54 protein-coding genes (2 of these 54 cut by a window edge) are annotated in these 55,529 nt (G+C 74.1%); 29 read left to right on the top strand and 25 right to left on the bottom strand.

What is annotated here, in order from left to right:
* From B5Y66_RS09300 to B5Y66_RS09290, 3 genes are all read left to right on the top strand, one after another.
* On the top strand, positions 1–676 hold the 3' portion of the coding sequence (locus B5Y66_RS09300) for an MFS transporter (RefSeq protein ID WP_079573762.1). Its footprint begins 518 nt before the window's first position; the window shows 676 of its 1,194 coding nt (coding positions 519–1,194); its start codon lies off the left edge, out of view; its stop codon occupies positions 674–676.
* Between the two features lie 38 nt (positions 677–714).
* Positions 715–1,545, top strand: a complete 831-nt coding sequence (locus tag B5Y66_RS09295) for an aldo/keto reductase (RefSeq protein WP_079573760.1) — start codon at positions 715–717, stop codon at positions 1,543–1,545.
* A gap of 101 nt (positions 1,546–1,646) precedes the next feature.
* On the top strand, positions 1,647–2,411 hold the full coding sequence (locus tag B5Y66_RS09290) for an SDR family NAD(P)-dependent oxidoreductase (protein ID WP_079573757.1): 765 nt from the start codon (positions 1,647–1,649) through the stop codon (positions 2,409–2,411).
* Positions 2,412–2,429: 18 nt separating this feature from the next.
* Here the strand turns inward: B5Y66_RS09290 and B5Y66_RS09285 are convergent, their stop codons facing one another.
* Positions 2,430–3,077, bottom strand: coding sequence for a TetR/AcrR family transcriptional regulator (locus B5Y66_RS09285; RefSeq protein ID WP_079573755.1), 648 nt, complete (start codon positions 3,075–3,077; stop codon positions 2,430–2,432).
* A 191-nt stretch (positions 3,078–3,268) separates the two neighbouring features.
* Here B5Y66_RS09285 and B5Y66_RS09280 point away from each other — a divergent pair, with 191 nt between their 5' ends.
* Positions 3,269–4,759, top strand: coding sequence for an MFS transporter (locus B5Y66_RS09280; protein ID WP_079573753.1), 1,491 nt, complete (start codon positions 3,269–3,271; stop codon positions 4,757–4,759).
* Positions 4,760–4,816: 57 nt separating this feature from the next.
* On the opposite strand, the gene B5Y66_RS09275 is transcribed toward B5Y66_RS09280, so the two are convergent.
* Together B5Y66_RS09275 and B5Y66_RS09270 are read right to left on the bottom strand one after the other, a co-directional pair.
* Positions 4,817–5,206: a DMT family transporter gene (locus tag B5Y66_RS09275; RefSeq protein ID WP_079573751.1), complete on the bottom strand. Its 390-nt coding sequence runs from the start codon at positions 5,204–5,206 to the stop codon at positions 4,817–4,819.
* A 1-nt stretch (position 5,207) separates the two neighbouring features.
* The gene (locus B5Y66_RS09270; protein ID WP_079573748.1) at positions 5,208–5,522 is read right to left on the bottom strand and encodes a DMT family transporter; all 315 of its coding nucleotides are present in this window, start codon (positions 5,520–5,522) and stop codon (positions 5,208–5,210) included.
* A 100-nt stretch (positions 5,523–5,622) separates the two neighbouring features.
* Here B5Y66_RS09270 and B5Y66_RS09265 point away from each other — a divergent pair, with 100 nt between their 5' ends.
* Positions 5,623–6,186: a TetR/AcrR family transcriptional regulator gene (locus tag B5Y66_RS09265; protein WP_079574420.1), complete on the top strand. Its 564-nt coding sequence runs from the start codon at positions 5,623–5,625 to the stop codon at positions 6,184–6,186.
* 4 nt (positions 6,187–6,190) lie between these two features.
* Here B5Y66_RS09265 and B5Y66_RS09260 read toward each other — a convergent pair whose 3' ends face one another.
* Positions 6,191–7,153: an ArsR/SmtB family transcription factor gene (locus B5Y66_RS09260; RefSeq protein ID WP_079574417.1), complete on the bottom strand. Its 963-nt coding sequence runs from the start codon at positions 7,151–7,153 to the stop codon at positions 6,191–6,193.
* A gap of 80 nt (positions 7,154–7,233) precedes the next feature.
* Here B5Y66_RS09260 and B5Y66_RS09255 point away from each other — a divergent pair, with 80 nt between their 5' ends.
* Entirely contained in the window at positions 7,234–8,547 is a 1,314-nt protein-coding gene (locus tag B5Y66_RS09255; RefSeq protein ID WP_217700765.1) for an MFS transporter, read from the top strand.
* 69 nt (positions 8,548–8,616) lie between these two features.
* Here the strand turns inward: B5Y66_RS09255 and B5Y66_RS09250 are convergent, their stop codons facing one another.
* Both B5Y66_RS09250 and B5Y66_RS09245 read right to left on the bottom strand, forming a co-directional pair.
* Positions 8,617–9,003: a GntR family transcriptional regulator gene (locus tag B5Y66_RS09250; protein ID WP_079573746.1), complete on the bottom strand. Its 387-nt coding sequence runs from the start codon at positions 9,001–9,003 to the stop codon at positions 8,617–8,619.
* Positions 9,000–9,941, bottom strand: a complete 942-nt coding sequence (locus tag B5Y66_RS09245; RefSeq protein WP_079573744.1) for a hypothetical protein — start codon at positions 9,939–9,941, stop codon at positions 9,000–9,002. The genes B5Y66_RS09250 and B5Y66_RS09245 overlap by 4 nt, the downstream gene beginning before the upstream one ends.
* A 113-nt stretch (positions 9,942–10,054) precedes the next feature.
* Here B5Y66_RS09245 and B5Y66_RS09240 point away from each other — a divergent pair, with 113 nt between their 5' ends.
* From B5Y66_RS09240 to B5Y66_RS09225, 4 genes are read left to right on the top strand one after another with little or no spacing between them, the layout of a single operon-like run.
* Positions 10,055–11,038: a CorA family divalent cation transporter gene (locus B5Y66_RS09240; RefSeq protein ID WP_079573742.1), complete on the top strand. Its 984-nt coding sequence runs from the start codon at positions 10,055–10,057 to the stop codon at positions 11,036–11,038.
* 60 nt (positions 11,039–11,098) lie between these two features.
* Positions 11,099–11,857: a response regulator transcription factor gene (locus tag B5Y66_RS09235; protein WP_079573740.1), complete on the top strand. Its 759-nt coding sequence runs from the start codon at positions 11,099–11,101 to the stop codon at positions 11,855–11,857.
* Between the two features lie 6 nt (positions 11,858–11,863).
* Positions 11,864–13,261, top strand: coding sequence for a sensor histidine kinase (locus B5Y66_RS09230; protein WP_079573738.1), 1,398 nt, complete (start codon positions 11,864–11,866; stop codon positions 13,259–13,261).
* Positions 13,258–14,247 carry a TAXI family TRAP transporter solute-binding subunit gene (locus B5Y66_RS09225; RefSeq protein WP_139820814.1) on the top strand — a complete coding sequence of 330 codons (990 nt, stop codon included), beginning with the start codon at positions 13,258–13,260 and terminating at the stop codon, positions 14,245–14,247. Before B5Y66_RS09230 ends, B5Y66_RS09225 begins: the two co-directional genes overlap by 4 nt.
* A gap of 18 nt (positions 14,248–14,265) precedes the next feature.
* Here B5Y66_RS09225 and galE read toward each other — a convergent pair whose 3' ends face one another.
* Both galE and B5Y66_RS09215 read right to left on the bottom strand, forming a co-directional pair.
* A complete protein-coding gene (gene galE, locus B5Y66_RS09220) occupies positions 14,266–15,369 on the bottom strand; it encodes a UDP-glucose 4-epimerase GalE (protein ID WP_079573736.1) in 1,104 nt (367 codons plus the stop codon).
* 91 nt (positions 15,370–15,460) lie between these two features.
* A complete protein-coding gene (locus B5Y66_RS09215) occupies positions 15,461–17,632 on the bottom strand; it encodes a HelD family protein (protein ID WP_245807022.1) in 2,172 nt (723 codons plus the stop codon).
* 190 nt (positions 17,633–17,822) lie between these two features.
* Here B5Y66_RS09215 and B5Y66_RS09210 point away from each other — a divergent pair, with 190 nt between their 5' ends.
* Positions 17,823–20,015: a heavy metal translocating P-type ATPase gene (locus tag B5Y66_RS09210; RefSeq protein ID WP_079573732.1), complete on the top strand. Its 2,193-nt coding sequence runs from the start codon at positions 17,823–17,825 to the stop codon at positions 20,013–20,015.
* 76 nt (positions 20,016–20,091) lie between these two features.
* Here the strand turns inward: B5Y66_RS09210 and B5Y66_RS09205 are convergent, their stop codons facing one another.
* The 3 genes from B5Y66_RS09205 to B5Y66_RS09195 all read right to left on the bottom strand — a co-directional run bounded on the left by B5Y66_RS09205 (position 20,092) and on the right by B5Y66_RS09195 (position 25,740).
* Positions 20,092–22,722, bottom strand: coding sequence for a polysaccharide lyase family protein (locus tag B5Y66_RS09205; RefSeq protein WP_176168830.1), 2,631 nt, complete (start codon positions 22,720–22,722; stop codon positions 20,092–20,094).
* 143 nt (positions 22,723–22,865) lie between these two features.
* Positions 22,866–24,125: an MFS transporter gene (locus B5Y66_RS09200; protein WP_079573728.1), complete on the bottom strand. Its 1,260-nt coding sequence runs from the start codon at positions 24,123–24,125 to the stop codon at positions 22,866–22,868.
* A 67-nt stretch (positions 24,126–24,192) separates the two neighbouring features.
* Positions 24,193–25,740: an alpha-N-arabinofuranosidase gene (locus B5Y66_RS09195; RefSeq protein ID WP_245807021.1), complete on the bottom strand. Its 1,548-nt coding sequence runs from the start codon at positions 25,738–25,740 to the stop codon at positions 24,193–24,195.
* Between the two features lie 101 nt (positions 25,741–25,841).
* Here B5Y66_RS09195 and B5Y66_RS09190 point away from each other — a divergent pair, with 101 nt between their 5' ends.
* Positions 25,842–26,783 (top strand): alpha/beta hydrolase, encoded by a 942-nt coding sequence (locus tag B5Y66_RS09190; RefSeq protein WP_079573726.1) that lies wholly within the window; start codon positions 25,842–25,844, stop codon positions 26,781–26,783.
* A 74-nt stretch (positions 26,784–26,857) separates the two neighbouring features.
* Here the strand turns inward: B5Y66_RS09190 and B5Y66_RS09185 are convergent, their stop codons facing one another.
* The 8 genes from B5Y66_RS09185 to B5Y66_RS09150 all read right to left on the bottom strand — a co-directional run bounded on the left by B5Y66_RS09185 (position 26,858) and on the right by B5Y66_RS09150 (position 34,764).
* The gene (locus B5Y66_RS09185) at positions 26,858–27,148 is read right to left on the bottom strand and encodes a DUF1905 domain-containing protein (RefSeq protein ID WP_079574408.1); all 291 of its coding nucleotides are present in this window, start codon (positions 27,146–27,148) and stop codon (positions 26,858–26,860) included.
* A 48-nt stretch (positions 27,149–27,196) separates the two neighbouring features.
* On the bottom strand, positions 27,197–28,816 hold the full coding sequence (locus B5Y66_RS09180) for an alpha-amylase family glycosyl hydrolase (RefSeq protein ID WP_176168829.1): 1,620 nt from the start codon (positions 28,814–28,816) through the stop codon (positions 27,197–27,199).
* Between the two features lie 49 nt (positions 28,817–28,865).
* A complete protein-coding gene (locus B5Y66_RS09175; RefSeq protein WP_079573724.1) occupies positions 28,866–29,600 on the bottom strand; it encodes a VIT1/CCC1 transporter family protein in 735 nt (244 codons plus the stop codon).
* A 61-nt stretch (positions 29,601–29,661) separates the two neighbouring features.
* Positions 29,662–30,912, bottom strand: coding sequence for an MFS transporter (locus tag B5Y66_RS09170; protein ID WP_079573722.1), 1,251 nt, complete (start codon positions 30,910–30,912; stop codon positions 29,662–29,664).
* Positions 30,909–31,472, bottom strand: a complete 564-nt coding sequence (locus B5Y66_RS09165) for a winged helix-turn-helix domain-containing protein (RefSeq protein ID WP_079573720.1) — start codon at positions 31,470–31,472, stop codon at positions 30,909–30,911. Before B5Y66_RS09165 ends, B5Y66_RS09170 begins: the two co-directional genes overlap by 4 nt.
* 75 nt (positions 31,473–31,547) lie before the next feature.
* Positions 31,548–32,465: a cation diffusion facilitator family transporter gene (locus tag B5Y66_RS09160; protein WP_079573718.1), complete on the bottom strand. Its 918-nt coding sequence runs from the start codon at positions 32,463–32,465 to the stop codon at positions 31,548–31,550.
* Complete coding sequence (locus B5Y66_RS09155; RefSeq protein WP_079573716.1) at positions 32,462–32,836, bottom strand: ArsR/SmtB family transcription factor; 375 nt, start codon at positions 32,834–32,836, stop codon at positions 32,462–32,464. The genes B5Y66_RS09160 and B5Y66_RS09155 overlap by 4 nt, the downstream gene beginning before the upstream one ends.
* Before the next feature lie 140 nt (positions 32,837–32,976).
* A complete protein-coding gene (locus B5Y66_RS09150; protein WP_139820812.1) occupies positions 32,977–34,764 on the bottom strand; it encodes a DUF1349 domain-containing protein in 1,788 nt (595 codons plus the stop codon).
* Between the two features lie 314 nt (positions 34,765–35,078).
* Between B5Y66_RS09150 and B5Y66_RS09145 the strand changes: the two genes are divergently transcribed.
* The 5 genes from B5Y66_RS09145 to B5Y66_RS09125 all read left to right on the top strand — a co-directional run bounded on the left by B5Y66_RS09145 (position 35,079) and on the right by B5Y66_RS09125 (position 41,044).
* A complete protein-coding gene (locus B5Y66_RS09145; RefSeq protein WP_079573712.1) occupies positions 35,079–36,140 on the top strand; it encodes a LacI family DNA-binding transcriptional regulator in 1,062 nt (353 codons plus the stop codon).
* 67 nt (positions 36,141–36,207) lie between these two features.
* Complete coding sequence (locus B5Y66_RS09140) at positions 36,208–37,833, top strand: FAD-dependent oxidoreductase (RefSeq protein WP_217700764.1); 1,626 nt, start codon at positions 36,208–36,210, stop codon at positions 37,831–37,833.
* Between the two features lie 43 nt (positions 37,834–37,876).
* On the top strand, positions 37,877–39,193 hold the full coding sequence (locus B5Y66_RS09135) for an ABC transporter substrate-binding protein (protein WP_079573710.1): 1,317 nt from the start codon (positions 37,877–37,879) through the stop codon (positions 39,191–39,193).
* 38 nt (positions 39,194–39,231) lie between these two features.
* Complete coding sequence (locus tag B5Y66_RS09130; protein WP_245807020.1) at positions 39,232–40,083, top strand: carbohydrate ABC transporter permease; 852 nt, start codon at positions 39,232–39,234, stop codon at positions 40,081–40,083.
* Positions 40,073–41,044: a carbohydrate ABC transporter permease gene (locus tag B5Y66_RS09125; protein WP_079573708.1), complete on the top strand. Its 972-nt coding sequence runs from the start codon at positions 40,073–40,075 to the stop codon at positions 41,042–41,044. The genes B5Y66_RS09130 and B5Y66_RS09125 overlap by 11 nt, the downstream gene beginning before the upstream one ends.
* A 21-nt stretch (positions 41,045–41,065) precedes the next feature.
* Here B5Y66_RS09125 and B5Y66_RS09120 read toward each other — a convergent pair whose 3' ends face one another.
* The gene (locus B5Y66_RS09120; protein ID WP_079573706.1) at positions 41,066–42,013 is read right to left on the bottom strand and encodes an oxidoreductase; all 948 of its coding nucleotides are present in this window, start codon (positions 42,011–42,013) and stop codon (positions 41,066–41,068) included.
* A 98-nt stretch (positions 42,014–42,111) separates the two neighbouring features.
* Between B5Y66_RS09120 and B5Y66_RS09115 the strand changes: the two genes are divergently transcribed.
* Positions 42,112–42,765, top strand: coding sequence for a helix-turn-helix domain-containing protein (locus B5Y66_RS09115; protein ID WP_079573704.1), 654 nt, complete (start codon positions 42,112–42,114; stop codon positions 42,763–42,765).
* A gap of 3 nt (positions 42,766–42,768) precedes the next feature.
* Here B5Y66_RS09115 and B5Y66_RS09110 read toward each other — a convergent pair whose 3' ends face one another.
* Positions 42,769–43,671, bottom strand: coding sequence for a LysR family transcriptional regulator (locus B5Y66_RS09110; RefSeq protein ID WP_079573702.1), 903 nt, complete (start codon positions 43,669–43,671; stop codon positions 42,769–42,771).
* 185 nt (positions 43,672–43,856) lie between these two features.
* Between B5Y66_RS09110 and B5Y66_RS09105 the strand changes: the two genes are divergently transcribed.
* Positions 43,857–44,972 carry a serine hydrolase domain-containing protein gene (locus B5Y66_RS09105; RefSeq protein WP_079573700.1) on the top strand — a complete coding sequence of 372 codons (1,116 nt, stop codon included), beginning with the start codon at positions 43,857–43,859 and terminating at the stop codon, positions 44,970–44,972.
* 31 nt (positions 44,973–45,003) lie between these two features.
* On the opposite strand, the gene B5Y66_RS09100 is transcribed toward B5Y66_RS09105, so the two are convergent.
* Positions 45,004–45,660, bottom strand: coding sequence for a response regulator (locus tag B5Y66_RS09100; RefSeq protein WP_079573698.1), 657 nt, complete (start codon positions 45,658–45,660; stop codon positions 45,004–45,006).
* 48 nt (positions 45,661–45,708) lie between these two features.
* Entirely contained in the window at positions 45,709–46,884 is a 1,176-nt protein-coding gene (locus tag B5Y66_RS09095; protein WP_079573696.1) for a sensor histidine kinase, read from the bottom strand.
* A gap of 137 nt (positions 46,885–47,021) precedes the next feature.
* Here B5Y66_RS09095 and B5Y66_RS09090 point away from each other — a divergent pair, with 137 nt between their 5' ends.
* Together B5Y66_RS09090 and B5Y66_RS09085 are read left to right on the top strand one after the other, a co-directional pair.
* On the top strand, positions 47,022–47,462 hold the full coding sequence (locus B5Y66_RS09090) for a hypothetical protein (RefSeq protein ID WP_139820811.1): 441 nt from the start codon (positions 47,022–47,024) through the stop codon (positions 47,460–47,462).
* Positions 47,459–49,063, top strand: coding sequence for a multicopper oxidase family protein (locus tag B5Y66_RS09085; RefSeq protein WP_079573692.1), 1,605 nt, complete (start codon positions 47,459–47,461; stop codon positions 49,061–49,063). Before B5Y66_RS09090 ends, B5Y66_RS09085 begins: the two co-directional genes overlap by 4 nt.
* Positions 49,064–49,084: 21 nt before the next feature.
* Here the strand turns inward: B5Y66_RS09085 and B5Y66_RS09080 are convergent, their stop codons facing one another.
* Positions 49,085–49,546 carry a DUF2000 domain-containing protein gene (locus tag B5Y66_RS09080; RefSeq protein ID WP_079573690.1) on the bottom strand — a complete coding sequence of 154 codons (462 nt, stop codon included), beginning with the start codon at positions 49,544–49,546 and terminating at the stop codon, positions 49,085–49,087.
* A 111-nt stretch (positions 49,547–49,657) separates the two neighbouring features.
* Between B5Y66_RS09080 and B5Y66_RS09075 the strand changes: the two genes are divergently transcribed.
* The gene (locus B5Y66_RS09075) at positions 49,658–50,119 is read left to right on the top strand and encodes an Lrp/AsnC family transcriptional regulator (protein ID WP_079573688.1); all 462 of its coding nucleotides are present in this window, start codon (positions 49,658–49,660) and stop codon (positions 50,117–50,119) included.
* 86 nt (positions 50,120–50,205) lie between these two features.
* Complete coding sequence (locus tag B5Y66_RS09070; RefSeq protein WP_079573685.1) at positions 50,206–50,784, top strand: GNAT family N-acetyltransferase; 579 nt, start codon at positions 50,206–50,208, stop codon at positions 50,782–50,784.
* A gap of 37 nt (positions 50,785–50,821) precedes the next feature.
* On the opposite strand, the gene B5Y66_RS09065 is transcribed toward B5Y66_RS09070, so the two are convergent.
* Complete coding sequence (locus B5Y66_RS09065; protein WP_079573683.1) at positions 50,822–51,058, bottom strand: hypothetical protein; 237 nt, start codon at positions 51,056–51,058, stop codon at positions 50,822–50,824.
* Positions 51,059–51,137: 79 nt separating this feature from the next.
* On the opposite strand from B5Y66_RS09065, the gene B5Y66_RS09060 reads away from it, so the two are divergent.
* The 6 genes from B5Y66_RS09060 to B5Y66_RS09035 form a co-directional block, all read left to right on the top strand.
* Entirely contained in the window at positions 51,138–51,584 is a 447-nt protein-coding gene (locus B5Y66_RS09060; protein ID WP_245807019.1) for a helix-turn-helix transcriptional regulator, read from the top strand.
* A 14-nt stretch (positions 51,585–51,598) separates the two neighbouring features.
* The gene (locus B5Y66_RS09055; RefSeq protein WP_079574396.1) at positions 51,599–52,009 is read left to right on the top strand and encodes a VOC family protein; all 411 of its coding nucleotides are present in this window, start codon (positions 51,599–51,601) and stop codon (positions 52,007–52,009) included.
* Positions 52,010–52,014: 5 nt separating this feature from the next.
* Complete coding sequence (locus B5Y66_RS09050) at positions 52,015–52,488, top strand: nitroreductase family deazaflavin-dependent oxidoreductase (RefSeq protein WP_079573680.1); 474 nt, start codon at positions 52,015–52,017, stop codon at positions 52,486–52,488.
* Between the two features lie 61 nt (positions 52,489–52,549).
* Positions 52,550–52,984, top strand: coding sequence for a YdeI/OmpD-associated family protein (locus B5Y66_RS09045; protein WP_079573677.1), 435 nt, complete (start codon positions 52,550–52,552; stop codon positions 52,982–52,984).
* A 24-nt stretch (positions 52,985–53,008) separates the two neighbouring features.
* Complete coding sequence (locus B5Y66_RS09040; protein ID WP_079573675.1) at positions 53,009–53,590, top strand: MOSC domain-containing protein; 582 nt, start codon at positions 53,009–53,011, stop codon at positions 53,588–53,590.
* 71 nt (positions 53,591–53,661) lie between these two features.
* Positions 53,662–55,529, top strand: partial view of an ATP-binding cassette domain-containing protein gene (locus B5Y66_RS09035; RefSeq protein WP_079573673.1) — the 5' portion only. The gene runs 535 nt beyond the window's last position; only the first 1,868 of its 2,403 coding nucleotides appear in the window; it begins with the start codon at positions 53,662–53,664; its stop codon lies beyond the right edge, outside the window.

Genomic DNA, 55,529 nt, shown 5'->3' with positions numbered 1-55,529 from the left:
CATCGCGGTCCTCGTGCCGCGCGTCGAGCATCGCTCCACCGGCTCCGTGCTGTCGGAGTTCCGCATCTTCCGCGACCGCCAGGTCTGGCTGTCGATGGCGGTCACCGTGCTCGCCTTCGGGGGCATGTTCGGCGGGTTCACGTACATCGCCTTCACCCTCACCGAGGTCAGCGGCTTCAGCGCCGCCGTCGTGCCGTGGCTGCTCGTCGTCTTCGGCGCCGGCCTCTTCGCGGGCAACGTCCTCGGCGGCCGGGCCGCCGACCGCAACCTCGTCAAGGCGCTCGTCACCGTCATCGCGGTGCTGGCGGCCGTGCTCGTCGTCTTCGCGCTCACCGCGCAGAGCAAGGTCGCGACCGTGGTCGCGCTGCTGCTCATGGGCGGCTTCGGCTTCGCCACCGTGCCCGGCCTGCAGGCCCGCATCATGCGGTTCACGGAAGCCGCCCCCACGCTCGGCTCCGGCGCCAACATCGCCGCGTTCAACGTCGGCAACGCGTTCGGTGCCTGGGCCGCGGGCCTCGCACTCGCCGCCGGCGCGGGCTACACCTCGCCCCTGTGGGTGGGCGCCGCCATCACCGTCGTCGGGCTCGGCGTCCTGCTGGTCGCCGTCCGCACCCGCGGTGGCGAGCTCGCCCGGCCGCGCGACGTCGAGCACGAGCTCGCACCCGCGGCCGTCTGACCCCGACGCTCCAGCACCGCACCACCGGAAGGATCATCATGACCACGCACGTCCCCTCCGTCTCTCTCTCGGACGGCCGCACCATGCCTCAGCTCGGCTTCGGCGTCTTCCAGGTGCCCGACGCCGAGACCACGGCCGCCGTGAGCTCCGCCCTCGAGGCGGGCTACCGCAGCATCGACACGGCCGCCGTCTACGGCAACGAGCGCGGCGTGGGCCGCGCCCTGGCCGAGTCCGGCGTCGCCCGCGACGAGCTGTTCGTCACCACCAAGCTGTGGGTCGACAGGCTCGGCCGGGCGTCGGCCCGCGAGGGTCTCGAGGAGAGCCTCGGGAAGCTCGGCCTCGACCACGTGGACCTGTACCTCGTCCACTGGCCGGCCCCCGCGACCGACGCCTACCTGGACGCCTGGCAGGGCCTGGAGGACCTGCGCGACGCCGGCCTGGCCCGGTCGATCGGCGTGTCCAACTTCCTGCCCGAGCACCTCGACCGCGTCGCGGCGCTCGGCGGCAGCAACCCCGTCGTGAACCAGGTGGAGCTGCACCCGGCGCTGCAGAACCGCGAGACCGTCGCGGCGAACGCCCGCCACGGCGCCGTCACCGAGGCCTGGAGCCCGCTGGCGCAGGGTGCCGTCCTGGGCGACGCGCCCGTCGTCGACGCCGCCCGCGCCCATGGCGTCACGCCCGCCCAGGTGGTGCTGCGCTGGCACCTGCAGCAGGGCCGCGTCGTCATCCCCAAGTCCGTGACGCCCGCGCGGATCGCCGCCAACCTCGACGTCCTCGACTTCGAGCTCAGCGACGCCGAGCTGACCGCCGTCGACGGGCTCGAGCGCGATGGGCGCACCGGCCCGCACCCCGGCACGTTCAACGGCTGAGACGTCTGCTCTCGGAGCGACGCGGCGTCGACGACTAGCATCGGGAATCCCCGAGGTCGACGCCGCGCCGACCGGTTCCCGCTCCCGAGGAGGGCCTCTCCATGTCGACCCCGCCCAGCACCGCCCGCGTCGCCGTCGTCACCGGAGCCAGCAGCGGGATCGGCGCGGCCAGCGCCCGCGCCCTCGCGGCGGCGGGCTTCCATGTCGTTCTCGGCGCCCGCCGGATGGACCGGCTCGAGCAGGTGGCCGCCGAGACCGGCGGGACCGCGCTCCCGCTCGACGTCACGGACGACGCGTCCGTCGAGGCGTTCGCGGCGGCGATCGACGCGGGGCCGGGCCGCTGCGACCTGCTCGTCAACAACGCCGGCGGCGCGCTGGGGACCGAGTCCGTGGCCGAGGCCGACCTCGCCGACTGGCAGCGCATGTACGACATCAACGTGCTCGGCACGGTGCGCGTCACCAAGGCGCTGCTGCCGCGCCTGATCGCGAGCGGCGACGGCCAGGTCATCACCATCGGCTCCATCGCCGGCCGCGAGCCCTACAAGGGCGGCGCCGGCTACAACGCGGCCAAGCACGCCGAGGCCGCGCTGACCCGGGTCCTGCGCCTCGAGCTGCTCGGCCAGCCCGTGCGCGTCAGCGAGATCGACCCCGGCATGGTGCACACCGACTTCTCCCTGGTGCGCTTCAAGGGTGACCAGGAGCGGGCGGACGCCGTCTATGCGGGCGTCGAGCCGCTCACGGCCGAGGACGTCGCCGAGACGGTGGCGTGGATCGCCACCCGCCCGGCGCACGTCAACGTCGACCAGGTGCTGCTCATGCCGCGCGACCAGGCCGCGGCGCAGGTCGTGCACCGCCGCGAGGTCTGACGCCGCGCGCGGTGACCGCTAGGCCCAGACGCCGGCGCGCGCCGCGGCGGCCGCGGCCCCGGCTGCGCGGTCGGCGTCGGCCTGCACCGGGGGGCGGCCCACGTTGACCATGGCGTAGTAGAGGGGCGCGGAGACGGCGGCGACGACGGCGTCGGCGTCGGTGCCCGCGGGGACCTCGCCGCGGGCGACGGCGTCCGTGACGCACGCTGCCCACTCCCCGATGCGGACCGCGTAGAAGCGGTGCAGGGCGTCGGCCGCCTGGTCGTTGCACAACGAGGCGGCGATCAGGGCGCGGAAGAGCGCCCCCTGCCGAGGGTCCGTGAGGGTCTTCACGACCAGCCGCGCGTTGGCCTGCAGGTCGCCGTCGAGGGTGCCGGTGTCTGCGCGGGGGAGCGACGTCTCCGCCATCTCGACGAGCAGGTCGGCGGCGAGCGCCCCGGGGGTGCCCCAGCGGCGGTACACCGTGGTCTTGCCGACCTCCGCGCGACGCGCCACCTCGGCCAGGTCGAGCGCCGCGAAGCCCTCGGTGGCCAGGGTGTCGCCGGCCACCTGCAGGACCGCCTCGCGGACGCGCGCCGTCCGGCCGCCGGGGCGCACGGTGCCGGGGGCGGTCTCGGCGGTGCGCGGGTCGTCCGCCGTCGTGTCCTGGTGCGGTCGTGCGGGCATGGGTGACCTCCTCCTTCGACGGGCCCGAGCGACCCGTGGGCCATGTTATCGGAACTGCAGTTCCCATTGCGTCGTCCTGGTGCTACGTTCGGCAGTAACGGGACTACAGATCCATTAGTGGTCCCCTGTTCCCGCCCCTGTCCCGCGCCGCCGCCTCCCTGCGGCCCCGGGTGACGAAAGGACCCATCGTCATGACCACCGTCAGCTCCGCCCCGAGGACCGCGCCCCGCACGACCGCGCACCGCACCGCACCGCCCCGGCCTGCGCCCCCGCGCCTCACGGGCAGGATGCGGCTCGTCCTCGCCGTCCTGCTCGTCGCGCAGTTCATGCTCGCCGTCGACTTCTCGATCCTGAACGTCGCGCTCCCCGCGATCGGGGACGGTCTGGGCTTCCCGCTCTCCGGCCTCCAGTGGATCGCGACCTCGTTCGCGCTCGCGGCCGCCGGCCTCACGCTCTTCTTCGGCCGGATCGGGGACCTGGTCGGGCGCAAGCGGATCTTCGTCGGCAGCCTGGCGCTGCTGGGCGTGTCGTCCCTGGTGGGCGGCCTGGCGACCACGCCCGAGATGCTCCTCGCCGCCCGCGTGGCCCAGGGGCTCGCCACCGCGGCCGCCACGCCCGCCGGCCTGTCCCTGCTCACGACGTCGTTCCCGGAGGGGCCGCTGCGCCAGAAGGCGCTCGGGATCAACGGCGCGCTCATGTCCGCGGGCTTCACCGCGGGGGCGATCCTGGGCGGCGTCCTGACGGACCTGTTCTCGTGGCGCTGGGCGTTCTTCGTCAATGTGCCCGTCGCGCTCGCCGTCGTGGTGGTGGCCCCGCTCGTGATCCGGGAGTCGCGGCCCGCCGTCCGGCCGCGACTGGACCTGCCCGGCGCCCTCACGGTCACCCTCGGCCTGCTCGGCCTCGTGTACGGCCTGACCCAGGCGGGCGAGCACGGCTGGTCCGACCCGCACGCCCTCGCCGGCCTCGCGGCCGGTGCCCTGCTGCTGGTGGCGTTCGTCCTGATCGAGCGCCGCGTCGCGCAGCCGCTGGTGCCGCTGGGCGTGCTGCGGCGACGCAACGTCGCCTGGGGGAACGCGATCGGCGTCATCGCCTTCGCCACCGAGACGTCGCTGGTCTATCTGCTGACCCTGTACCTGCAGCGGACCCTCGACTTCACGCCGCTGGCCGCCGGGCTGTCGTTCGGGGTGCTGGGCGTCGGGACCGTCCTGGGCGGCCTGGTGGCGCCCCGGGTGATCGCGCGGACGTCGACCCGCACCACGCTCGTCGTCGGCGGCGTCGTGCAGGCCGTCGCCACCGCCGCGCTGCTCCTCCTGGGCACGGGGACCACGGCCGCCCTCGCGCTGCTGCTGCCGGCGACCTTCGTCGGCGGCATCGGCAACATGCTCGTGATCGTCGGCTTCATGGTCACGGCCACGAACGGCCTGCCCGACGCGGAGCAGGGGCTGGCCACGGGCCTCGCCTCGATGTCGCAGCAGGTCGGCATCACCCTGGGGACGCCGATCATGTCGGCGGTGGTCGCGGCCGCCTCGGCGGGCGGGGTGACGGCATCGGCCGTCCACCACGGCGTGACCGTCGCCGTCGCGGTCAACGCGGGGCTCGTCCTGCTGGGTGTCGTCGTCGCGGTGGTGCTCCTGCGCCCCCGGCGCCCCGTCGTCGGCGCGGCAGGGGCGCGGGCGGCCTGAGCCGGGCCGTGCGCGACGGCGAGACCCCCGGGGGGCGGGCGTCCCGGGGGTCTCGTGTCAGTCGGCGGTCGCGGCCGCCCGGTCGTCGGCCTCGCGACGGTCGGCCTTGTCGCCGACCAGCTTGAGGCCGATGGCGCAGCCGATGATGCCGAGGAGGAACAGGGCCTTCAGCAGCGACGCCGTCTCGGTGCCCGTGAGCATCGCCCACGCGACGGTCAGTGCCGCGCCGATGCCCGTCCAGATGGCGTAGGCCGTGCCGATCGGCAGGTGCTTCGCGGCGTACCCCAGGCCCAGCATGCTCAGAGCCAGCGCCACGACGAAGAGGGTGGTCGGGCCGGGCTGCGTGAACCCGTGGCTGGCGTGCAGGGCGGTGGCCCAGACGGCCTCCAGCACGGAGCTCGCCAGGAGGACGCCCCAGGCGGCCCCGTTCGCGTTCTTCGCGCTCATGTCAGCTCACCACCTTGAGTCCCACGACCGACCCGACCAGGCCGACCAGCAGCAGCGCGCGGGCGACGGTCAGCCGCTCGTCGCCGCGCACGATGGCGACGAGCACCGTGAGCACGGCGCCGATGCCCACCCACACGGCGTAGGCGGTGCCCACTTCGATGGTGAGCATCGCGTGCGCCAGCCCCCACATGCTCAGGGCCAGGCCGACGACGAACACGATCGTCGCCACCGGCCGCCTGAAGCCGCGCGACGCGGCGAGCGCGGTCGCCCAGACGGCCTCCATGACGCCGGCGGCGATGAGGATCAGCCAGTCCACGGTTCTCACTTCCTCTCGATCGGGATCGGGTGGTTGTCTTCGCACGATCGTGCGAAGACAGTTCTAGCACACTTCGCACGACTGTGCGAACATGGGCCGCGTGCCCCAGAAGCTCGACCGTGACGAACGCCGCCGCCAGGTGTCCGAGGCCGCGTGGCGCGTCCTCGTGCGCGACGGCCTGGAGGCCCTGTCCGTGCGCAACGTGGCGGCCGAGGCCGGCCTGCCCCAGAGCTCCCTGCGCTACACCTTCCCCACCGTGGCCAGCGTGCGCGAGCGCGCCGTGGCGCTGGTGCTCGAGCGGCTGCTGGAGCGGGTGGACGCCGTGGAAGACGGCGAGGGCTGGTCGCGCGCCGTGCTGGCGCAGCTCCTGCCGCTCGACGCCGAGCGCCGCACCGAGATGGAGGCCTACCTCGCCCTCGGCACCGCCGCCATGACCGACCCCGCCCTGCGGGAGGGGCACCGCGCCTCGCAGGACGCGATCCACGACGTCTGCGCGCGGGCGCTCGCCGCACTGACCGGGCGCCCGCCGTCCGACCTCGAGGTGCGGGAGCTGCACGCGCTGGTCGACGGCCTCGCGCTGCACGTCGTGCGGCAGGAGCCCGGCGCCGACGCCGGGTGGGCGCTCGACGTGCTCGATGCGCACCTGGCGCGCGTCGGCGCCTGACCGCTCAGCGGGTCGGCCCGACCAGCGCGTCCCCCACCTCGGAGCGCAGGTACAGCACCGACCGGCCGGCGCGGGCGGAGGTCAGCAGGCCCACGTCGCGCAGGACGCGCAGGTGCTGGTTCACGGCGCTCGTCGTGACGTCCAGGCGGCGGGCCAGCTCGGTGGACGACGCGGGTCGCTCCAGCGCGGTGAGCAGCCCCGCCCGCGCGCGGCCCAGGACGGCGACCAGGGCGTCGTCCGCGACCTGCTGCTCCGCCTGCCACAGCGTCCCCGTGCCGCGCGCGCCGTACATGATCATCGGCGGCTCGTCGGCGGAGATGGGGGCGGACGCGCCACCGGTGAACAGTGTGGGCACCAGCGTCAGGCCCTCTCCGGTCGTGGCCCGTCGCAGGTCCTTCGTCGAGCTCCCGAGCTGCACGCTCACCACGCCGTCGGCGAAGGACACCCGGTCGGCGAGGTCGGCGAACATCGCGCCCGCCCCGCGCGCGGAGATCACCGCTCCGCGGTGCACGACGTCGGCCTGGAGCACGGCGCGCATCCGGGGCCAGTACGGCGCGAAGCACGAGTCCCAGTAGGCGGTCAGCGCGTCGAGCGCCCGTCGCCGCACGCGGGGGAGCGGGTCGCGGAGCGGAGCGGGGCGGCCGCCCGAGTGCAGGGCGGCGAGCTCGCGGGCGACGACGTCGTCCCCGGTCGCGGCGACGGCGGCCAGCTCGTCGTCGATCCGGGTGAGCGGGCTGCGCGGGCGCGGGGTGAGGAAGTCCGGCGTCCACAGCACCTCGTTGGTCAGCGCGAGCAGCATCTCGCCGTCGAGGCGCGAGCGGGCCTCCTGGGTGCGACGCAACCACGGCAGGTGGAGCGGGTAGCGACCCGGGTCACGCCAGGTGCGCAGCGACAGGACCAGCTCGTTCAGCGGGGAGACGGCGAACCGGACGTCGGCGAGGTCCATGCCGGCCAGTTCGTAGCGCATCCATCCCACGGAGCGAGCATAGGTGTAGCGCAGGACTACATCGATTCGTTGCCCGGCGTCGGGGGCGCTTACTGGTGCCCGTGATCCAGACCCTCCTCCCGCGGGACCCCGTGGCGCGCGCGCTCACCTTCTCGACCATGGCCTTCGCGGCGTCGACCGGGATCTTCTACACCGTGTCGGTCCTGTACTTCACGCGGGTGGTCGGGCTGTCCGCGGCCACGGTCGGGCTCGGCCTCGGGATCGCCGGCGGCGCGGGGGTGCTCGGCTCGTACCTCGCCGGGCGATGGTCGGACCGGCGCGGCGCGCACCGGGTGCAGGTGTGGGGCCTGGTGGCGCAGGCGCTGGCGCTGGCCGCGTACTCGTTCACGTCCGACGTCGTGAGCTTCACGGCGGTGGCGGTCGTCGTCAGCGCAGGACGGGGCGTGCAGTCCACGGCGCGGCAGGCGCTGCTCGCCCGCTGGTTCACCGGCCCCGAGCGCGTGGACGTGCGAGCGCGGCTGCGCGTCGTGACCAACGTCCTCATCGGGCTGGGCACCCTCGCCGCCGCCGTCGCGCTGCTGATCGACACCGCGGCCGCGTACCGCACCGCGATGGTCGCGACGGCGCTGCTGCTGCTCGGCGCCGTCGTGCCGCTCGTGACCCTGCCGCGCCGCGTCCCGGGCCTCGCCGCGCGGATGCTGGCGGACGCTCCGTCGTCGCCGTCGCCGTCGCCGTCGCCGTCGCCGTCGGACGCGGGCGAGGACGGCGCCGGCGCGGCCGCCGACGCCCCGCACCCGCTGCGCGACCGCACCTACGTCGCGAGCGTCGTCCTCAACGCCGTCGTCGCCATGCAGTTCGGCGTCATGACGGTGGGCGTGCCGCTCTGGGTCGCGAGCACGGACGCGCCCACCGCCGTCGTGTCCGCCTTGCTGGTGGTGAACACGGCGGTCGTGGCCCTGCTGCAGGTGCGGGCGTCGCGCGGCACGCACGACGTCCGGGGCGCGGGCCGTGCCGTGCGCCGGGGTGCCCTGCTGTTGGCGGTCGCGTGCGTGCTGTACGCGGCGGCCGGCCACGGCAGCCTCGTGGCCGCGACGGCGCTGCTGGTGCTCGCCGCCGTCGCGCACTCCCTTGGCGAGGTGCTGTCCGAGGCCGGCGGCTGGGGCATGGCGTTCGAGCTCGCCGACCCGCGTCGTGCGGGCGCCTACCAGGGCCTGTCGCAGACCGGCTACGCGCTCGCCGGCATGGCGGCTCCCGTCGTGGTGACCGCCCTGCCCATCCAGTTCGGCACGCCCGGCTGGCTCGCCCTCGGTGCGATCTTCGTCGTCGCGGGTGCCGGGGCGGCGCTCGTCGCCTCTCGGGCCGCGGACGCCGCTGACGCTCAGCCCGTGCAGGAAGCCGCTCATCTCGGCAGCTGAGGTTCCTGCCGGCAGCTCGAACTGCCGATCCGGTGGGAACGGCCGATCTGAACGCGAAGTGCCGCCCGATCAGCCGCAGCCGATGCGAGGGGACAGCACCAGCTCTGCCGCGATGGCGTCGCGCACCTCCGCATCTGTGAGGCCGTGGTCACGGGCCAGCCGGACGAATCGCCGCGCTTCCTCGGTCACGGCGGCCCGGTCGAGGGTCGCCGCGGGCGCGGTGACGAGTGTGCCCGCCCGGCGTCGCGTGGTGACCAGGCCGGCCGCCTCCAGGTCGCGGTAGGTGCGTGCCACCGTGCCAGGCGCGATACCGAGGTCGTGGGCGAGGGCACGGACGGTCGGCAGGCGCTCGCCATCGGGCAGGGTGCCCGCCGTGACGAGTGCGGCGAGCTGGGACCGGAGCTGCTCGTAGTGTGGCACCGGCGAGGTCGTGTCGATCCGGACGGTGAGAGTCATGACCGCGCCCCTGCGGGGACCTGCCCGATTGTGGACTGCGGTGCGGGGTCGCGCGCAGGCCAGGCCGCTGCGACGAGCGAGGCGGCGACGGCGGCTATCGCGATCCCGCACAGCACGTCCCCGACAAGGACGTGCACGCTCGATCCGACAGCTGGTGCCTCGCCGGCCATGACCGCCAGGCCGAGCCAGCGGAGCGAGAGGCCGGCGAGCCCGACGAGCCCCGCGAGGGTGAGCCCGAGGACCAGTTGCGTGACGCGCACCAGGCGTCGGGCAGCGCGGCGGCGCAGCCACATGTCCCAGTACCCGTCGACCCCCTCGACGGCGGGACGCGAGGCGACGAGCCGCAGCACCGCCTCGGTGGCGCCGGCGGCGACCATCGCCACTGCCAGCACCGGGATGGTCCACGACCACCCAGGGAACGAGGTCTGTGCCGCGACGGCGCCGTCGGCGAGACGGGCGATCGTCCGCGGGCCGTCCGCGGCCAGGGCGAGGGCGCCACCGGCGGCGGCGAGCACGGCGACCGTCGCCCACATCCACCGCCGGGCGGCGTGGCCGACGACGTCGGAAGCGGTGCGGGCAACCAGTCGTGCCTCCCGGTGCGAGCCGCGCGGCCCGGGCCAGGTGAGCTCGCCGACCGTCTGGACGGCGAGGAAAGCCCACAGCCCGATGGTGGGAGCGATCGCGAGTAGGCGGGGCTCGAGCCGGGGCGCCAGAAGCCCGAAGTAGAAGACCAGCACAGGGGAGGCCATCCCGACGACCAGTGGGGTCAGCGCGACGGCGAACGTGATCGTCGCGTGCCGGATGCCGCGTCGGGCAGACGTGGTGGGGGCGACTGTGCGCCGTCCGTCCCACCAGAGCAGCCCGCCGGCGACGAGCGCGAGGGCGAGGACAAGCACGATCGGCTCCACGGCGAAGCCGCCTACGACGATCCAGGTCACGAGAGTCTCCGCTCGACTCGGAGTGAGTATTGATCATGAACTATGTACTTTGCGGTCGTCATCGTCAATGACCCCACCGCGCCGACGCGACCGGTTCGTCCGAGAATGCGGGGGTGACGGACGAGGAGACGCCTGCGGGCGCGAAGGTGTGGTTCGTCGGGACGCACGGTGCTCCGGTCGACGCATCCGACGCCGCGCACCCGGCGCGCTGGCTGCACGCGGAGGGCAAGCAGGGTTTCCTGGCCGCGGCTGAGGAGCTCGACCCGGCGCTGCGCGACCGGCTGGCGGGGGTGCACGCCATGTCGCGGGAGGTGCCCAAGCGGCCGGTGGCCGCGGTGCGGTGGCTCGACGACGACTGGGTCGCGGTGCTCACCCCCACGGTGTGGTTCACGGAGACGGACCGGCAGGTGCACACGGGGGAGCTCGGCATCCTCGTGGGCCCGGAGCTGGTGCTGACCTTCGAGGCGGGCGGCGCGGGGGTGCACGACCGCGCGCTGGAGAGGCTGCGCGGCCCGGGCCCGGCGCACGACTCGGGGGCGCAGCGGGTGGCGCTGGCGGTGGTGCTCGCCCTGGTGGGCGCGGCGTCGGAGGTCGAGGTCGCGCTCGGGGACGCCGTCGCGGACACCGAGCGGATCGTCTTCGACCGCGCGACGGCCGACCCGGTGCAGCGCCTGTACGACCTCAAGCGGGAGATCACGGAGGCCCGGCGCGCGCTGCTGCCCATGGCGGCGGAGCTCCCCGAGCTCACCCAGGACGGGGACGAGCGGCGCGTCGTCGCCGACCGGCGCACCCTGGAGCGGGTGGCGTCCACCGTGGAGCGGATCGACCGGCACCTCGACGCCCACGACGACCTGCTCTCCGACATGCTGCAGGTGCACCTGTCCCAGGTCTCGGTGCGGCAGAACGAGGACATGCGCAAGATCTCGGCGTGGGCGGCGATCCTCGTCTACCCCACCGTGGTGGCCGGGATCTACGGCATGAACTTCCGCCGCATGCCGGAGCTGCACTGGCTGCTCGGCTACCCGTTCGCGCTGCTGCTCATGGCGGTGGGGTGCGTGGTGCTCTACCGCGTCTTCCGCCGCGTGGGCTGGCTCTGACCGAAGGTGCGACGCTCCGCTAACCTGTGCGCTCCAGGCGCCCGACGGAGGGACAGTCCCGTGCAGCTGCTCGTGGTCGAGGACGACGACCATGTCGCGGGCGCACTCGTGTCCGTGCTCGGCCGGCACGGCTACGAGGTGGTGCGCGCGCGTGACGGTGCTTCCGCGCTGCGGGAGCTCAGCCCGCGCACCGACATGGTGCTGCTCGACCTGTCGCTGCCCGACATCGACGGCTTCGAGGTCTGCCGCCGCATCCGCCGCGTCTCGGACACCCCGATCATCATGGTGACCGCCCGCACCCGGCTCGACGCGCGCATCCGCGGTCTCGAGCTGGGTGCGGACGACTACGTGACGAAGCCGTACGACGTGCGCGAGGTCCTCGCCCGGATCGACGCCGTCATGCGGCGCGGCCGGGGGCGCGAGTGGGACGGCGCCCGCGCGGACGCGGCCGAGGCGCGCGTGCGGGTGCGCGGCCTGGTGGTAGACCTGGCGCGGCGCGAGGTGCGGCGCACGGCCGGCGCGGTCGGGGACCGGGTGGGCGACGCCGTGGGCACCGTCGTCGAGCTGACCCGCAAGGAGTTCGACCTGCTCGCGCTGCTCGTGCGCCAGCAGGGTTCGGTCCTCACGCGCGAGCGGATCCTGCGGGACGTGTGGGGGTCCAGCTGGAAGGGGCTGGGCCGCACGCTGGAGGTGCACGTCGCGTCGCTGCGCCGCAAGCTCGGCGAGCCGGACGTGGTGGAGACGGTGCGCGGCGTGGGCTACCGGGTGGCCGTGCCCGACGGCGGCGACGGGGCCGCGCCGCGCGGTGCGGGGGCCTAGGCGTCGATGCGGACCCGGCTGGCGATCATCCTGTTCGTGCCCTGCGTGCTGGTGCTGGCGCTGCTCGGCACGGCGTACGCGGGCAACATGGCGCGCGCCAACCAGCAGGAGGTCTACCTCGACCGGCTGTCCGACGCCGGGTACCTGGTCATCACGGCGCGGCAGTCGCTGACGGCGGACGACCCGACGATCGTCGAGGGCGACCTGGACCGCTACCGCGAGGTGTACGGGGTGGACGCGGCCGTCGTCGACCAGTCGGGCGCCACGTGGGCCTCCAACGGGCTCGACCCCGCGGCGGTGGACGAGCGGCAGGCGGCGCTCGCGGGCCGACGGGGCGAGGCCGACCTCAGCTCGCTGCCGTGGAAGGCCGAGCGGGTGGTGGTGGCCGAGCCCGTGTACGACGGCGGCGATCTGGTGGGCGCCGTCGTCACCGTGTCCGACGCGGACGAGGTCTCCCGCAGCATCTGGTCGAGCTGGGGCATCCTCGTCGCAGCGGGCCTGGCGATGTGCGTGCTGGCGGTCGTCATCGCGCACCGTACGGCCGGCTGGGTGCTGCGGCCGGTGCGCGCCGTGGACACCGCGATGGGCGAGATCGGGCGCGGGCGCCTCGACGCCCGCATCCCGCCGTCCACCGGCCCGCCCGAGCTGCGCGAGGTGATCACCCGGTTCAACGCGATGGCCGGCCAGGTGGAGCACTCCATGCACCGGCAGCAGGAGTTCGTCTCCAACGCCTCGCACGAGCTGCGCAACCCCCTCAACGCGCTGATGCTGCGCGTCGAGGACCTCGCCCTGTCGACGCCGCCCGAGCACGCCACCGAGGTCGCGCACGTGCGAGCCGAGGCGGTCCGGATGGCGCACATCCTCGACGCCCTGCTGCTCCTGGCCGACGACGCGAACCTGGCCGCGGGCGCCCACCCCCTGGACGTCACGGAGCTGGTCGCGCGGCGGGTCGAGAACTGGCGGCTGCTCGCCGTCGGGCGGGAGCTCCGCATCGACGGGAGCGACGGGAACGGCAGCGTGTGGGCCGAGCTGAACCCGATCGTGCTGGAGTGCGCGTTCGACGCCGTCCTGGACAACGCCGTGAAGTTCTCGCCCGTGGGCGGCCGGGTGGACGTCACGGTCGCCGTCGCGCACGACGACCCCGACGCGGTCGACGTCGTCGTGCGCGACCACGGTGCGGGCGTCCCGCACGAGGAGCTGGACCGCCTCGCGGAGCGGTTCTGGCGCTCGCCCGGCCACAGCACCGTGCGCGGCTCCGGGCTGGGCCTCGCGATCGCGTCCGAGCTGCTCGCCACCGGCGGCGGCGGGCTGCGCCTGGGGCTGCCGGCGGGCGGCGGCCTGGAGGTCCGGCTGCGGGTTCCCGCCCGCGGCACCCTCGGCGACACGGCGGAGGGGACGTCGTGACGGCGCCGTCCGCGCGGGCGGCGCGCGTGCTGGCCGCGCTGGGTGCGGTGCTGCTGGCGCTGCCGGTGCTCGCCGGCTGCGTGGGCGACGCCGGCGCGGGCGACCCGTGGGACGGGCAGCGGCCCGAGGCGCTCACCGTGGCCACCGGCGGCTCGACCGGCATCTACCACGCGTACGGGACGGCGCTCGCGCAGGTGCTGACCGACCGCTACGACGTGCCGGTCGAGGTCGACCAGTCCGGCGGGTCGGTGGAGAACCTGGAGAGCCTCGACGCCGGCACGGCGCAGGTGGCGTTCTCCGCCGCCGACGCGGCGCGGGACGCCGTCGCGGGCGAGGGGGAGTTCGACGAGCCGCTCGACGTGCGCGCGCTGGCCCGCGTGTACGACGACTTCCTGCACCTCGTGGTGCCTGCCGACTCCGCCGTCCGGACCATCGACGATCTCCGGGGCAAGCGCGTCTCCCTCGGCGCGCCGCAGTCCGGGACGGCGCTCATCGCCCACCGGCTGCTCGCCGCGACCGACCTGCCCGCCGCCGACCTCACGGACGCCAGCCTGGGCCTCGACGGCTCGATCGCGGCGCTGCGGGCGGGGGAGATCGACGCGTTCTTCTGGTCCGGCGGCCTGCGCACCCCCGGCCTGACGACGCTCGCACACGACGTGCCCGTGCGCCTCGTTCCCCTGGGCGACCTGGTCGAGGAGGTGCGCTCCCGGTACGGCAGCGGCTACCGGCACGGCATCGTGCCCGAGGGCATGTACGGGTCGTCGCGCGTGGTGGAGACGCTCGCCGTGCCGAACTTCCTCATGGTGCGCGGCGACATGCCCGACGCCGAGGCCCGCACCCTGGTGTCGACGCTCTTCGACGCGCGGTCGCAGATCGCCGCGCAGGTGCCGTCGGCGGCGAACCTCGACCGCGTGCGCGCGATCTTCACCGACCCGGTCGAGCTGCACCCCGGCGCGCTGCAGTACTACCGCGACACGAAGGACTGAGCCCGGGCGCCGCCCTGGCTACCAGGCCGCGGCGGAGGGGACGGCGGAGACCAGCCGGAGCCGGTGGCCGACGCCCCCGCGCCACGGGGCCGACGGCGCGAGCGTCGCCGGGTACCCGGTGGGGTTGCGCTGGTGCCAGCGCCAGAGGTCGAGGCAGATGTCCTCGAGGCCGCGGGTGGCGCGCCAGCCGAGCTCGGCCTCGGCGCGGGCGGGGTCGGCGTACGACACGGCGACGTCCCCCTCCCGGCGGCCGGTGACCCGGTACGGCACCGCCCGGCCGGTGACGGTCTCGAACGTGCGGACCAGCTCCAGCACGCTGGTCGGGCGGCCGCCGCCGAGGTTCCAGGTGGAGAGCTGCTGGTCGGCGTCGTCGAGCACCTCGAGGGCGGCGACGTGCCCGGCCGCGAGGTCGTCGACGTGCACGTAGTCGCGCATGGCCGTGCCGTCGGGCGTCGGGTGGTCGTCGCCGTGCACCTCGAGGCCGTCGCGCAGCCCGGCCGCGGCCTCCGCGACGGCGGTGAGCAGGCTCGCGGACGCCCCCGTGCGGTCCGGCCCGAGGGTGCCGGAGGCGTGCGCACCGGCCGCGGAGAAGTGCCGCACGACGCCCACCCGCAGGGCAGGGCCGGCGTCGGCCACGACGTCGCGCAGGATCTGCTCGTTCATCGCGTGGCTGCGGCCCACCGGCCCGGTCGGGGCCAGCGGCGTGTCCTCGGCGTGCGGCAGGTCGCGGCCCTCGCCGTACACGGCGGCCGAGGACGACACGACGAGCCGGTCGACGCCGTACCAGGCCATGCAGCGCAGCAGCGTGAACGTGGTGCCGAGGTTGGTCTCGTAGCTGTCCAGCGGCCGCACGCCGCGGGCGCTCGGGCTCTTGATGCCGGCGAGGTGCAGCACGGCGTCGAAGCCCTCGGCGTCGAAGAGCCGTTCCAGCGCATCGATGTCGGCGCCGTCGAAGACGTGCACCGGCACGGGCCTGCCCGCCAGGACCTCGACCCGGTCCAGCGCCGCGGGGGAGCCGCGGGAGAAGTCGTCCACGACGACGACGTCGTGCCCGGCCCCGAGCAGCCGGAGCACCGTGTGAGACCCGACGTACCCGGCGCCTCCGGTCACCAGGACGCGCATGGGAGTTCCTCGCTTCACGGCTCGCGGCGGTTGATGTCGCCTCGTCATCTTGATGGCCGTGCCCGCGCCCCGGCAGGGGATTTGAGGAAGGTCAGAGGGTGCCCACCGCCACCTGGGCGAGCTCCTGCGTGCACCGGGTGAGCGCCACGTAGAGCCCGTTCCAGCCGCGCGGCTCGGCGGCGATGCCGTCCGGGTCGACCACGACGGCGGCGTCCCACTCGAGGCCCTTCGCGTCCGTCGCGGACATCGCGGGGACGCCGTCGGGCAGGACGTCGCGGAGCGCGCCGAGCCGGGCAGCGGGTGCGACCACGCCCACCGTGCCGCCCTCGTACCGCCCGGCCATCCCCGCGACGGCGTCGGCGACGACGCCGGGCCAGGTGGCGTCGTCGGCCTCGGCCCACCAGGGCGCGACCGGGGCCGACCGGACGGCGCGGGGCGGGTCGTTGCGGCTGCCCGCCCGGCGCAGCACCGGGCCGGTGAGCTCCATGACCTCGCGCGGCGTGCGGTAGCAGATCGTCAGGTCGGCCCGGCGCCAGCGGTCGCCGAGGGCGTCGCTCACGGCCTCGCCCCAGTCCGTCTGCCGGTGCGCCGACGACGCCTGGTCGATGTCGCCGACGGCGGTGACCGAACGGGTGGGGCAGCGCCGCACCACCATGTGCCACTGCATCCCGGACAGCTCCTGCGCCTCGTCCACCACCACGTGGCCGTACGCCCAGTCCCGGCGTGCAGCGGCGCGCCCGGCGACGAAGACGCCGTCGTGGTCCGCGTCGTCCGCGCCGGGCCCGGCCTCCTCGGGGTCGCCGAGGAGGTCGGCGAGGGCGTCGAGGAGCGGGACGTCGCTGCTCGACCAGCCCTCGCCCGTGGGCTCGGCGGCGACGCGCGCCGCCTCGGCGGCGGTGAGGTCGTGCCCGTGGTCGGCCAGGAGGTCGGCGTCGTGCAGCAGCCGCGCCAGCTCGGTGGCCGCGTCGCGGCGGGGCCACCAGGCGTCGAGCGTCGCGGCGACCTGGCGGTCGGCGGCGACGCGCTCCCGCAGCGCGTCGAGGTCGGCCTCCGACAGGACGCCGTCGACGTCGGAGCCCGTCGCGCCGGTGTGCAGCGCCCGGTCGTCGGAGGCGGCGAGCCGGGCGTCGAGCTGGCCCAGCACGTCCTCGAACCCCTCCTCCGCGCGGGCGAGCAGCTCCGCCTGGCGGTCGGCGACGGCGTCGACGAGAAGCTCGTGCACGCGGTCGGTCACCCGGTCGCGGGCCTGGTGGTACGAGCCCGCACCCGCCGCGGCGCGGCGCGCGGCCGCCACCCGGGCCGCGGGCAGCGTGTACTCCTCGCCGTCGAGCGCCAGGGCGAGCGGGCCGTCGTCCGGCTCGAGCGACGCGACGAACCGGCGCAGCGTCGGGAGCCAGGACGACCGGCCCTTGAGCTCGGCGACGTCGCGCCCCTCGGCGCGCGTGGGCCGCACGCCCGGCACGAGCGTGTCGCAGGTCGAGGAGACGACCGCCGTCTCGCCGAGCGCGGGCAGCACCTGGGCGATGTAGTCGAGGAACCGCGTCGACGGGCCGAGCACCAGCACTCCGCGCTCGGCCAGGTGCGGCAGCGCGAAGAGCAGGTATGCGACGCGGTGCAGCGCCACCACCGTCTTGCCCGTGCCGGGGCCGCCCTGCACCACCAGCGGCGTGCGGGCGTCGGCGCGCACCACGTCGTCCTGCTCGCGCTGCAGGGTCGCGACGGCGGTGCCCATCCGGCCCGTGCGCCGCTCGTCGAGCGCGGCGAGCAGGGCGCCCTCGCCGACGAGGCCCGAGTCGTCGAGGCTGCCGTCGAGCGGCTCGTCGTCGACACCGACCACCTCGGGCCCGCTGGTGCGCACGTGCCGCCGGCGGCGCACGCCCTGCGGGTCCACCGGCGTCGCCGTGTAGAACGGGCGGGCGACGGCGGCGCGCCAGTCGACGACCAGCGGCTCGTCGTCCTCGGTCGCGCCCGGCAGCCCGACGCGTCCCAACCGCCGCACCGAGCCGTCGTCGCCGTCGAGCCGGCCGAACACCAGGCCGTGGTCGGCCTGCCGTAGCTCCGCCCGCCGTCCCCGCAGTCGGACGATCCGGGCGCGGGCGGCGGCGTCCTCGGGGCGAGCGGCGGCCAGCGTGGCCTCGAGATCGTCGAGGACCGTGGCGCGTCGTGACCAGGCGGCGTCGAGGGCGGCCTGCTCCTCCGCCAGGGCGCTGCCGACGGCAGCGGGGGTGTCGGTGGTGGCGTGCGGGGTGGCGGGCTGGGGCACAGGACCTCGATTCGTACGGTGTACGGGGCCATGCGGCAACGCGTCGCCCCCGGCGATTGTTCCCGGCCCGCCTTCATGCTGCGGCGCATGCGGTCGTGCGCCGTGCGACAGATGTCGCGAAATACCGAGGAGGGGTATACGGTTGGCGGCGGGCAGATACCCCATAGGGGTATCGGTCGAGATCGCGAACATGTCCGTCCGAGGCAAGGATCGAGCTGTGGACCACTCCTCTCACGACCAGCACCCGGGGCATCGACGCCCCGACGACGCGCGCGTCCTGGAGCACGACCACGACGCACACGGCGGTCACGACATGACGACGACCCATGACGCGCACGCGGGTCACGAGATGCCGACCCACGGCGGGCACGCCGGCCACGGCGACCACGTGGGCCAGTTCCGCCGGCTGTTCTGGATCATGCTGGCGCTGGCGGTGCCGACCGTCGCGCTGTCGCCGATGTTCGCGATGGTGCTCGGCTACGAGCTCCCTGGCGCGACATGGGTGGAGTGGGTGTCGCCGGTGCTCGGCACGGTGATCTTCGTGTGGGGCGGCAGGCCGTTCCTCACGGGGGCGGTCTCGGAGCTCCGGGCGCGCAAGCCCGGGATGATGCTGCTCATCGGCCTGGCGATCACGGTGGCGTTCGTCGCGTCGCTCGGCGCCAGCCTCGGCGTCCTCGACCACCAGCTCGACTTCTGGTGGGAGCTCGCGCTGCTGGTCGTGATCATGCTGCTCGGCCACTGGGTCGAGATGCGGTCCCTGGCCCAGACCACCTCGGCGCTCGACTCGCTGGCGGCGCTGCTGCCCGACGAGGCGGAGCGCGTGGACGGCGAGGGTGCGGACCAGCGCGTCGTCGCCGTCGCGCCGTCCGACCTGCGCGTGGGCGACGTCGTCCTCGTCCGCCCGGGCGGCAGCGTCCCCGCCGACGGCCGCGTCGTGGACGGCCGTGCGGAGATGGACGAGTCGATGGTCACGGGCGAGTCCCGCACGGTGGCGCGCATGCTCGGCGACGACGTCACGGCCGGCACCGTCGCGACCGACTCCGGGCTGCGGGTCGAGGTCACCGCGACCGGCGACGACACCGCCCTCGCGGGCATCCAGCGCCTGGTCGCGGAGGCGCAGGCGTCGTCGTCGCGGGCCCAGCGCCTGGCCGACCGTGCGGCGGGCTGGCTGTTCTGGTTCGCCCTCGGGGCCGCCGTCGTCACCGCGGTCGCGTGGACGGCGCTCGGCCTCCCGGACGACGCCGTGGTCCGCACCGTCACCGTGCTCGTGATCGCCTGCCCCCACGCCCTGGGCCTGGCCATCCCGCTGGTGGTCTCCATCGCCACGGAGCGGGCCGCCCGCGGCGGTGTCCTCATCAAGGACCGCCTCGCGCTGGAGAGCATGCGCACCGTGGACGCCGTCCTCTTCGACAAGACCGGCACCCTGACCAAGGGCGAGCCGACGGTCGCCGACGTCACGGCGGTCGCCGACCTGGACGTCGACGCGGTCCTGGCGCTCGCCGCGTCCGCCGAGGCGGACAGCGAGCACCCGCTGGCCCGGGCGATCGTCCGGGCGGCGGAGGCCCGCGGCCTCGACGTCCCGCGCGCCGCCGACTTCGCGTCGTCGCCCGCCGTGGGCGTGGTGGCGACCGTCGACGGCCACGAGGTGCGCGTCGGCGGGCCGCGGCTCCTGGAGGAGCAGCTCGGGGAGCAGGGCGCGGGCGAGGTGCCGCAGACGGCGGCGTGGCGCGCCGACGGCGCGATCATCCTGCACGTGCTGCGCGACGGCGTCGTCGTCGGCGGGCTGAAGCTCGCGGACGAGGTGCGGCCCCAGGCCGCCGAGGCGGTCGAGGCGCTGCACCGGCTCGGGGTACAGGTCGTGATGATCACCGGAGACGCGGAGGCCGTGGCGCGGTCCGTGGCCGACGAGCTCGGCGTCGACCGGTGGTTCGCCGGCGTCCGGCCGGAGGACAAGTCGGCGCGCGTCGCGGGGCTGCAGGCCGAGGGCCGCAAGGTCGCGATGGTCGGCGACGGCGTCAACGACGCCCCGGCGCTCGCGCAGGCCGACGTCGGCATCGCGATCGGCGCCGGGACGGACGTCGCCATCGCGTCGGCGGGCGTCATCCTCGCCAGCGACGACCCGCGTTCCGTGCTGTCGGTGATCGAGCTGTCGCGGGCCGGCTACCGCAAGATGAAGCAGAACCTGTGGTGGGCGGCGGGTTACAACCTGCTGTCCGTGCCGCTGGCGGCGGGCGTGCTCGCGCCGGTCGGGTTCGTGCTCCCGATGTCTGTCGGGGCGCTGCTCATGTCGCTGTCCACCGTGGTGGTGGCGCTCAACGCGCAGCTGCTGCGGCGGCTGGACCTGCGGCCCGACGTCGCGACGAGGGACGTGCTGGGCCGCTGACCTCGTCGGTCGAGCCTGTCGAGACCCGGTGGCGTGGTCTCGACAGGCTCGACCGACGGTGACGGTCGGGTGTCGCTCAGGCGATCTCGAGACGGATGGCGTCGTAGGCCGCCTCGTTCCACAGGTGCTCGACGCCGTCGTTGATCTGCAGCGTGATCTCGTTGCCCGTCGGCTTGAGCAGGGCGGCGTCGAAGGCGATCTCGCGGGTGTAGTTCCGTCCGCCCCGCGCGCTGCGGTACGTGGCGCCCTTCGCGTCCTCGGGCCCGAAGGTCCACACGAACGGCTCGCCGTTCACCGTGACGGTGAGGTTGCTGTTCTCCGGCGGCACCGGGAGCGCGGAGCCCATGGCCCACGCCGCCAGCGCGATCGTCAGGGTGGCCTGGGCGCCGGGGGCCGGCGCGCGGCCGAGGTCGAACAGGATCCGCCACGGGCTCTCCTGCCGGGTCACGTGCAGGCGGTACGTCGTCGGTGTGGTCGGCGCGCCGCCGTCGCCCCCGGTCACGACGACCTCGAGGACGGTGCGCTGCGCGTGCAGCGGCACGGCGAGACCTGCCTCGGGCACGACGTCGCCCCCGATCGTCACCTGCGCGCCGCCCCGCCCCGTAGCCCGGACGGTCACGGACCCCTGGTCCCATGGCAGGTCGGCGGCGAAGTCGGAACGGAAGGTGCTGAAGCCCGGCACCAGGTCCGCGCCGTCGACCTCGAGGCTCCCGAGGACCGGGAGAGCGGCGTCCGCCGCGAGGACCTCCACGGCGTTGATGCGGCCGTCGCCGCCGGCCAGCAGGTCGAGCCGGCCTCCGGACACGGTCACCTCGGCGGTGTGCACGGCGTACTCGCCGCGGCCCGAGACGAGGGCCACGGGGTCGCCGCCGCCGAACGAGACCTGGGTGTTGTTCGCGGCGATGTCGTCGCCGGAGAGCACGGTGACCTCGTACACGCCGTCGGGCAGGTCCACCGCGAAGGTGTAGCCGGACCCGACGACGAAGTCGCGCTGCAGGTCGCCGTCCGACCCCCGGTCGCGCGAGTCGACCGCGCGGTCGAGGCCGAAGCCGCCGCCCGCGGCGTAGAGGGTGTTCTGGGCGACCCGCTCGTACCCGTCGGCGACGGGGCTGGACGCGGTGCCGAAGTCGAACAGCCGGACGCCTTCCGCATCCTCCGGCAGCACGGTGCCCTCGGGCGCCTGGACCGGGTACGACCGCTGGTACTGGAGGTAGTTCCAGTCCTGCGGGGTGCTCGTGCCGACCGTGTAGGTGACGCCGTCGGGGAAGTCGTCGTGGAAGGACTCGAAGAGCCCGTAGCGCCGGAACTCCCGACCGTGGCGGAACTCGCCCGAGTCGCGGGTGGGCGTGCCGAGCTGGAACACCGTGCGCCCGTGGCTCGTGGGCTCCCAGAGCATGCGGCCCAGGGTCACCTCCTGGCCGGCACCGACCTTGACGTCGTCGATCACGTACTCGCCCCAGAGGCCGCCGCCGTAGACCGTGAGGCGGTAGGTGCCGGGGCGCACGTGGTCCAGGGTGAACCGCCCGCCCTCCTCGACGTCCGCCCAGTAGTTGTGCCCGAGCACGGAGTCCTGCATGGGCGTGTCGTTGTCGGACAGCACGACGACGGCGCCGTCGAGGACCGGCACCCCGGGGACCCGGACCGTGCCGCGCACGCGGGAGCGCTCGGCGGTGGGCGTCCAGCCCTCGATCGCGAGCCGGTCGTAGAACTCCGCGTGCGTCTCGAACCGCGCCTGGCGGGCGGCGTCACGGCGCAGCGCCCGCGGGTCGTCGCCCTTGTTGAGGTAGACGAAGTACGGGCCGTAGGTCTTCTGCCACGCCTGCCCCGCGGCGACCCGGACCGGCGGCGCGCCGTAGTGGGTGGCCTGCGGCTCGACGAGCAGCACGGGCGTGCTGCCGGTCTGGTGCAGGATCAGGTCCTGGCGCACCGGTCCGCCGGTGAACGCCTCGAGGTTCGGCAGGGCAGCCCACATGCCGTAGCCGCTGCCGTAGAGCCCGTGCAGGCTGTGGTCCTTCATGGACACGGCCCAGTCGTACTTCGTGTAGTAGCGGCGGGGGTAGGCCGAGCCCGTCCCTTCCAGGTCGTAGGTCGCGTCCATCACCATCTCGGCGCTCGAGATCTCGGCGCCGGTGGGCATGCGGGCCGCGGCGGCGCGCCACGCGACCGCGTCGGCGTCGTCGGGCACCGAGGCGTGGGTGAAGACGCCGCCGGCGGTGTAGAAGACGTACCGGTGCTGGTCGGTGCGGAAGCCGTGCAGCTCCGCCGGGTGCTCGTAGCTGTAGGCGAGGTGGATGCCCGCCTCGCCCGAGCGCACCACGTGGTGCCGCACGAGCCAGCACGGCATGTCGCCCGACGGGCTGTGGTGGTAGGCGATGTCGACGAAGTCCTGCTCGACGCGCACGGTCAGGTGGTTGTCCGCCGGGGGCAGCGGCAGGCCGCCGCCCTCGCGGACGGTGTTCATGTCGTAGTTGCCGCGACCCACCATGTTGACGCCGTCGTAGACGAGCGAGGTGGTCCGACCATTCGACTTGTCGACGGTGAGGCGGACGAGGCCGTTGTCCACAACGACCTGGGTGTCGGTCTCGACGACCTCCGGAGGTCCCGCGGCGACGGCGCGCGTGGTCTGGGCCCACGGCAGCAGGGCTGTCGCGGTGATTCCGGCGAGCTTCCCGAAAGTGCGCCGCGTCATTGCGGTCGATGTGGTCATGCCACGGAAATTAGCACGATTCAATCCAGGATTGGAAGGATTCATCGGACGATTGGGCGGGCATGTTCGGCGGGGTGATGCCTGAGCGGCGCGGCTGCCGAGCGTTGTCGTTCGTCGCCGACAGACCGTGGGAGAGCGACGAGCTACAGCGCTCGAGGACCCGACGACCGCCGCAGGACGACGAGGTTGAGCGCCGCGGCGGCGAGCAGCACGACGGCGGTGGCGACGAAGACGGCGCGCAGTCCGGCCTGCGCGGCGACCAGGCCGCCGAGCACGGGGCCGGCGACCTGGCCCACGTACTGCGCGGAGACACCGAGCCCGAGCACCCGGCCCACGGCCTCCGGCGGGGCGAGGTGCTTCACCGCGGCGGTGATCGACGGCAGCAGGCCGCCCAGCGCGAGACCGAGCAGCACGCGCAGCACGCCGAGCTGCCAGACGTTCGCCACGAACGCCTGCGCCAGCGCCAGGACCCCGGCCGCCGCGAGGCACGCCACCACCACCCGGGCGTGGCCGACGCGGTCGGCAAGGCGGCCGACGCGCGGGGCGGCGACGACGCTGCCGAGGGCCGTCAGCGCCACGAGGATCCCCGCGACACCCGCGGCGTGCGACGCCTGCCCCAGGTCCTCCACGTACACGGTGACGATCGGCTCGATCGACATCGTGGCGAACAGCAGCAGGCTCGACGTCGCCAGCAGGGCGACGACCGCCCCGGGCCGCTGCACCCGGGACCACACGCCCCCGCGCGGGGTCGCGACGGGCTCGACGGCCTCGGCCGACGGCTCCGGACGCGGCTCGCGCAGCAGGAACGTCGTGGCGAGGAACGCCAGGAAGATCACCGCGCCGCACACGACGAACGTCGGCCGGATGCCCACCCAGGCGGGCACGAAGCCGCCGACCAGCGGTCCCACGACGTTGCCCGCCAGGATGCCCGACGACAGCACGCCGAGCGCCCAGGCGCTGCGGCCCTTCGGCGTCTGCGCGGCGACGAGGATCGTGGCCCCGGAGGAGTAGCCGCCGAGCAGGCCCACGAGCAGCCGGACGGCGACGAGCTGCTCGACGCTCTGGACGAAGCCGAGCAGCGTCATCGCGATCGCCATGCCCAGGCTGGCGCGCACCAGCATCGACTTGCGGCCGAACCTGTCGCCGAGGGCGCCCCACAGCGGCGCGGTGAGCGCCGCCGTGAGGAACGTGGCCCCGTACGCGATCCCCGACCAGCGCACGACGGCGCCCGGGTCCGTGACGCCGAGCTGCCGCACGTACTCGGGCAGGAATGGCACCAGCAGCGTCATCGCGACGAGCGTGGTGAACGACCCGGCCGTGCCGACGGCGAGGTTGCGCCGCCAGTAGGGGTGCTCGGTGGCGCGGTCGGCGACGGCGCGGGGCTCGACGACAGGGCTGGTCATGGCCCCAGGTCTACACCTGCCGTCCGTGGAGTGGGACCATGTGTCTCAAATAATGAACGAGAGGAGGTCAGCCGAGCGTCAGGCGCACCGTCGCGAACGCCGCCGGCGGCAGCTGGGCGGTGAGCACGCCGTCCGTCACCGTCACGCCGTCGAGCGGGCACGGGGTGACGGCGTCGGGCGCGTCGAACGTGTTGTGCGCGGCGGGGTCGTCGGCGGCCAGCACGGTGGCGACGGGGTCGCTCGCCACCCGACCGCGCAGGTCGATCCGCACCGACGCCGGCGCGTCCGGGTCGAGGTTGGTCAGCGACACGAGCACCGCGCCGTCCTTCGTGGACGCCGACGCCGAGACCGTCCCGACGGCCGTGCCGTCGACGTCGTGCGTGGCGCGCGCCGTGCGCTCGCGGACCGGCAGGCTCGCGGCGTCGTGGTGGCCGGCGCTCATCGCGAAGGCGTGGAACGTGGGCGTCTTGATCATCTTCGCGCCGTCCGTGAGCAGCATGGACTGCAGCACGTTGACCGTCTGCGCGATGTTCGCCAGCCGCAGGCGGCGGGCGTGGTCGTGGAAGGCGTCGAAGTGCACGGTCGCGACCAGGGCGTCGCGCATCGCGTTCTGCTGGTACAGGAAGCCGGGGTTGGTGTCGCGCTCCACGTTCCACCACGTGCCCCACTCGTCGAGCGCCAGCCCGAGCTTGGCCTCCGGGTCGTAGGCGTCCATCACCGCGGAGTGGCCGGCGATGATGCGGCGCACGTCGAGCGCCTTGCGCATCGTGGCCCAGTACTCGTCGCGCGTGAACTCGGTGGCTGCGCCCTTGTCGCCCCACGTCCCGGCGAACGTGTAGAAGTGGAACGAGACCATCTGCCACAGGTCGCGCGGGTCGGCGTCGCCGAGCTTCGCCACCTGCTGCATGAGCGTCTCGGTCCATGCGTAGTCGTCGTCCGACGCGCCCGCCGCGACCCGCACCAGGCGGTTGCCGCCGTGGTCGCGCGCATACGTGGCGTGCTGGCGCGCGAGCGACGCGAACTGGTCGGCGCGCAGGTTGCCGCCGCAGCCCCAGGGCTCGTTGCCGATGCCGAAGAACGACACGCCCCACGGCTCGTCGCGGCCGTGCTCGCGGCGCAGGCGCGCCATCGGAGAGTCGTCGCCGCGCGTCAGGTACTCGACCCAGTCCGCGGTCTCCTGGACCGTGCCGGAGCCGACGTTGCCCGAGATGTACGGGGCCGTGCCGAGCAGGTCGCACAGCGCCATGAACTCGTGCGTGCCGAAGGAGTTGTCCTCGACGACGTCGCCCCAGTGCGTGTTGACGATGCGCGGGCGGTCGGCCGCCGGGCCCACGCCGTCGCGCCAGTGGTAGGTGTCGGCGAAGCAGCCGCCCGGCCAGCGCAGGTTCGGGATCGCCAGCTCGCGCAACGCCTCCACGACGTCGGTGCGGATGCCGCCGACGTTCGGGATGTCGGAGTCCTCGCCCACCCAGAAGCCCTCGTAGACGCAGCGGCCGAGGTGCTCGGCGAAGTGCCCGTACAGGTGGCGGCTGATCGTGGGGCCGGGGACGTCGAGGTCGACGACGGCGTCGAGGACCAGGTCCTTCTCGGGCGCGGTCGTGGGCAGGTCGGTCACGGGGTTTCCTCCAACGTTGCAGGTGGCGGTCAGACCATACCTGCGCCGGGCTGGAGGGGTGCCAGACTCGTCGCGTGCCGGACGACCTGGAAGCTCCCCCCGTGATCACCCCCACCTGGCTCCGCGCCGCGACGCTCGTCGTCGCGGCCGCGGCCCTCGTCGTCGTCGCGTGGGCGTGCGCCACCGCGTGGGGCGCCGTCGTGCACTGCCACCCCGCGTACGCGGTGCTGCTCGTGCTGACGCTCGCGGGCGCGGTCGTCGCCGGCGTGCGCACGCTGCGCCGCCGGCCCGCGCGTCCCGGCTGGCGGCGCGTGCTGCGGGTGGTGCTGCTCGTCCTGGGCGCGGCCTGGGTGGTGCTGCTCGCATGGCTGCGACCGTTCGGCGCGGTCGAGCCGGCGCTCGCGGCGATGCGCTCGGACGACGCCGTGACCGTCACAGAGGGTGCAGCCCGGTACGTGCTGGCCCCGGCGGACGGCGGCGACGGCACGGCCGTGTTCTTCCAGCCCGGCGCGCGCGTGGACGCCCGCGCGTACGCGGCGGTGCTGCGGCCGCTCGCGGAGGCGGGGCACACGGTCGTCGTCGCCAAGCAGCCGCTCGGGATCGCGTTCCTCGCGATGGGCGCGTTCGACGACGCGCGGGACGCGATGCCCGGCACCGAGCGGTGGGTGGTGGGCGGCCACTCGCTCGGCGGCACCGTCGCGGCGATGGAGGCGGACGCCGCGGACGGCGACGCCGCCGCGCCGGCCGCGGGTCTGCTGCTGTTCGCGTCGTACCCGGCGAGCGACATGAGCGGCACGCTGACCGCCGCCGTCGCGTCCGTCTCCGCCAGCGAGGACGGCCTGGCGACGCCCGCGAAGATCGACGCGTCGCGCGCCGACCTGCCCGCGGACACCTCGTTCACCGTCGTCGAGGGCGGCGTGCACGCGTTCTTCGGCGACTACGGTCCGCAGCCCGGCGACGGCACGCCGACCATCTCCCACGACGACGCCCGCGAGCAGATCTCCGCGGCCGCCGTCGCCTTCGTCGACGGCCTCGCGAGGTAGCTGCGGGGACCGAACTACCTCGGCAGGATCTGAACTACCTCGGCGAGATGTGGACTACCTCGTGCTGGGGGTGGTCACACCCCGTCCAGGGTGAGCCGCACGACGACCTCGTCGCCGTCGGTCACGCCCTCGGGCCGGCGGACGGCGTCCTTCAGCGGCACGAGGTAGCCGCCGTCCTTGGGGAACAACGATGTGGTGAACGTCGTGCCGCCGAGGCGGCCGGTCACGGGGATGACACCCCAGCCGTACGTGATCAGCGGCGCGACCGCCGCGATCTGCTCCGCCTCGGCGTCCGGCACCGCGACGTAGTAGTACGGCGCTGGGCCGCGCCACTGGAAGACCTCACCGCGCACCTCGAGCTCCATGCGCCCCAGCGTGCCGCCCGCCGGTGACACCGGCGAGCGGCGCACGCGTCAGGCCAGGTCGAGGACGGCGTACCCGTGCCCGTCGAGGTGCACGACGTCGCCCTCCACCCGGTGGCCGCGTGCCTCGACCGGGCGCGAACCCGCGGCGCCGGGCACGGTGATCGACACCGCCGCGCGGCCAGGGTTGAGCACGACGGCGAGCGTGTCGCCGCGCACGTACGCGAACGGGTACCCGGTGGCGAGCACCTGGACCGGAGCGGCGGCGTCCAGCCGCTCGTCGGCGGTGCGCAGGTGGGCGAGGCGCCGCACCAGGTGCAGCAGCGACCCCTCGTCGTCGAGCTGGGCGGCCACGGTGGGGCGGTCGGGGTCCGGGTCCTGCGGCAGGTAGCGGGACTCGGCGATGTCCGGCCCGAGCCGCCCGGGTGGCACGTCACCCCACTGCATCGGGGTGCGCGAGCCGGCCCGGTCGTAGGTGGGGTTGAGGCGCGACCCCTCGAGCGTCGGGCTGCCGGGCACGAACCGCATGCCGATCTCGTCGCCGTAGTAGATCGAGGGCATGGACGGCCAGGTGAGGGTGAGCACGAGGGCGGCGCGGGCCTGCTCGGCGTCACGCGACCCGGCCACGAGGCGCGTGAAGTCGTGGTTCGACGTCGGCAGGCCGGTGAGGCCGCCGCGGCCGCCGGCGGCGATCGCGCCGGTCGCCTCCTCCCAGGCGCGGACGAACGTCGCCGCGTCGCCCTTCGCCTCGGCGTCGGCCCAGCTCGGCACGTCGCCCCACGACGGGTTGACCGTGCCGGCGCCGTTGTTCCACAGCGAGCGCAGCGGCAGGCCGTCGTCGTCGCCCCCGAACTGGAGGAAGAAGTCGGCGTGGAAACCTGACGGCACGGACACGCGCGGGTCGCCCCACTCGCTGACGAGCACGCGGCCCGGGTACGTGGCGTCGAGCCACTCGCGCGTCTCGCGCCACAGCCGGCCCGTCTCCACGAGGCCCGGGTCGTCCTTGACGAGCGACGCCGCCATGTCCACGCGGAAGCCGGCGACGCCCAGGTCGAACCAGTGCGCCATGATCGCGCGCAGCGCGGCCCGGTTGGCCTGCGGGCCGGGGGCGTCGATCGGGCTGCGCCACGGCTCGTCGGGATGCTGCCGGGCGTACCCGAAGTTCAGCGCCGGTTGCACGGGGAAGAAGTTGGGCAGGTAGTACCCGCCGCGGCGGCCGGGGCCGGGTTCGAACCCGTCGACCGGGACGTCGCTCCACACGTACCGGTCGTCCTGGGGGGCGTCGGCCGACGCGACGAACCAAGGGTGCTGGTCAGAGGTGTGCCCGGCCACGAGGTCGAGCAGCACGGAGATGCCGCGGCGGCCCGCCTCCTCGGTGAGCTCCGCCAGGTCGTCGTTGGTGCCGTAGCGCGGCGCGATCGTGAAGAAGTCGGCGACGTCGTACCCGGCGTCGGCGAACGGGGACACGAAGCACGGGTCGAGCCACACGGCCCCGACCCCCAGCCACTGCAGGTAGTCGAGCCGGGCGGTGATCCCGGCGAGGTCACCGATCCCGTCGACCCCGGCACGGCCGGAGTCCGCGAAGCTCTGCGGGTACAGCTGGTACAGCACGGTGCGCCCGAGGTGCGGGGCGAGGTCGGTGGCGGCGTGCGACGACGTGGTGCGAGGCAACGTGCGGCTCCTTCGTGGCGGCGGGGCTGGTGTGATGCTGCGGCGACCGTCAGACGACGCCGGTGGTGCCGAGCAAGGACCCGAGGCCGAACGTGACGCCCAGGGCGAGCGCGCCGCCGACGACGACGCGCGCGACGGACCGGGCGCGCGACGAGCCGCCGATCCACGCGGCGATCGACCCGGCGGCGCCGAGGGCGGCGAGCACGACGACGAACGTGCCGGCGATCTTCCAGGGCTCGGGGATGAGCAGCACCGCGAGCATCGGCAGGACCCCGCCGGACAGGAACGCCAGCAGCGACGCCCAGGCGGCGTGCCAGGGGCTGACGACGTCGTCGGGGTCGATGTTGAGCTCGGCGTCCAGGTGGGCGCCGAGCGCGTCGGACGCGGTGAGCTCGGTGGCGACCTGGCGCGCGGTGGGCTCGCTCAGCCCTTGCTCGCGGTAGAGGCCGACGAGCTCGTCGAACTCCTCCTCCGGCATCGTGGCGAGCTCGTGCTTCTCCTTGGCGATGAGCGCCTTCTCGCTGTCCGACTGGCTGGAGACCGACACGTACTCGCCCAGGGCCATGGAGATCGCACCGCCGACGAGGGCGGCGAGGCCGGCCGTGAGCACCGCGGCGCGCGACGGGGTCGCGGCGGCGACGCCCACGACGACGGCTGCCACGGAGACGATGCCGTCGTTGGCGCCCAGCACGCCGGCGCGCAGCCAGTTGAGCCGCTGGGCGAGGCTGCCGGCGTGCGGTTCGTCGGGGTGGCCGGTCGGGTCGGTGTCGGCGCGCACGGACATGTGCCCAGCACAGCACCGCCGGTCGGGGGCCGCCACGGGGAGGCGCGCCCCGTGGCGCGTCTCACGGGCGCCTGCCGAGCGAGAGCTCCCGGAACAGCGGGTTGCGCAGCGGGACCGTCATGAGGAGGGTCATGGCGGCGCCGAAGACGGCGAAGGGCACCCAGAGCGCGGTGGCGGAGGCGAGCACCCCGAAGGCGGCCATCGCCAGCGGCATGAAGACGTCGTCGCCGAGGCGGGTGATCGACGCCATCCGGCCCAGGTACGAGGGGTCGACGGTGCCGGCGAACGTCGCGCCGAGCAGCGCCGAGGCGTACCCGGCCGTGAGCCCGACGACGAGGCAGGCGGCCCCGGCGACGCCGACAGGCCCGCTGCCGAGGGCGACGATCGCCGCGCCCTGCACCGCCAGGGCGACGAACCCGGCGCGCGCCTCGTGCCGGGGGCGCCACCGGGCGACCGACAGCGCGCCGACCGCCGCGCCGAGCCCGATGCACGCCTCCAGGATCCCCACGGCCCGGGCGCCCCACCCCGCGTCGTGGGCGCGGAGCGCGATCCCGATGCCCACGGCGGGCCCGACGGCGAGGTTGAGGCCCGACAGGGCGATCACGAGCGTGCGGGTGGTGGGCATCTCGCGCAGGTGGCCGAAACCGCGGCGGATCCCGCGCCACGCGGACTCCTGCTCGGCGCGGGGCAGGGCGAACCGGGGCCGTAGCCAGACGGCGACGAACGCGATGACGAGGGCGAAGGTGACCGCGTTCGCGCTCGCGCTCCCGAGGAGCCCGGACCGCGCGACCAGGAAGCCGCCCACCGCGGAGCCGGCCATGGTCGCCAGCCGGGACGCCGTCTGGGCGGCGGCCGTGTACGAGGGGAGGTCCTCGGTCCGGACGAGCTGGCGCGCGATCGTGCTCGCCGACGGCTCGTAGAACGCGTCGCACACGCCGAACGCGACGGCCGCGAGGGTGAGCAGGAGCACCGTCGGCGGCGAGGACAGCACCCACAGCGCGGCCCCGACGAGCACCGCCACCCGCAGCAGGTTGCAGACGATCATGACCCGCCGCGCGTCCACCCGGTCGGCGAGGACGCCGCCGAACAGCAGCACGCCGGCCCGCGGCGCGGTGCCGGCGGCCACGACCAGCCCGGCGACGGCCGGGGTCGAGACCTGCACGGCCGTCCAGGCCAGGGCGATGGACCAGATCGCGTCGCCGGCGTCGGAGAGTGCCTTGACGCCGATCCACGCGTGCACGGCGTGGTCGCGGGAGAACCGCGGCGGCTCGCGCACGAGCACGGGTTGCACGGCGTGCGGGGCCGCGGTCACGGCACCGTGGGGAAGCCGTGGGCGAAGACGAAGACCGGGCGGCGCTCGGCGTCGGCGTCGGCCTCGGCGTCGGACTCGTCGATGCCGGCCTGCCAGGCCGCGAACGTCTCGCGCATCGCTGCCGAGAGGGCCTCGAGCTCGTCGGGGGTGGCCCACGCCAGCGTGTCGATGCTGAATGCGGCGCGTGCCCACTCCGGCAGGGGAGCGGTGCGGCGGTGCCAGGCGCGCAGGCGGCCGACGTGCGTCTCGACGTTGGCACGCTCCGCCTCCCGCGCGAGCAGCGCGTCGGCGGGGGAGTCGGTGAAGTCCTCGGCCGACCAGGTCAGGCCCGACCGCGACGTCTGCCACCAGCTCGTGCGCCGGTCCCCGGTCGTGTCAGGGGCGTGCTCGACGACGCCGGCCCGCTTGAGCATCCGCAGGTGGTGGCTGACGCTGCCCACCTGGAGCCCGAGCGCACGCGCCAGCGTGGTCACCTGCGCCGTGCCGTGCAGGCTCAGGTAGTCGTAGATGCGCCGTCGCACGGGGTGGTGCACGGCGGTGATCGCCTCGATCCGCTCCATGCCGACGACGCTAGGCGAGCGGTCGAAAAACGACAAGACTTCTTGTATACCGCGGAATCCTGCCGATTGATGACGCTAAGCGTGGGTCGGGTGCTCGTGCTCCGGGTGGGTGTCGGGCTCCACCTGGAAGGTGGAGTGCTCCACGGCGACGTCGAAGTGGGTGGCCACGCACTCCTGCAGCTCGTCGAGGATCCTTCCGGCGTGGCCGTCGGTGAAGCAGCCGGAGTCGACGACGACGTGCGCCGACAGGATGGGCAGGCCGGTGGCGATGAGGGACGCGTGCACGTCGTGCACGTCGCGCACGTGCTGCACCTTCAGCAGGTGGGCGCGCACCTCCTCGAGATCGAGCCCGGGCGGGGTGGACTCCAGCAGCACCGACCCGGCGGCCCGCAGCAGGCGCACCGCGCGCGGCAGGATGAGCGCGCCGATGAGCAGGGCCGCGACGGAGTCGGCGCGCTGCCAGCCCGTGGTGGCGATGACGATCGCGGCGACGATGACGCCCACCGACCCGAGCGCGTCGTTGACCACCTCGAGGAACGCCGCTCGCAGGTTGAGGTTCGCGTCGCGCCGTCCGGCGAGGACGGCCATCGACGCGAGGTTGCCCACCAGGCCGATGACGCCGAAGACGACGAGCTGTGTGGAGGGGATCTCCGGCGGGTCGGCCAGCCGGAGCACCGCCTCCACCAGCACGTACACGCCGACGACGAGCAGCACGGCGGCCTGCGCCAGCGCCGCCAGCACCTCGGCGCGTCGGTAGCCCCAGGTGCGCTGGGGCGACGCCGGCCGCAGGGACAGGTGCGCGGCGAACAGGGCCAGCGCGAGCCCGCCGGCGTCCGTGAGCATGTGGGCGGTGTCGACCAGCAGCGCGAGGCTGCCGGTGAGCAGCGCCCCCACCGCCTGCGCGACGAGGATCGCCGCGGTGATGCCGAACGCGATCGCGAGCCGCCCGCGGTGGTCGGCGGCGCCGTGCGCGTGGTCGTGGTCGTGCGTCATGCGGCGTCCGCCGGACTCACCCCGTCGGCCGCGCCGGCCGGCGTCGCGCACGTGCAGTCCGGCCCGCAGCAGTCCGGGTCCACGACGAGCGCGAGCCGCAGCATGTCCCCGAGCGCGTGCGCGAGGTGCGGGTCCGACAGTCGGTACTCGGTCCGTCGGCCGTCCGGACGGCCGACGACGAGCCCGCACCCGCGCAGGCATGCGAGCTGGTTCGACATGACCTGCTTGGAGACGCCCAGCGCGGCCGCCAGGTCGGAGGGATAGGCGGGCGCGTCGCGCAGCGCGAGCAGGATGCGCGCGCGCGTGCCGTCGGACAGGGCGTGCCCGAGCCGCGCGAGCGCCGCGGTGTGCGTGAGCGTGACGGTCTCCATGGGCGCGACGGTACATGGCCTCGTGTACTCACGCCAGGTGCCGACCCGCGGGGTGCCGAACAGGCGGTCGACACCGGGATCGCGCAGGCTTCCGCCCGATCAAGGTGTCGACCGCCTGCTCGGCGGGGGCGGTCGTCGCGTCAGGACGCGCAGCCCTCCAGCTGCTCGGCGCTCGGGCTGAACCGGACCCAGTCGAAGGCGGCCGTGACCTCCGGCGTCGCGGCAGGACCGCGGTAGGCGAACGGCCCGACGTCGGTGGCCGCGAGCTCGCCCGCGGGGACGGCGCGCCCCAGGTTGACGAACGTCTGCCCGTCGACGCTGTACGAGGCCGTGAGCCACTCGCCCTCGTGGGTGACGCGCAGCCACACCGTGTCCCCGGTCCCTGGCGGCGCCATCGCCACGTCCTCCATCGTCCACGTGTTGTTGCGGTCCACGCCGGCCTTGCGCCAGATGAAGTCGAACCGCTTGCCGGCGTCGACGTGCGAGAGCGAGATCCGCACGGCGTTCGCGTCGTCGCGCCGCACGATCAGCCCGGCCTGCTGGAAGTTGACCTGCGGGTCGAGGGTCAGCTTCGTCGTCACCTCCCACGGCGTCCCCGGCAGGGGCTGCAGGGTGAACGGGGCCGAGGTCGAGTTCCCCGCGTAGGTGGGGATCTGCCAGGAGCCCCCGGCGACGACGGACCGGTCCAGGCCGTCGCGGACGCCGGTCGACCAGAGCTCCCGGTCGAGGGCGCCGCCGTCGAGCTCGTCCGAGCCCGGTGCGGGGCACTGCGCGTACGTCGGGTCCTCGGGGTGCGGGTTCAGCGGGTCGCGCCAGCCGTCGGGGTCGGCGACGGCGTGCGCGATCGTGGTGTGCGATCGCTCGCCGGTCTCGTAGAGCAGGTGCAGCGTGCCGCGGTCTCGCACGATCTGGGCGGACGTCGCGCGGCCCGCCTCGGGCGGCGCCTGCCCGGGGATGTACAGGGCCTGCGGGTCGCCGGCCGTCCAGGTCCGCGCGTCGACCTCCCGCGCGAAGATCGTGCCGACCGTCGAGCCGTAGACGACGTAGTTGCGGCCGCGGTAGGTCCACAGGTCGGCCGCGGCGACGTTGGTGCCCTCGGCGGTGCCGGGCGAGACGATCGGCTCCGGCTGCACCTCCCAGTCCTTGCCGTCGGGGGAGGTGGCGACGTTGATGTGCCGCACGTTGTCCGCATAGTTGGTCATGAAGAACATCGCCCACCGGTCGGGCGAGCGTCGGTCGGGGTTGCGGAACACCCGCGCGTACGACGTCTCGGTGGCCGTCCGACCTGGCTGCGCGGCGTCGACCATCTCCGTGGTGACGACCTCGTCGCCGTAGTCGAAGGTGAGGCCGTCGGTCGACGTCGCGTAACGCGTCACGGTGTTGTCGCCGTGGAAGTAGAGGAACATCTTCTGCTCGGCGGCGTTCCACACGGCGTCGGGGGAGGAGACGTGCGGCACGTCGTAGATGCCCTCCCACTGGTTCGAGACCACGGGGCTGCCCTCGTACTGGGTCCACGGGCCGTCGAGCGAGTCGGCGTACATGAGGTTGATCCCGCCCGGGTCGTCGTGCGGGGCGTAGTACACGTACCACTCGCCCAGCGGGTCCTCGAGGTGGGCGCCCGCGTGGAACACCGACGGGAAGATGAACTCTCCGTTGGGGTTGTGCGGCAGCGTCTCGTCGTCGGGGTCGACGATCGGGCCCGTCGAGGTGAAGACCGGGAGCTCGGCAGGCGGCGGGCCCGCGTCGGGGTGCCCGGCGGGGGCGGCGACGCCGGGGGCAGCGGCACCCAGCCCGACGAGTGCCGCGAGGGCCAGGCCGGCGACGATCCGGCGCGGGTGCCCCGAGGGCCTGGCGGCAACGGCGGACGGACCTGCGGGCCGGTGGGACGGCGGGCTGGCTGATGGTCTGGCGGACGGGCTGACGGACATGGCGCGCACTCCTTCGTCGCGGGGATGTCGGCGGTGACAGCGGTGTCGTCGTGACCCGGTGCAGCCTTCGGTGCGGAGCCGACGCCGGTCAAGGTGCCTTATCGAATCCATCAGCAGGCCGCGTCGATAATGCGCCCCAATCGAGCCGTCGACGAACGCGCGGAGCCTGGAAGCACAGGGATTCTCGGCCTGTCTGCCCGTCCTCGGACCGTTGCTAATAATGCGCATCATCCCGTTGACCGGCGGGCGTTCGACGCCCGAGACTCCTGGCACGTCGCGCCCCCGCTGACGTCGTCCGAGCTCGAGGAGGAGCGATGCCCCGTCGCCGCATCACGCAGGCCGACGTCGCCGCGATGGCGGGCGTCAGTCAGGCGACCGTGTCGTTCGTGCTCAACGACAGCAACCCCAGCGGTGTCCGCATCAGCGAGGAGACCCGCCAGCGGGTCCGCGACGCCATCCGGATCACCGGATACTCGGCCAACCCCGCCGCCCAGCGGCTTGCGGGCGGGCTCACGCAGATCCTCGGCGTCTTCACCTACGAGTCGACGTTCCCGCAGGGTGGGCGCGACTTCTACGGCCCTTTCCTCGTCGGCATCGAGCACGCCGCGGAGAAGCTCGGCGTCGACATCCTCCTGTTCACCAGCGCGCGGGTGGAGGACGGCCGGCGCCGCCTGACCCGCGACGGCTGGCAGCGGCTCGGCATCGCGGACGGCTGCCTGCTGCTGGGCCAGCACGAGGACCGCGGCGAGCTGCAGCACCTGCTCGACACCAACTACCCGTTCGTGTTCATCGGCAAGCGCGGCAGCGACGGCGGCCGGCTGCCCTACGTGGGTGTCGACTACGTGGCAGCCACGGCCCGGCAGGTGGACCGGCTCGCGGCGCTCGGGCACACGCGCATCGGCTACGTCGGGTCGCGCGGCACGGACCAGCCCACGCTCGATCGCGTCGAGGGGTATCGCGCCACGATGAAGCGGCACGGGCTCACGGTGCGTTTCGTCGAGCTCGACGACGTCGCCGCGACCGCGGCCGAGGTCGCCGACCAGCGGCTCACCGCGGTGCTCGTGGCGCCGGAGAACTCTCCCGAGGAGCTCGCCGACGAGCTCGAGCGGCGCGGCCTGCGCGTGCCCGACGACATCTCCGTCCTCCTCCTGGGGCAGCCGCTCCACCCACGCCCGGGCGGCCGCCGGTGGTCCGGGTTCTCGATCCCGCGCGAGGAGATGGGCGCCCGGGCGCTGCACCTGCTCTCGCGCCTCGTGGCCGCGGACACCGGCAGGCCCGCGCGCCGCGACGCCCCGCAGGTGCCCGACGACGAGCTGCGTCAGCTCCTGGGGTGCGTCGACGTCGACGCCGAGACGCTCGCGCCGCCGCCCGCCTGAGGCGGACCCACGACCTACGACCCACGACCCACGACTCACGACCCGCACCAGACAGGACGGAAACCGCGTGACCCTCCACGAACTGCAGACCGACGTGCTCGTCGTCGGAGCCGGGCTCGGCGGCATCGCCGCCGCCCTCGCCGCCGCGGACCGCGGCGCTCGGGTGGTCCTCACCGAGGAGCACCCGTGGATCGGCGGCCAGCTGACGTCGCAGGCGGTGCCGCCGGACGAGAGCGCGTGGGTCGAGGACTTCGGCGTCACCGCCCGCTACCGGCGCCTGCGCGACGGCATCCGCGACGTGTACCGGCGCTCGTACCCGCTGACGGGCGCCGCCCGGTCGTGGGGCGCGCTCAACCCGGGGGCGGGCTGGGTGTCGAAGCTCTGCCACGAGCCGCGCGTCGCCGTCGGCGTGCTCGAGGAGATGCTGGCGCCGTGGCGGTCGTCCGGCCGGCTGACGCTGGTCGAGCGGGTCCGGCCGACGGCGGCCACGACGGACGGCGACCGGGTCACGTCGGTGACGCTCGGGTCGGTCGTGGGCGGCGAGCCCGTGACCGTGGTCGCGGCGCTCGTCGTCGACGCGACCGAGACCGGCGAGCTGCTGCCCCTCACGGGGACGGAGTACGTCACCGGGTTCGAGTCGAACCGGGAGACGGGCGAGCCGAGCGCCCCCGACGAGGCGCAGCCGGGCAACGTCCAGGCGCTCAGCGTGTGCTTCGCCGTCGAGCACCTCGACGGCGACCGGACCATCGACCGGCCCGAGCGCTACGACTTCTGGAGCTCCTACCGGCCCGGCGCCTGGAACGGGCGCCGCATGCTGTCGTGGGAGGCGCCCAACCCCCGCACCCTCGCGATGGACGTGCGCACGTTCTCGCCCAACCCGGGCGACGACGCCCGCGCGGTGGCGGCCGACCAGTCGAAGAACCCCGGCGACGGCAACCTGTGGACCTTCCGCCGCATCGCCGCCCGCGACCTGTTCGCGCCCGGCCACTACGCCAGCGACCTGTGCCTGGTGAACTGGCCGAGCATCGACTACTTCCTCCATCCCGTGCTGGACGTCCCGCGCGACGTCGAGGAGGCGCGGATCGCGGACGCGCGGCAGCTCAGCCTCTCGATGCTCTACTGGATGCAGACCGAGGCGCCCCGGCCCGACGGCGGGACGGGGTACCCGGGCCTGCGGCTGCGGCCGGACGTCATGGGTTCCGCCGACGGCCTCGCGCAGGCCGCGTACCACCGCGAGTCGCGCCGCATCCGCGCCGTCACGACCGTCACCGAGAACGACGTCTCCTACGCCGTGCGGGGAGACGCCGGGGCCACCCGCTACGACGACTCGGTCGGCGTCGGCATGTACCGCATCGACCTGCACCCGTCCACGGGCGGCGACACGTACATCGACGTGCCGTCCACGCCGTTCGAGATCCCGCTGGGCGCGCTGCTGCCGCGGCGGGTCACCAACCTGCTCGCCGCGAACAAGAACATCGGCACCACCCACGTCACCAACGGCTGCTACCGGCTGCACCCCGTCGAGTGGAACATCGGCGAGGCGGCCGGCCACCTCGCCGCCCACTGCCTCGCGACGGGGCGTGCCCCGCACGAGGTCCAGGCCAAGCCCGACCTGCTCGCCGACTACCAGAGCGAGCTCGTCGCGGCCGGCGTCGAGCTCCGCTGGCCGGACCAGCAGGTCTACCCGTACTGACCGGCCCCGTCCCCGCCCGAGCACTCAGTCCGAAGGAGCACTGATGAACTCCACCACCACCCGCCGCACCCGTGCGGCCGCCACCGGGGCCGCCGCCGTCGCGGCGCTGCTCGCCCTGACCGCCTGCGGCGGCGACGGGCAGGGCGCCGCCGGCGAGCCCGAGACGCCGGACGAGCCCGTCGACCTGCGCATGACGGTCTGGACGGCCGACGAGACGCAGCTCGCCCAGTTCCAGGAGATCGCCGACGCGTACGTCGAGGCGAACCCGGACCTCGTCTCGGGCGTCACCTTCGAGCCCGTCCCGTTCGAGGACTACACGACCTCCCTCACGACCCAGCTCGCGGGCGGCAACGCCCCCGACCTCGCCTGGATCCTCGAGAGCTACGCCCCCGAGTTCGTGGAGAGCGGCGCCCTGGTCGACGTCGGGCCCGTGCTCGAGCAGACCGAGGGGTACGAGTACGACGACCTGCTCGACTCGTCGCTCTCGCTGTGGCAGAAGGACGGCGGGCTGTACGCGTACCCGTTCTCCAACTCGCCGTTCGGGATCTTCGTCAACACCGACCAGGTGGAGGCCGCGGGGCAGGAGAACCCGGCCGACCTCGTCGCCGCCGGGGACTGGACCTACGACAACGCTCGCGACATCGCGGCGGCCGCCGCCGAGAAGTCCGGCAAGCAGGGGCTCGTCGTGCGCGACTTCGACTTCCAGGCCTGGGAGAACCTGTCGAGCGTCTGGGACGGCTGGGGCGCCGCGCCGTGGAGCGAGGACGGCACGCAGTGCACCTTCACCGACCCGGCGATGGTGGACGCGCTCACGTGGATCCACGACGCGACCTTCACCGACGGCGCGATGCCCGGCCCGGGCACCACGGCCGACTTCTTCGCGGGCGACGCCGCGATGACGATCACCCAGATCAGCCGCGCGTCGTCGCTCGACGACTCGTTCGCCTGGGACGTCGTGCCGCTGCCGGCCGGCCCCGCGGGGCAGCAGAACGTCATCGGCCAGGCCGGCATCGGCGTCTTCGCGGCCGGCGAGCACCCGGACGTCGCGGCCGACTTCCTCGCGTGGTTCACGAACCCCGAGAACGCCGCGACCCTCGCCGCGTACTTCCCGCCGCCGCGGGAGTCGCTGCTCAACGCGGCCGACCTCGCCGCGGCGAACCCGCTGCTCAGCGAGGAGCAGCTCCAGGCGGTCGTCGTCGACGGCATCCAGGACGCGGTGACCAAGCCGACCCACCAGAACTTCGCCAAGCTGCAGGAGACCGTGCGGGCGCAGCTCGACGGCCTCTGGACCGCGGACGCCGACGTCGAGGCCGTCCTCACCGACACGTGCGGCGCGATCCAGCCCCTCCTGGAGGACTGAGCGTGCCCGGTTCGGCGCTGCGCAGGCGGGACGCGGCCGTGGGTTACACCATGGTCGCGCCCGCCGTGCTCGGCGCGGTCGCGTTCGTCGTCGCGCCCCTGGTCGCCGTGGTCTGGTACTCGCTGCACGAGTGGAACGTCCTCGCGAGCACGTTCACGTTCACGGGCGGGGACAACTACGCGCGCATGCTGGAGGACCCCGGCCTGCGCGACTCGCTCGTCGCGAGCCTGTGGTTCTCCGTGGGGCTCGTCGTCCTCAACGTCACGCTCGCGCTGGGGCTCGCCGTCCTGCTCAACCAGCGCCTGCCCGGCACGACGACCTTCCGCACGTTCTTCTTCTCGCCCGTCGTCGTGTCGCTCGTCGCGTGGACGATCGTGTGGAGCTTCCTGCTCCAGGCCGACGGGGGCATCAACGGGTTCCTCTCGACCGTCGGGATCGACGGCCCGAACTGGCTGCGCGGCGAGACCACCGCGATGCTCTCCGTGATCGTCGTGCAGGTCTTCAAGAACGTCGGCCTCAACATGATCCTGTTCCTCGCCGCCCTGCAGGGGGTGCCGGAGGAGATCCAGGAGGCCGCCCGCATCGACGGCGCGGGCGCATGGCGGCGGTTCCGTTCGATCACGCTGCCGCTCATCAGCCCCACCCTGCTGCTGGTCTCGATCCTCACGATCGTGGGCTCGCTCGAGGTCTTCGCGCAGATCGCGGTGCTCACCGGCGGCGGGCCGGGGACGTCCACCACCGTGCTCGTCTACTACCTGTACCAGCAGGCGTTCCGCTTCAACGACTTCGGCTACGCGAGCGCGGTCTCCGTCCTGCTGTTCGTCATCGTCCTCGTCCTGACACTCGTGCAGTGGCAGACGCGCAAGAGGTGGGTCTTCCATGAAGTCTGACGTGATCCCCGACCCGGCCGTGCGTCCGGGGGTGCGCCCGGGCACGGCCGGCGGGCACGACGAGGCTCCGCCCGCACGGGACGGCGACGGCGGCGCACCGCACCGCCGTGCCGCCCGCCCCGGGCGCTCGCGGCGGCGGTGGGGCCGGGCCGGGCTCGTGGCCCTGCTCGTCGTCGTCAGCGTGCCGTTCGTCTTCCCCACGTGGTGGATGGCGACGTCGAGCCTCAAGCCGATGAGCGAGATCCTGCGCTCCGTGCCGACGCTGTGGCCGCAGGACCCGTCGTTCGCGGCCTACGGCGAGGTGTTCCGGCTCCAGCCCTTCGCCCAGCAGTACTGGAACAGCCTCTACATCGCGGTGCTGGTCACGGCGGGGACGATCCTCGTGTCCGCCATGGCCGGGTACGCCTTCGCCCGGATCCGCTTCCCCGGGGCGAACGCGCTGTTCCTGCTCGTCCTCGTCGGCCTGCTCGTGCCGTCCGAGGTGACGATCGTGCCGCTGTTCCGGATGGTCAACTCGCTGGGGCTCATCGACACCCACTGGCCGCTGGTCGTGATCCCGGTCTTCGGGGCACCGAGCGTGCTGGCGACCTTCATCATGCGCCAGTACTTCCTCGGCCTGCCGGGCGAGCTCGAGGAGGCCGGCCGCATGGACGGGTTGGGCCGGTGGGGGATCTTCTGGCGGATCGCGTTCCCCCTGTCGCGCTCAGCGCTCTCCGCCGTCGCGATCTTCACGTTCCTCAAGTCGTGGAACCTCTACCTGGAGCCCATCGTCTACCTGTCCTCCAAGGACGCCTTCACGCTGCCGCAGGCGCTGACCCAGTACGTCGACGCCTACGGCGGGCCCATGTGGAACGTCCAGCTGGCCGCGACCACCCTGACCGTCCTGCCCGTGCTGGCCGTGTTCCTCGTGGCGCAGAAGCAGTTCGTCCAGGGGCTCGCGCACACCGGCCTCAAGGGCTGAGCGCGGGATCCCCCGCCGCCGTCACGCGGCGGCGGGGGCGATCCCGTCGAGCACGGCGAGCTCCTCGTCGGTCAGGCGGAGCGCCGCGGCGGCGACGTTCTGCTCCAGGTGCGCCGCGTCCCCCGTGCCGGGGATGGCGAGCACGTGCCGACCGCGGTGCAGCGTCCAGGCCAGCCGCACCTGGGCCGGCGTCGCGCCGTGAGCTGCGGCGACGGCCTCGACCTCGGCGCGGCCGGTGTCGTCGGCAGTGCCGCCCGGGACGGCGCCGGGCACGGCGGCGCCCACGGAGAAGAACGGCACGTACGCGATGCCGAGCTCGCCGCACCGTTCCAGCAGCCCGTCGTCGGCGCGGTCGGTGAGGCCGTACCGGTTCTGCACGCAGACCACGGGCGTGATCGTCAGCGCCTCCTCGAGCTGCTCGGGCAGCACGTTCGAGATGCCGACGTGCCGCACCAGGCCCGCGTCGCGCAGGTCGGCGAGGGCGCCCACGTGCTCGGCGACGGACCCGGCCTCGCGCACCAGGCCGGCGCCCCAGCGCAGGTTCACGACGTCCAGCTGGTCGAGGCCGAGCTGCCGCATGTTCTCCTCGACCTGGCTGCGGAGCTGGTCGGGGCGGGCGTACGGCTCGAAGACGCCGTCGCGCGACCGGGAGGCGCCGACCTTCGTGGTGATCACCAGGTCGTCGGCGTAGGGCCGGAGGGCGGCGCCGATCAGCTCGTTCGCGGAGCGGGTGGGCAGGAAGTAGAACGCGGCGGTGTCGATGTGGTTCACGCCGAGCTCGACGGCGCGCCGCAGCACGGCGATCGCGTCCTCGCGCGGGCGGGGCGTCGGGGCGCCGAGGATGCCGGGGAGCCGCATGGCGCCCAGGCCGAGCCGGTTCACGGTGCGGTCGCCGAGCCGCCAGGTGCCGGCGGCGCCGGCGTCGGGGGCGGTGGTCGTGGCGGAGGGGGTGCTGGTCGTGGTGGTCATGCGGTCCAGCCTGCGTGCCTCGCGCCCCCGCCCCTCGGCGATGGCAGGTTGTTGCCGACCCTGGCAGGACCCTGCCACCGGGGTGCAGGATCGAGGGCATGCAGACCGGAGAGGCCGTCACGATCGTCCGGGGCGAGGAGGAGCTCCTCGCTCGCACCGCGCACCTGTTCGCCACCGCGACCGACGTGGCGTGCGCCGCCAACGACCTGTTCACCTGGCAGGCGGCGCACCGGGCAGAGGGGCTCGCGGTGGAGCACCCGCCGCGGGGCGCCGCGACCGTCCGCAAGGTCTACCGGTCCGGCGTCCTGCTCGACCCCGTCGCCACCCGGCACCTGAAGCTGCTGCGCGACCGGTACGGCGCGCAGGTCCGCATCACCCCCGACGAGATCAACGAGACGATCGTCCTCGACCGTCGGCTCGTGATCCTGGCGGGCGACCTCCAGGCCGGACGCCGCAGCTACAGCGTGATCACGCAGCCCGAGGCGGTGCAGGGCGTCACCTCGTTGTTCGACGCGGCCTGGCGGTCGGCGACGGACCTGGCCGTCTTCGACGCCCGCATCGCCGAGATCCGTGCGATCGCGCCCCAGGTGCTCGACCTGCTCGGGCAGGGCGTCAAGGACGAGACCGCGGCCCGCGCGATGGGGATGGGAGTGCGCACGTACCGTCGTCGCGTCGCCGAGCTGATGGTCGCCCTCGGCGCGGGGTCGCGCTTCCAGGCGGGCGTGCGGGCGCGGGAGCTCGGGCTGGTCTGACGCTCAGTCGTCGTCGGGGTGTGCGCCGCTGAGGTCGACGAGAAGGTCGACGAACGCCCGGCCGGCCGGCGCGTGCCCGGCAGTGCGCCACAGGACGCCGTACTCGAGGCGGGGGCCGTCGTGGAACGGGACGAAAACGATGCCGGGACGGTCGTGGTACCGCTCGGCTCGGGCCGCCACGATCGAGGCGCCAAGACCGGCGGCGACCAGCGCGGGCACCTCGGACCAGAGAGCGTAGGAGGGGCCGCGCGGGACGACGAGGCCGGAGGGCGTGCGGGCCGGCACGTGCGCTTCCCGCATGGCCGCCGGCGCGGCTCCTCGTGGGCCGATCAGCGGTACCTCGGCGAGGTGCTCGAGGGACACGCCGTCGAGCCGGGCGAGGGGATGGCCGGACGGCACCATGAGGGCCCTCGTCTCGCTGAACAGGACCGGCCCCTCGGTGACGCCGGGAACCTGCACCGGGAGCTCGCTGATGTGCAGCTCCAGCTCGCCACGGCGCAGCGGCCCGAGCGGATCGTCGAGCGGGACTTCCTGCACCCGTATCGAGCAGCCGGCGTAACGCCCCTGGAAGGCCTCGGCGGCGCGGTACGCCAGGTCGGCGCCCCAGGGCGTGGTGTATCCGACCCGCAGCGTCCCGGTGATGCTGCGGGCGTCGGCCGCGGCCCGGTCGATGGCCTGCTGGATCTGCTGGTACGCGGGCAGCAGGTCGTCGCGGAGCTGGCGCCCGAGCGGGGTGAGTCGAACCGTGCGGGAGGTGCGCTCGAACAGGGCCGCGCCGACGCGCCGCTCCTGCGTCTTGATGACGTGGCTGACCCGCGACGGCGTGATGTGCAGCCGCTCGGCGGTGCGGCCGAAGTGCAGCTCCTCGGCGAGCGTCAAGAAGATCTCGATGTCACGCAGTTCCATGGCGCCTCCGGAGCGTCAACCTACTGGTCAACGCCGAAGTGACGCGACACGCATCGATGACCCGTCAGGCAACGCTGCCTTGCAGGAACGGCCGTTGATCGGCCTGCGCTACCGCGCCAGCCTGAGGTCGGGCGCTCTCTCGACGGCTGACGTCCGCCCGCATCCCGACACCAAGGAGCAGCATCATGACCATCCACGACGTCGCGACCGGCGAACTGCGCGACGAGCACGCAGGCGACGAGCGCCCCGCCCTGCGCAGGATCCTGCGCGAGATCGTCGACTCCGGGTTCACCGGGGTCCAGCTGCGGGTGAACGACCGCCACGGTGAGTGGGCCTGGAGCGACGGGCTGGCCCAGCGCGGCGAGCCGGGCCGGCCGTCGACCGACGGGCACATGCGCATCGGCAGCAACACCAAGACGTTCGTCTCGACCGTGGTGCTCGGGCTCGTGGCAGAGGGCAAGATCGCGCTGGACGCGCCCGCGGGCGACTACCTGCCGGGCATAGATCTGGACCCTCGGATCACCGTGCGCATGCTGCTGCAGCACACCAGCGGTGTCTTCAACTTCACCGGCGAGTTCTCCGCCGACGGCACGTTCGAGCCCGGGATCCCCTCCACGGGCAAGGAGTGGGTGGATCTTCGGCTCAAGAGCTACCGGCCCCAGGAGCTGGTGCAGCTCGCGGTGTCGAAGCCCGCCCGGTTCGCGCCCGGGACGGACTGGAGCTACTCCAACACCAACTACGTGCTCGCCCGGCTGCTGATCGAGAGCGTGACCGGCCGCACGCTCGCCGAGGAGATGGAGCGGCTGGTGCTGACCCCGCTCGGGCTCACTGGCACGGTGGTGCCGAGCTCACCGGAGCTCCCCGAGCCGCACGCCCACGCCTCCTACCGGTACGACGACGACGGCCAGGAGGTGACGGTGGACGTCACCCGTCAGGACCCGTCCTGGATCTCCAGCGGCGGTGACATGATCTCGACCACCCGGGACCTGCACCTCTTCATCTCCGGGCTGGTCGGCGGCCGGCTCCTGCCGGCCCCTCTCCTGTCCGAGATGCTCACGCTGCATCCGAAGGTCGGCTACGGCCTCGGGCTGTTCGTCGAGGAGACCGCCCACGGCCCCCTCGTCACCCACAACGGAGGCATCGCGGGGTCCGCCGCGCTCATGTACAGCACGCCCGACGGCGGCACGACCCTGACCGCCGGGCTGAACTACGTGGACGACGCGGCCCTCTCCATGGGCGCGGCCTTCCAGCAGGGGAGGCAACGGCTCCTCGACGAGGTGTTCGGCAGCGGGCGGGCCTGAGCGCCCGACCGCGCCGCGCCGCCGTCTACCGTCATCCGCCCGGGCGCACCAGCCCGGTCTCGTAGGCGAGGACGACGAGCGCGGCGCGGTCGCGGGCGTCGAGCCGGGTGAGCAGCCGGCTCACGTACGTGCGGGCAGTGGCGGGGCTGAGGTACAGGTCGCGGGCGATCTCGTCGTTGGTCAGCCCGCGGCCCACGAGGACGAGCACCCCCCGCTCGCGCTCGGTGAGGCCGGCGACGGCGGCGTCGTCGAGCCGGGGCGGCGCGGCGGCGACCGCGCGCATCGCCGTGGCCGTGACGGCCGGGGCCAGCAGGGAGTCCCCGGCCGCCACCGTGCGGATCGCGGCCCGCAGGTCGCCGGGGGAGACGTCCTTGAGGAGGTAGCCCGATGCCCCGGCGCGGATCGCCTCGACCACGTGCTCGTCCTCGTCGAACGTGGTGAGCACCAGGACGCGGACGTCGCGCAGCGCCGGGTCGGCGGCGATCTCCCGCGTCGCGGCGATGCCGTCCAGGCCGGGCATCCGCACGTCCATCAGCACGACGTCGGGCCGCAGCTCGCGCACGCGGGACAGCCCGGCGCGGCCGTCGGCCGCCTCGCCCACCACCGCGACGTCGCCGTCGAGCTCCGCGAGCGGGCGCAGCCCGGCGCGGACCAGCTCCTGGTCGTCGACCAGCACCACCCGGATCATCCGCCCAGTGTGTCGGTCTCCCGGGGCTCGGCGCATTCGTGGCGGCCGTCAGCCCGGTGGGTGGGCCGGGAGCTCGGCGACGACGGCGAAGCCGCCGCCCGGCACGTCGCGTGCGGAGAACGTGCCGCCCAGCAGCCCGGCCCGCTCGCGCATCCCGGCGATCCCCGCGCCCGTGGGCGCGTGCGGGCCGGCGCCTCGGCCGTCGTCCGTCACGGACAGCCGCAGCACGCCGTCCGCGACGGTGGCCCCCACCCGCACGCGCCGCGCGCCCGCGTGCCGCACGACGTTGGTCAGCGCCTCCTGCACGATCCTGAACGCGGCGGCGTCGACCGCGTCGGACAGCGCCCCGGGAGGAACGTCCAGGTGGGCCTCCACGTCCAGCCCCGCCGCCCGGGCCGGGTCGAGGAGCGTGTCCACGCCGCGCAGGCCGGTCACCGCCGGTCGGCGGAGCGCGGCGTCCGGCGGCCCGGGTTCGCGCAGCACCTTCACCGTGGCCCGCAGCTCGTCGAGCGTGCCCGACGTCGCCTCCCGGACGCGGGCGAGCGCTCCCCGTGCTGCGTCGTCGTCCCGCCCGACCGCCTCGTCCGCGACGCCGGCGTGCAGCGCCACCACCGACAGGTGGTGGCCCACGGTGTCGTGCAGGTCGCGCGCGATCCGCAGCCGCTCGGCCTGCAGCCGCTCCTGCGCGGCGTGCGCCTCCTGCGCCGCCGTGAGTTCGCGGAGCAGGGCGCTGCGCTCGCGTGCCTCGCGGGCCAGCCGGACCGCGACGCCGAGCGCGACCGCCGCCGCCGTGAGCGCCACGTTGGTGACCAGGTCGTAGGCCGTGAGCGCCGCGCTGGGGTCGACGTCGGCGTCGGTCACGCGGAAGTACGTGGCGACCCCGATGAGCACCGCCCCCGTGCCGACCGCCCAGCCGGTGCGACCGCGCTCCGCGGCCGAGTAGAGCGCGGCCACCGCGGGCAGCACCATGCCGATCGGCGCGAAGCCGAGGGCGTAGTAGGCGCACACGCCGAGGAACGTCAGCACGAGCATCGTGCGCGGCGCCGGACGCCGCAGCAGTACCAGCGCCCCGAGGCCGACGGCGAACAGGTACGCGGCCGGGCCGGTGTCGCCCTCTCCGGCGGGTTCCGCGGCGATGACGACCGCCACGACGAGCGTCGATGCCAGCGCCAGGACGACGTCGGTCACCCACGGGCTCGGCGGCGCCGTCGCGGACGAGGTCATGGGAGCCAGGCTAGGCGCCGCCCCCGGAGCGTGCCGCGGGGTGGGGGACGGGTCAGGGTCGCTGTCGCCGCGGGGCGACAGCAAGAGACGCTTCCGGGCCGATGTGTCGACCACGGCGTGGCGGCGATCGTCGGGGCATGACCTCAGCACAGCACCCTCAGACTCCCCACCAGCCCCAGCAGCCTGCCCCGACGGGGCCCGCACCGGCCGGCATCTCGTGGCCGCTCGTCGCGGGGCTCGCGTCGATGGCGCTGCTGTGGCCGCTCACCGGGCTCACCGGCATCGGTGGCACCGGCGCGCCGCGCGCGCTCGGCATCGTCACGCTCACCGCGGCCGTGTGGATCGGCGTCGTCGGCCTCGGCCGGGTGCCCCGCCCGGTGCTCACCCTGACGATGACCGGCCTCGCGTTCGGCGTGGTCGCCCTGCTCGTCTCGACGCTGGTCGGCGGGGCGGGCCCGGGCGGCGAGGGCGCGGGCGCGTGGACGGCAGTCCCCGCCCTGGCGATGGACGCCGGCTGGGGGGCGCTGGCCGGCCTGGTCGCGCTCGGCGTCCAGAAGGCGCGCGGCGGCGCCCGATGACGGCGCGACCGACGCGCCGCGCGGTGCTGCGTGCGACGGCGCTCGCCGCCGTCGTCGCGGTGGCGGGCGCCGGGTGCGGCGCCGTCCCCGGCTCGGTGACGTCCGTGGACGAGCCGGAGTTCATCCGGGAGCTGCCGATCCCGCCGCTCGCGGAGTCGACCGTCGCGGGTGGCGTGCGCACCTTCCGCCTCACCGCGCAGGAGGGCACCACCGAGCTCCTGCCCGGCGTCGAGACGCCCACCTGGGGGTTCGACGGCCCGAATCTCGGGCCGACGCTGCGCGCGGAGCGGGGCGAGAAGGTCGCCGTCGAGGTGACGAACGACCTCGACGTGACGACCAGCGTGCACTGGCACGGCATGCACCTGCCCGCCGCGATGGACGGCGGCCCGCACCAGCCGGTCGCGCCCGGCGACACGTGGCGCCCCGCGTGGACGATCGACCAGCCCGCCGCGACGCTCTGGTACCACCCGCACCCGCACGGCGAGACGGAGGAACACGTCTACCGCGGGCTCGCGGGGCTCTTCCTGCTCGACGACGACGCGTCGCGCGCCGCCGACCTGCCGCAGGAGTACGGCGTCGACGACGTGCCGGTCGTCGTGCAGGACAAGGTGCTCGACGACGACGGGCGGCTCGTGCTGAAGGACGACGGCGGCGAGCCGGGCACGCTCGGCGGCACGGTCGTGACGAACGGCGTGGCCGGCGCGTACCAGGAGGTCACGACCGAGCGGGTGCGGCTGCGGCTGCTCAACGGGTCGACGGCGCGCACGTACTCGCTGGGCCTCGCGGACCGGGAGATGGACCTCGTCGCCACGGACGGCGGGCTGCTCGACGCGCCGGTGCGGCTCGACCACGTGCGCCTCGCGCCGGGGGAGCGGGCCGAGGTGGTGGTCGCGCTGGAGCCGGGAGAGACCACGCGGCTGCGTTCGTCGGAGGCCGACCTGGGCGGCGTCGCGGCGCCGTTCGCGATGGGCGGCAACGACGCGTTCGACGTGCTCGAGCTGCGCGCGGCGGACGAGCTCGCGCCGTCGCCGGAGCCGTCGTGGGGGCCGTCGACGCATGCCGCCGAGGACGCGCTGCACGAGGACGACGCGACCGTGACCCGCACGTTCGACCTCGACGAGCGCACCATCAACGGCGAGCGCATGGACGCCGGGCGCATCGACGAGGTCGCGACCGTCGGCAGCACGGAGGTGTGGGAGGTGCGCAACACCATCCCGATGCCGCACAGCTTCCACGTGCACGACGTGCAGTTCCGCGTGCTGACGGTCGACGGGCAGGCGCCGCCTCCCGAGCTCGCCGGCCCCAAGGACACCGTCTACCTGGAGCCGCGGCGCACCTACCGGCTGCTGATGCGGTTCGACGACTACACGGACGACGTGCTGCCGTACATGTACCACTGCCACATGCTGCTGCACGAGGACGAGGGGATGATGGGCCAGCTCCTCGTCGTCGAGCCGGGGTCGGACGCGCGGCCCGGGCGCTCGGAGCGCCTGTCCGGGCACGCGCGGCACGCCGCCGACGCCGACGGGACGTCGACCGTCGTCGGCGACGGGTACGGCCCGCGGGCGCCCGACCGCGGCGCGCACGCCGGGCACGGGTGACCGGCCGGGCCCCGGTCGGCGTCAGAGCAGCGGCAGGCTCCGGATGATGCGGTCCACCTTGTTCCGCGGCCCGATGATCCCGACGGCCGCGTAGTCGACATCGTCGACGGGAGTGCGCGAGACCGCGTCGAGGTACTCGTCGTAGACCCGGACGGCCTGCCCGACGGCGGGCATGTCGGCGACGAAGGTCTGCTCGTGCGCGGCCGCCTTCGCCCGGATCTCGCGGAGGGTGGCGGCGTCCGCGGTGACGATCGAGCAGCCGGTCCACGGCAGGCCCGGGTGCACGGACCCGTCGGCGTCCTTGGCGTCCGGGCCCAGGAGCCCGTCGACCCGCGGCACCGTGGCCGCGGCCACGCAGATCGCCGCATTCGCCGCCTGCCCGGGCGCCAGCGTGTCCCGCACGGCGATGACCCACTTGAGCCGCGCCTTGCGGGTGGGGGTGGCCGTGTCGATCTCCTCCGGGGTGAACCCGATGCCGGTCATAGGGGTTTCTCCTGTTCGTTCGTGCGCTGTCGGGGTGAGACGCTACGACGTCTTCCGGCGCTGATGCGGAGAGTCCGCACGATGTTCGGCAGGGGTGCGAGAATCGACGCCGTGGACGAACTTGATCGGGCGATCCTGCGGGAGCTCCAGTCGGATGCACGGCGGACCAACCGGGACGTGGCGGCCGCCGTCGGGGTCTCGCCCAGCACCGCCCTGGAGCGCACGCGGGCGCTGCGCCGTCGCGGGGTGATCCGCGGCGCGCTGCTCGACGTCGACCTCGGGGCGATGGGCCGGCCGGTGCAGGCCCTGGTGTCGGTGCGCATCCGACCGCCGTCGCGTGCCGTCATCGAGGAGTTCCGCGACTGGGCACAGGGCCTGCCGGAGACGCTGGGCGTCTTCGTCACGACGGGCACGGCAGACTTCGTCCTGCACGTCGCCGTCCCCGACAACGACCGGCTGTACGCGTTCGTCATCGACCGCCTCACGCAGCACACCGCCGTCGCGGACGTCCGCACGTCGGTGGTGTTCGAACACCTGCGCACGACGCGCGTCGACCCGGTGGCCCAGGACTGACCGCACCGGGCCGGGGAGCGCAGGGCAGGCCCCGGAGCAGCGAAGACGTGCTGGCGCCGGTCCCGGGACGCTGTCAGGATCGCGGCATGCCCACACTGCTGCCCGTGACGTTCGCGCCCTTCACCGAGCCCGCGCAGCCGGTGCTCGACGTGCCCGCCGTGGGTGCGCGGCTGCGGCCGTGGCGGCCGGACGACGCCGCCGCGCTGCGCGAGGTGTACGCGGACGAGGCGGTCCAGCGGTGGCACGTGCGCGTCCTGGAGTCGGACGACGAGGCCCGCGAGGTGCTCGACGGATGGCGTGCAGGCTGGGCCGACGGCCGCGAGTCGAGCTGGGCCGTGGCCGACGCCCGGGACGACCGCGTGGTCCTGGGGCGCATGGCCGTCAAGACCTTCGACCCGCACGGCGTCGGCGCCGTCGCGTACTGGACGGCCGCGGCCGCGCGCGGCCGAGGCGTGGCCCCCGCCGCGCTGGACGTGGCCGCGGCGTGGGCGTTCGACATCGGGTTCCACCGGCTGGAGCTGGTGCACTCGGTCGACAACGCGCCGTCGTGCCGCGTGGCCGAGAAGGCGGGCTTCGCCGCCGAGGGCGTGCTGCGGGAGTCGGTGCGCCACCTCGACGGCTGGCACGACATGCACCTGCACGCCCGGGTCGCGCCTGCGGTGTGAACCGGGCGGGCGAGATGTGCGGTGGCCGCGACCGTGGTCAGCGCCGGGTCATCACGGAGCGGTAGCCACCTCCGCCCGGGTAGACCCACTCGCCGTCGAGCGTGCGACCGTCCGCGCTGAAGGTTCCCTCGAAGTACGCAGGACTGCCCTTGGCTCCCGCCCAGATGGTCAGGGTGTCATCGGTGAGCTCGTAGACCTCGGTCGTGCCACGGAGGCGTCGGCTGCCTTCGCCGCGGCGGCCGAGCTCGCCACGAACGAGGTCGAGCGCCGACACCTGCTCCGCCGTGCAGGAGCCGGGGGATGAACGGGGGGACCGGCAGGCGGGTGTCGGCGGGCCGTGGAAGCATCGCACCGTGACCAGCAGCGACGCCGACCGTCTGCGCGACCTCGCGCTGCTGCGGCGCGTGCGCGACCGGATGGACCGGGAGTTCGCGCAGCCCCTCGACGTGGAGGCGCTGGCCCGCGGGGTGCACATGTCAGCCGGGCACCTGAGCCGGCAGTTCAAGGCCGCGTTCGGCGAGTCGCCCTACAGCTACCTCATGACGCGGCGTATCGAGCGGGCGATGACGTTGCTGCGGCGCGGGGACCTGAGCGTCACCGAGGTGTGCTTCGAGGTGGGGTCGTCGTCGCTCGGCACGTTCAGCACGCGCTTCACGGAGCTGGTGGGGATGTCGCCCAGCGAGTACGCGCGGCGGGCGCGGACGGCGGGAGCGGGGGAGCTGCCGTCGTGCGTCACGAAGCAGGCGACGCGACCGGTCAGGAATCGAGAAGCGCCGGCCGTGGACGTCCACCTAGCGTGAAAGCCATGAGCGACATCGACATCACCATCCACACCACCTTCCTCCCGCACACCGATCCGGAGGCCTCCCTCGGCTTCTTCCGCGACCTGCTCGGTTTCGAGCTGGTCCAGGACGTCGGCCAGGGCGACATGCGCTGGCTGACGTTCGTCTCGCCGGCGCAGCCCGAGACCCGCCTGGTCCTGACCCCGCCCGCCGCCGACCCCGGCGTCACCGAGGACGAGCGCCGCACCATCCGCGAGCTCATGGCCAAGGGCAGCTACCAGTCGATCATCCTGGGCACGAAGGACCTGGACGGCGTCTTCGCCAAGCTCCAGGCCGCCGACGCCGAGGTCGTCTCCGAGCCCACCGAGCAGCCGTGGGGCGTGCGCGACTGCGCCTTCCGCGACCCGGCGGGCAACATGGTCCGCATCGACCAGGTCGGGTGAGTGCCGTGACCTCGCAGCAGACGCAGGAGGCGCGGCGCCCGAAGGGCACCCCCGGCGCGCTGTCCCGGTGGATCCAGCGCCGGGCCAACGTCAGCACGGCGAAGAAGATCCGCCGCAAGGGCGGGCAGATGATGGGCATGGACCTGCTGGTCCTGCACACGGTCGGCCGCCGCACGGGCGAGGCGCGGGAGAACCCCCTGGCCTGGTTCGACGACGGCGCGGGCGGCCGGCTCGTGGTCGCCTCGGGCGGCGGCAGCCGCCACCCCGGCTGGTTCGCAAACCTGGCGGCGCACCCGGAGCGGGTCGCCTTCGAGGTGCACGGCAGCGCCGTCACGCCGGCGACGGCGCACGTGCTCGACGACGCGGAGCGCGCCCGGGCGTGGCCGGCCATCGCGGCGGCGGCGCCGACCATCGACAAGCACCAGCGCAAGAGCGACCGGCAATACCCGGTGGTCCGGCTCGTCCCGGCCGGGGCCTGACGTGTGCGTGCCCGGGATCCCGCGGATCACCAGGACCACCACCGAGAGCGAAGGAGCGGTCATGAGGTTCCGTGCCGTCGTCGAGCCCGCCGAGAAGATGAAGGGGCTCGAGGTGCCGCCGGAGGTCGTCGAGGCCCTCGGCGGGGGAGCCCGGCCACCGGTCGTCATCACCGTCCACGGCCACACCTGGCGCAGCCGCGTCGCGATCATGCGGGGCCGGCACCTGCTCGGCCTCAGCCGGGCGAACCGGGAGGCCGCGGGCCTCGAGGTCGGCACGGAGGTGGAGGTCGAGCTGGCGCTCGACACCGAGCCGCGCGTCGTCGTCGAGCCCGCGGACCTCGCCCGGGCGCTCGACGCCGACCCTGTCGCCCGTACGGCGTACGATTCCCTTCCCCCGGGTCGCCGGCGCCGCCTCGTGCTCGACGTCGACGGCGCCAAGCAGGCCTCGACACGGGCCCGCCGCATCGACAAGGCTCTTGCCGAGCTGCACGGCTGACGCCCGACCGAAGGAGATCCCCTGGTGACCGTCACGGACCCCTCGACCACCACCCCGTCGTCCGGCACGACGGCGCGCGTCGTCTCGGTGCACGCGAGCGGCGTCCATGGTTTCAGCAAGCCGGCTGTCGACGAAGTGGTCCTGATCGAGGGCGTCGGGGTCGCAGGCGACGCGCACGCCGGGGTCACCGTGCAGCACCGCAGCCGGGTCGCCGCCGACCCGTCGCAGCCGAACCTGCGCCAGGTCCACCTCATCCACGCCGAGCTCTTCGACCGGTTCGCCGCCGCCGGCCACGACGTGGCGCCCGGGGACCTGGGGGAGAACGTCACCACCCGCGGGATCGACCTGCTCGGGCTGCCCGTCGGCACGCGGCTGACGATCGGCGAGGCCGTCGTGACCGTCACCGGCCTGCGCAACCCCTGCCAGCAGATCAACGACTTCCGGCCCGGCCTGCTCAAGCAGGTGCTGCGCCGTCGCGACGACGGCGAGGTCGAGCGGCTCGCCGGGGTCATGGGGATCGTCTCGCGCGGCGGGACGGTCCGCCCCGGGGACGTGGTCGACGTCGCGCTGCCGACCTCTCCGCACCTGCCTCTCACCCGCGTGTGAGCGCGGCGACATCGACAGCACCTGCCCGCCCACCGGTGTCACCGCGCCACCACGATCGAAGGAGCACCACCGTGACCGCCACCGAGTCCCGTGCCGGGTCCCGCGCCGCGACGACGTCGCACACCGCCGACGCGCACGACGTCATCCGCGTGCAGGGCGCCCGCGAGAACAACCTGCGCGACGTCGACGTCGAGATCCCCAAGCGCCGGCTGACCGTGTTCACGGGCGTGTCGGGCTCGGGCAAGAGCTCGCTGGTCTTCGCGACGATCGCCGCCGAGTCGCGGCGCCTCATCGACGAGACGTACTCGACGTTCGTGCAGGGCTTCATGCCGTCCCTGCCGCGGCCGGACGTCGACGTCCTCGAGGGGATCACCACCGCGATCCTGGTGGACCAGGAGCGGATGGGCGCCAACGTCCGGTCCACCGTCGGCACGGTCACCGACGCGAACGCCATGCTGCGCCACCTGTTCAGCCGCATCGGTGACCCGTACGTGGGGCCGCCCACCGCGTTCTCGTTCAACATCCCGACCTCGACGGCGAGCGGCGTCTTCAGCACGGACAAGGCCGGGGGCGAGGTCGACAAGAAGGTGGTCCGCAACCAGGTGTACCTGGGCGGCATGTGCCCGGAGTGCGAGGGGCGCGGCACGATCTCCGACCTGGACCTGTCCGTCATCGTGGACGAGTCGCTGTCGCTGCGCGACGGCGCCATCCTCGTGCCCGGCTACAAGGCCGACGGCTGGATGGTGAAGGGCTTCTCCGAGACCGGCCTGCTCGACGGCGACAAGCCGGTGCGCGACTTCACCGAGACCGAGCGGCACGACTTCCTCTTCAAGGAGAAGGGGAAGATCAAGGCGCTGGGGATGAACATGACCTACCAGGGCCTCATCCCCAAGCTCCGCGAGTCGCTGTTCAGCAAGGCGCCCGAGTCGCTGCAGCCGCACCTCCGCGCGTTCGTCGAGCGGGCGGCCGTGTTCGTGCCGTGCCCGGCCTGCGACGGCACGCGCCTCAACGACTCCGCCCGGTCGGCCAAGGTCGACGGCGCCAGCATCGCCGACGTGTGCGCCATGCAGATCTCCGACGCCGCGGCCTGGGCGCGCGGGGTCGACGACCCGGGCGTCGCCCCGCTGGTCGGGAGCCTGCTGCACCTGTTCGACAAGTTCGTCGACATCGGCCTCGGCTACCTCTCGCTCGACCGTCCGGCCGGCACGCTGTCCGGCGGCGAGGCGCAGCGCACCAAGATGATCCGGCACCTCGGCTCCGCGCTGACCGACGTCACGTACGTCTTCGACGAGCCCACCATCGGCCTGCACCCGCACGACATCCAGCGGATGAACACGCTGCTCCAGGACCTGCGCGACAAGGGCAACACCGTGCTCGTCGTCGAGCACAAGCCCGAGGCGATCGCCGTCGCCGACCATGTGATCGACCTCGGCCCGCGCGCCGGCACCGACGGCGGCACCGTCTGCTTCGAGGGCACGGTCGAGGGGTTGCGCGCCAGCGACACCCTCACCGGCCGTCACCTGGACGACCGCGTGAGCACCAAGGAGTCGGTCCGGGCGCCGTCCGGCACCCTCGAGATCCGTGGGGCGGCGCAGAACAACCTGCGCGACGTCGACGTCGACGTCCCGACCGGCGTGCTGACCGTCGTGACCGGCGTCGCCGGGTCCGGCAAGAGCTCCCTCATCCACGGCAACCTCGCCGGGCGCGACGGCGTGATCGTCGTCGACCAGGGCGCGATCAAGGGATCGCGCCGCTCCAACCCCGCCACCTACACCGGCCTGCTGGAGCCGATCCGCAAGGCGTTCGCCAAGGCGAACGGCGTGAAGCCGGCCCTGTTCAGCGCGAACTCCGAGGGCGCGTGCCCCACCTGCAAGGGCAACGGGCGCATCTACACCGAGCTCGGGTTCATGGAGACGGTCGAGACGCCGTGCGAGGACTG

This window comes from Krasilnikoviella flava, assembly GCF_900167525.1.
Taxonomy (GTDB): Bacteria; Actinomycetota; Actinomycetes; order Actinomycetales; family Cellulomonadaceae; genus Isoptericola; species Isoptericola flavus.
The sequence above is the reverse complement of the archived record's forward strand: the minus strand, read 5'-3'. Positions and strand labels throughout refer to the sequence as shown.

What these genes read in the sequence shown, in the direction of transcription:
- B5Y66_RS09085 (WP_079573692.1), top strand. Translation starts at nt 47,459, where the DNA reads ATGACGGCGCGACCGACGCGCCGCGCGGTGCTGCGTGCGACGGCGCTC.
- B5Y66_RS09095 (WP_079573696.1), bottom strand. Translation starts at nt 46,884, where the DNA reads ATGACCTCGTCCGCGACGGCGCCGCCGAGCCCGTGGGTGACCGACGTC.
- B5Y66_RS09155 (WP_079573716.1), bottom strand. Translation starts at nt 32,836, where the DNA reads ATGGAGACCGTCACGCTCACGCACACCGCGGCGCTCGCGCGGCTCGGG.
- B5Y66_RS09290 (WP_079573757.1), top strand. Translation starts at nt 1,647, where the DNA reads ATGTCGACCCCGCCCAGCACCGCCCGCGTCGCCGTCGTCACCGGAGCC.
- B5Y66_RS09125 (WP_079573708.1), top strand. Translation starts at nt 40,073, where the DNA reads ATGAAGTCTGACGTGATCCCCGACCCGGCCGTGCGTCCGGGGGTGCGC.
- B5Y66_RS09120 (WP_079573706.1), bottom strand. Translation starts at nt 42,013, where the DNA reads ATGACCACCACGACCAGCACCCCCTCCGCCACGACCACCGCCCCCGAC.
- B5Y66_RS09105 (WP_079573700.1), top strand. Translation starts at nt 43,857, where the DNA reads ATGACCATCCACGACGTCGCGACCGGCGAACTGCGCGACGAGCACGCA.
- B5Y66_RS09230 (WP_079573738.1), top strand. Translation starts at nt 11,864, where the DNA reads ATGCGGACCCGGCTGGCGATCATCCTGTTCGTGCCCTGCGTGCTGGTG.
- B5Y66_RS09250 (WP_079573746.1), bottom strand. Translation starts at nt 9,003, where the DNA reads ATGACTCTCACCGTCCGGATCGACACGACCTCGCCGGTGCCACACTAC.
- B5Y66_RS09275 (WP_079573751.1), bottom strand. Translation starts at nt 5,206, where the DNA reads ATGAGCGCGAAGAACGCGAACGGGGCCGCCTGGGGCGTCCTCCTGGCG.
- B5Y66_RS09115 (WP_079573704.1), top strand. Translation starts at nt 42,112, where the DNA reads ATGCAGACCGGAGAGGCCGTCACGATCGTCCGGGGCGAGGAGGAGCTC.
- galE (WP_079573736.1), bottom strand. Translation starts at nt 15,369, where the DNA reads ATGCGCGTCCTGGTGACCGGAGGCGCCGGGTACGTCGGGTCTCACACG.
- B5Y66_RS09210 (WP_079573732.1), top strand. Translation starts at nt 17,823, where the DNA reads ATGTCCGTCCGAGGCAAGGATCGAGCTGTGGACCACTCCTCTCACGAC.
- B5Y66_RS09080 (WP_079573690.1), bottom strand. Translation starts at nt 49,546, where the DNA reads ATGACCGGCATCGGGTTCACCCCGGAGGAGATCGACACGGCCACCCCC.
- B5Y66_RS09110 (WP_079573702.1), bottom strand. Translation starts at nt 43,671, where the DNA reads ATGGAACTGCGTGACATCGAGATCTTCTTGACGCTCGCCGAGGAGCTG.
- B5Y66_RS09165 (WP_079573720.1), bottom strand. Translation starts at nt 31,472, where the DNA reads ATGGAGCGGATCGAGGCGATCACCGCCGTGCACCACCCCGTGCGACGG.
- B5Y66_RS09135 (WP_079573710.1), top strand. Translation starts at nt 37,877, where the DNA reads ATGAACTCCACCACCACCCGCCGCACCCGTGCGGCCGCCACCGGGGCC.
- B5Y66_RS09200 (WP_079573728.1), bottom strand. Translation starts at nt 24,125, where the DNA reads ATGACCAGCCCTGTCGTCGAGCCCCGCGCCGTCGCCGACCGCGCCACC.
- B5Y66_RS09185 (WP_079574408.1), bottom strand. Translation starts at nt 27,148, where the DNA reads ATGGAGCTCGAGGTGCGCGGTGAGGTCTTCCAGTGGCGCGGCCCAGCG.
- B5Y66_RS09285 (WP_079573755.1), bottom strand. Translation starts at nt 3,077, where the DNA reads ATGCCCGCACGACCGCACCAGGACACGACGGCGGACGACCCGCGCACC.
- B5Y66_RS09280 (WP_079573753.1), top strand. Translation starts at nt 3,269, where the DNA reads ATGACCACCGTCAGCTCCGCCCCGAGGACCGCGCCCCGCACGACCGCG.
- B5Y66_RS09295 (WP_079573760.1), top strand. Translation starts at nt 715, where the DNA reads ATGACCACGCACGTCCCCTCCGTCTCTCTCTCGGACGGCCGCACCATG.
- B5Y66_RS09175 (WP_079573724.1), bottom strand. Translation starts at nt 29,600, where the DNA reads ATGTCCGTGCGCGCCGACACCGACCCGACCGGCCACCCCGACGAACCG.
- B5Y66_RS09070 (WP_079573685.1), top strand. Translation starts at nt 50,206, where the DNA reads ATGCCCACACTGCTGCCCGTGACGTTCGCGCCCTTCACCGAGCCCGCG.
- B5Y66_RS09160 (WP_079573718.1), bottom strand. Translation starts at nt 32,465, where the DNA reads ATGACGCACGACCACGACCACGCGCACGGCGCCGCCGACCACCGCGGG.
- B5Y66_RS09150 (WP_139820812.1), bottom strand. Translation starts at nt 34,764, where the DNA reads ATGTCCGTCAGCCCGTCCGCCAGACCATCAGCCAGCCCGCCGTCCCAC.
- B5Y66_RS09260 (WP_079574417.1), bottom strand. Translation starts at nt 7,153, where the DNA reads ATGCGCTACGAACTGGCCGGCATGGACCTCGCCGACGTCCGGTTCGCC.
- B5Y66_RS09045 (WP_079573677.1), top strand. Translation starts at nt 52,550, where the DNA reads ATGAGGTTCCGTGCCGTCGTCGAGCCCGCCGAGAAGATGAAGGGGCTC.
- B5Y66_RS09100 (WP_079573698.1), bottom strand. Translation starts at nt 45,660, where the DNA reads ATGATCCGGGTGGTGCTGGTCGACGACCAGGAGCTGGTCCGCGCCGGG.
- B5Y66_RS09145 (WP_079573712.1), top strand. Translation starts at nt 35,079, where the DNA reads ATGCCCCGTCGCCGCATCACGCAGGCCGACGTCGCCGCGATGGCGGGC.
- B5Y66_RS09205 (WP_176168830.1), bottom strand. Translation starts at nt 22,722, where the DNA reads ATGACCACATCGACCGCAATGACGCGGCGCACTTTCGGGAAGCTCGCC.
- B5Y66_RS09090 (WP_139820811.1), top strand. Translation starts at nt 47,022, where the DNA reads ATGACCTCAGCACAGCACCCTCAGACTCCCCACCAGCCCCAGCAGCCT.